33 protein-coding genes (1 of these 33 running past the window's edge) are annotated in these 57671 nt (G+C 35.0%); 5 read left to right on the plus strand and 28 right to left on the minus strand.

Translation table 11 applies throughout. The annotated features are described in order from the left end of the window. The 11 genes from EYY60_RS07825 to EYY60_RS07875 form a co-directional block, all read right to left on the minus strand. A partial coding sequence (locus tag EYY60_RS07825; protein WP_132988826.1) for a hypothetical protein occupies positions 1-1389 on the minus strand: 1389 nt, incomplete at its 3' end. A 448-nt stretch (positions 1390-1837) separates the two neighbouring features. After that, entirely contained in the window at positions 1838-3772 is a 1935-nt protein-coding gene (locus EYY60_RS07830; RefSeq protein ID WP_132988827.1) for a family 43 glycosylhydrolase, read from the minus strand. A 15-nt stretch (positions 3773-3787) separates the two neighbouring features. Continuing rightward, positions 3788-6340: an alpha-L-arabinofuranosidase C-terminal domain-containing protein gene (locus tag EYY60_RS07835; RefSeq protein WP_132988828.1), complete on the minus strand. Its 2553-nt coding sequence runs from the start codon at positions 6338-6340 to the stop codon at positions 3788-3790. Next, positions 6340-7710 (minus strand): glycoside hydrolase family 27 protein, encoded by a 1371-nt coding sequence (locus tag EYY60_RS07840; protein WP_132988829.1) that lies wholly within the window; start codon positions 7708-7710, stop codon positions 6340-6342. Before EYY60_RS07840 ends, EYY60_RS07835 begins: the two co-directional genes overlap by 1 nt. Positions 7711-8042: 332 nt before the next feature. Further along, the gene (locus EYY60_RS07845) at positions 8043-10463 is read right to left on the minus strand and encodes a sugar-binding domain-containing protein (protein ID WP_132988830.1); all 2421 of its coding nucleotides are present in this window, start codon (positions 10461-10463) and stop codon (positions 8043-8045) included. Between the two features lie 152 nt (positions 10464-10615). Beyond that, a complete protein-coding gene (locus EYY60_RS07850; protein WP_132988831.1) occupies positions 10616-12199 on the minus strand; it encodes a glycoside hydrolase in 1584 nt (527 codons plus the stop codon). Between the two features lie 120 nt (positions 12200-12319). Continuing rightward, positions 12320-13957: a glycoside hydrolase gene (locus EYY60_RS07855; RefSeq protein ID WP_132988832.1), complete on the minus strand. Its 1638-nt coding sequence runs from the start codon at positions 13955-13957 to the stop codon at positions 12320-12322. Position 13958: 1 nt separating this feature from the next. Then, on the minus strand, positions 13959-15560 hold the full coding sequence (locus EYY60_RS07860) for a RagB/SusD family nutrient uptake outer membrane protein (RefSeq protein WP_132988833.1): 1602 nt from the start codon (positions 15558-15560) through the stop codon (positions 13959-13961). Positions 15561-15571: 11 nt separating this feature from the next. After that, positions 15572-18583: a SusC/RagA family TonB-linked outer membrane protein gene (locus EYY60_RS07865; RefSeq protein ID WP_132988834.1), complete on the minus strand. Its 3012-nt coding sequence runs from the start codon at positions 18581-18583 to the stop codon at positions 15572-15574. 43 nt (positions 18584-18626) lie between these two features. Continuing rightward, entirely contained in the window at positions 18627-20024 is a 1398-nt protein-coding gene (locus EYY60_RS07870; RefSeq protein WP_132988835.1) for a hypothetical protein, read from the minus strand. Between the two features lie 831 nt (positions 20025-20855). Beyond that, positions 20856-24896: a hybrid sensor histidine kinase/response regulator transcription factor gene (locus tag EYY60_RS07875; protein WP_132988836.1), complete on the minus strand. Its 4041-nt coding sequence runs from the start codon at positions 24894-24896 to the stop codon at positions 20856-20858. Between the two features lie 375 nt (positions 24897-25271). Here EYY60_RS07875 and EYY60_RS07880 point away from each other — a divergent pair, with 375 nt between their 5' ends. Then, positions 25272-25691, plus strand: coding sequence for a hypothetical protein (locus EYY60_RS07880; protein WP_132988837.1), 420 nt, complete (start codon positions 25272-25274; stop codon positions 25689-25691). Positions 25692-25817: 126 nt separating this feature from the next. On the opposite strand, the gene EYY60_RS07885 is transcribed toward EYY60_RS07880, so the two are convergent. The 12 genes from EYY60_RS07885 to rhaT form a co-directional block, all read right to left on the minus strand. Beyond that, positions 25818-26492 carry a hypothetical protein gene (locus EYY60_RS07885; RefSeq protein ID WP_132988838.1) on the minus strand — a complete coding sequence of 225 codons (675 nt, stop codon included), beginning with the start codon at positions 26490-26492 and terminating at the stop codon, positions 25818-25820. Between the two features lie 106 nt (positions 26493-26598). After that, a complete protein-coding gene (locus tag EYY60_RS07890; RefSeq protein ID WP_132988839.1) occupies positions 26599-27333 on the minus strand; it encodes a hypothetical protein in 735 nt (244 codons plus the stop codon). Positions 27334-27617: 284 nt separating this feature from the next. Then, positions 27618-28094 carry a hypothetical protein gene (locus EYY60_RS07895; protein WP_132988840.1) on the minus strand — a complete coding sequence of 159 codons (477 nt, stop codon included), beginning with the start codon at positions 28092-28094 and terminating at the stop codon, positions 27618-27620. A 107-nt stretch (positions 28095-28201) separates the two neighbouring features. Then, on the minus strand, positions 28202-28465 hold the full coding sequence (locus EYY60_RS07900; protein ID WP_132988841.1) for a hypothetical protein: 264 nt from the start codon (positions 28463-28465) through the stop codon (positions 28202-28204). Between the two features lie 152 nt (positions 28466-28617). Further along, complete coding sequence (locus EYY60_RS07905) at positions 28618-29205, minus strand: LutC/YkgG family protein (RefSeq protein WP_132988842.1); 588 nt, start codon at positions 29203-29205, stop codon at positions 28618-28620. Then, positions 29195-30598 (minus strand): lactate utilization protein B, encoded by a 1404-nt coding sequence (locus tag EYY60_RS07910; protein WP_132988843.1) that lies wholly within the window; start codon positions 30596-30598, stop codon positions 29195-29197. The genes EYY60_RS07905 and EYY60_RS07910 overlap by 11 nt, the downstream gene beginning before the upstream one ends. A gap of 251 nt (positions 30599-30849) precedes the next feature. After that, entirely contained in the window at positions 30850-32217 is a 1368-nt protein-coding gene (locus EYY60_RS07915) for a glycoside hydrolase family 28 protein (protein WP_132988844.1), read from the minus strand. Positions 32218-32250: 33 nt separating this feature from the next. Next, positions 32251-32988, minus strand: coding sequence for a (Fe-S)-binding protein (locus tag EYY60_RS07920; RefSeq protein WP_132988845.1), 738 nt, complete (start codon positions 32986-32988; stop codon positions 32251-32253). A 189-nt stretch (positions 32989-33177) separates the two neighbouring features. Then, positions 33178-34536, minus strand: coding sequence for an FGGY-family carbohydrate kinase (locus EYY60_RS07925; protein WP_132988846.1), 1359 nt, complete (start codon positions 34534-34536; stop codon positions 33178-33180). Positions 34537-34615: 79 nt separating this feature from the next. Continuing rightward, a complete protein-coding gene (locus EYY60_RS07930; protein WP_132988847.1) occupies positions 34616-35890 on the minus strand; it encodes a TIM barrel protein in 1275 nt (424 codons plus the stop codon). Positions 35891-36233: 343 nt separating this feature from the next. Continuing rightward, positions 36234-38375, minus strand: coding sequence for a bifunctional aldolase/short-chain dehydrogenase (locus EYY60_RS07935; protein ID WP_132988848.1), 2142 nt, complete (start codon positions 38373-38375; stop codon positions 36234-36236). 26 nt (positions 38376-38401) lie between these two features. Then, positions 38402-39472 (minus strand): L-rhamnose/proton symporter RhaT, encoded by a 1071-nt coding sequence (rhaT, locus tag EYY60_RS07940; protein WP_132988849.1) that lies wholly within the window; start codon positions 39470-39472, stop codon positions 38402-38404. A gap of 386 nt (positions 39473-39858) precedes the next feature. Between rhaT and EYY60_RS07945 the strand changes: the two genes are divergently transcribed. Continuing rightward, positions 39859-40899: a GntR family transcriptional regulator gene (locus tag EYY60_RS07945; RefSeq protein WP_132988850.1), complete on the plus strand. Its 1041-nt coding sequence runs from the start codon at positions 39859-39861 to the stop codon at positions 40897-40899. 425 nt (positions 40900-41324) lie between these two features. On the opposite strand, the gene EYY60_RS07950 is transcribed toward EYY60_RS07945, so the two are convergent. The 3 genes from EYY60_RS07950 to EYY60_RS07960 form a co-directional block, all read right to left on the minus strand. After that, a complete protein-coding gene (locus EYY60_RS07950) occupies positions 41325-43178 on the minus strand; it encodes a rhamnogalacturonan lyase (protein WP_132988851.1) in 1854 nt (617 codons plus the stop codon). Positions 43179-43328: 150 nt separating this feature from the next. Further along, positions 43329-45452, minus strand: coding sequence for a hypothetical protein (locus EYY60_RS07955; protein WP_132988852.1), 2124 nt, complete (start codon positions 45450-45452; stop codon positions 43329-43331). 120 nt (positions 45453-45572) lie between these two features. Continuing rightward, positions 45573-48980, minus strand: coding sequence for a DUF4450 domain-containing protein (locus EYY60_RS07960; RefSeq protein WP_132988853.1), 3408 nt, complete (start codon positions 48978-48980; stop codon positions 45573-45575). Between the two features lie 253 nt (positions 48981-49233). Between EYY60_RS07960 and EYY60_RS07965 the strand changes: the two genes are divergently transcribed. The 3 genes from EYY60_RS07965 (at position 49234) to EYY60_RS07975 (ending at position 55166) form a co-directional block, all read left to right on the plus strand. Then, on the plus strand, positions 49234-50607 hold the full coding sequence (locus EYY60_RS07965) for a rhamnogalacturonan acetylesterase (protein ID WP_132988854.1): 1374 nt from the start codon (positions 49234-49236) through the stop codon (positions 50605-50607). A gap of 22 nt (positions 50608-50629) precedes the next feature. Continuing rightward, a complete protein-coding gene (locus EYY60_RS07970; RefSeq protein WP_132988855.1) occupies positions 50630-53497 on the plus strand; it encodes a glycoside hydrolase family 2 protein in 2868 nt (955 codons plus the stop codon). 157 nt (positions 53498-53654) lie between these two features. Then, positions 53655-55166 carry a rhamnogalacturonan acetylesterase gene (locus EYY60_RS07975; protein ID WP_132988856.1) on the plus strand — a complete coding sequence of 504 codons (1512 nt, stop codon included), beginning with the start codon at positions 53655-53657 and terminating at the stop codon, positions 55164-55166. A gap of 112 nt (positions 55167-55278) precedes the next feature. Here EYY60_RS07975 and EYY60_RS07980 read toward each other — a convergent pair whose 3' ends face one another. Both EYY60_RS07980 and EYY60_RS07985 read right to left on the minus strand, forming a co-directional pair. After that, the gene (locus EYY60_RS07980; RefSeq protein ID WP_026729959.1) at positions 55279-55455 is read right to left on the minus strand and encodes a histone H1; all 177 of its coding nucleotides are present in this window, start codon (positions 55453-55455) and stop codon (positions 55279-55281) included. 223 nt (positions 55456-55678) lie between these two features. Then, positions 55679-57671 carry the 3' portion of a glycosyl hydrolase 115 family protein gene (locus EYY60_RS07985; RefSeq protein WP_132988857.1) on the minus strand. 449 nt of this gene lie beyond the right edge of the window, so the window shows 1993 of its 2442 coding nt (coding positions 450-2442); its start codon lies beyond the right edge, outside the window — the gene reads right to left on this strand; the stop codon is at positions 55679-55681.

Genomic DNA, 57671 nt, shown 5'->3' on the forward strand with positions numbered 1-57671 from the left:
ATCGGTTGATGCATTCGAAACACCGCTAACAGCATCTGAAGTTGAGGAAACTCCATTTACATTTGAAGTTAAAGTATTTCCGGACAAGCTCAAAGCGTTTGTTGTTCCAGAAGCTAAAATCGGACTTAGATCCAAAGCCGTGCTTGAAACTCCGTTTACAGTTGTCGTCAAACTTGTCCCTGATAATGAAGTTTCATTTGTATTGACAATCGGCGCGCCTGTACTTGTGATTCCGTTTACTGTTATTGTTGATGTATTTGCAGTTGATGCATTCGAAACACCGCTAACAGCATCTGAAGTTGAGGAAACCCCATTTACATTCGACGTTAAAGTATTTCCGGACAAGCTCAAAGCATTTGTTGTTCCCGCAGAAATTGCAGGAGCCAAATCCAAAGATGTACTTGCAACGCCATTAACAGTTGTCGTCAAACTTGTTCCCGTTAATGAAGTTTCATTTGTATTGATTATGTTTACATCTCCTCCCGTTACTCCATTGACCGTGGTATTTAAACTGTTTACTGTTGATGTATTTGAAACTGATGTTACATTTTGAATTGAAGCTGGAATTAGCAAAGCTCCGCCATCAGTTCCAACGGTTATGATATTATTACTATCTCCACTTATTATTTTCGAAATGTTTGTTGCGCCTGTTTCATTAGTATATCTAATTTCCCCGGTTGTTAAATTTTGTGACAAGGTTGTAACTGTTTCATTTGCTTTTACAATTGAATTTATATTAACTACTTGTGTGTTTCCCGAAGCATCAACATACTTAAATTCATTTGTTGTAGAATCATACGTAACTATCCCTTTTGTTTTATCTACAATTTGCTGAAGAATATTTGTTACAGCAGGATTATTTACAATAGTAGCGAAATTTGTTGTCACATCTCCTATAACATCAATTTTCACAGCGATTCCAGATTCATTGGTATAAGTATAAGAACCATCTGAATTATTAACAACAGTAGTTAAAGTTTCATTAGCTTTGACTATGGAACTAAAATCAATTATTTGCGAATTTCCTGCATTATCAATATACGAAAAAGACTGTGTAACTGAATTATAAATAACAGTTCCAGGGCTAGCTACGGCTTCTCCTGATATACCAATTCTATTCCATTTATTATCAAACCAATAGTAATATCCGGGTTTTATATCAGAAACTGTCGCTGTATTAAATACCAATAAACTATTGACATTTCCGCTTACAATTGTCGATGTATCAGTTGAGCCAGTTAAATTTATTCTAGGAATTAATACGCCTCGATTTGTTGCAACAACTTCTAATTGCGAGGATAAATTAGGCATTGGTGTCCCAATTCCAACTTGAGAGTAAGCAACGTAACTCATTAATAATAAAAACATGGAAAGTAATTTATTCTTCATAAGATTGAATTATTAGGATTAATAATTTAAGTTATAACAGAAATAAAAGAGAAAACAAAACCGTCTTCACAGATTTTGTCGTTTAAAAGATCTGCAAAAATTCATTCATTATAATGTAGGTGAAACAGCATTTCAAAAAATGCATTATTACTTAAAAAATAAGTAAACTAAAAAGGAAAGTACTATGTAAGATTTGAGGATTATAAAACTTACTTTTTATAGCGATGTAAATTTAATAAATACGAAAAACACTGACAATCAAATACTTGTTTTTTTTCATCCTCCTTAATCAACATATAATAAAGTGCTAATAACTAAATTTAAAAACTTTCCGGATATAAAAAAGGCAGACTTTTACATCTGCCTTAAATATCAATAATTTAAATAAATTGCTTTTTGTTTCTTAAATCTGTCTTTATCTTTCTTATAAAAAAAAATCATCTAAAGTCTATTTCAAAGCAGAAATTCCTTCATGTGTCGGAACAACTTGCTTAATACTTCCATCAGCATTAAACTCTAATTTATCCATGCAAACTTCGCGGTGAAAACCTCCTGCATCACCCATTTTTATTCCGGTTGGATAAGAGAATCTGTGATACGTAATGTACCATTCGTCTTTATTTGGAATTTGCAAAACCGAATTATGTCCTGTTGCATAAATTCCTTGATCTGGAATTCCTTGAATTACGATATTGTTTTTTGGAATTTCAATTGGTCCAAGAGGCGATTTTGAAGTTCCGTATCTTACTTTATAATTCGGGCTTCTGGTATCGTCTTCACTCCATAAGAAATAATACGTTCCTTTTCTGTAAATAACATATGTTCCTTCGCGGAAAGTATTGTCTACTTTAATGACTTTTGTACTTCCTTCTTTAATCGAAATCATGTCGTCATTCAACTCGACTACAGCCATATATCCGTTGCCCCAGTACAAATAACTTTTTCCAGTTTTTGGATCTGTAAAAACATCTGGATCAATTTCTTGTCCGCCTTTTATGCCTTCAGGTCTTGTGCTTACCAAAGCTTTTCCGCTATCGGTAAATGGTCCTGTCGGATTATCTGATGACGCCACACCAATTTTTTGAGCTGCCGTGAAATAATAGAAATATTTGTATTTTCCTTTTATCTTTTTCTCCACAATACATGGCGCCCACGCATTTCTGTTTGCCCAAGTCACATCTTTTTTAAGGTCGATGATAATTCCTTCGTCTTTCCAATCGGTTAAATTATCAGATGAAAAAGTTTTGAAATAATATCCTGACCAACCGTCAAAACCGTCGCTTGTTGGGTAGATATAATATTTCTTGGTTTTGTTTGAATACAGAATTTCAGGATCGGCATAATAACCTTCTAAAACCGGATTGTTATTGATTTTTGGAAACTGTGCCGGCGTTCCCCATTTTGCTGTTAATCGTTTCAATTCAGAACGCGTAATAGGCAAAATAGTTCCGTGACGCGGATTGAAGTCCATTGAAATTTCATTATCAATCACACTGAAGTTTTCTAAATCTTTACTTCTCGTAAACTGATATTTTCCTTTCATATAAACGTCATACATCAAGATATAATCATCCGAATTGTTTAATTTGAAAACACTCGAACCTTCAACTCCGTCATTTGTTTGCTGCAGATAATTATCATTTTCTGTCCAATTTCCGGAAGTCAAATCGGTTGTTGTAGCAACTTTAATTCCCGCTTTTCCGCCTTCGGTTTTATAAAACAAATGATAAATACCATCTTTTTCGATAATATCGCCATCAATACAAGCTCGTTCCGACTTTGGAACAAATAATAATTTTGGAGCGCTTTCTAAAGCTGTAAAATCTTTATTGGCGTAAGCGTAATAAATTTTATCTGGTCCGCCTGCATATTGCAAACTAAAATAAATTAAATATTTCCTCGCTTTTGCATCATAAATTGTTTGCGGTGCCCAAACACGTTTTAAGTTTTCATTGCCAGGAAAAGTGGTCTGAATATTAACCACATTGCTTGTCCAATTTACCAAATCAGTACTTTTAAGCAAAACCATAGCGCGGTTGCTGTCCCATCCTTTTGATGACGTCATATCAGTCAAAACCATATAAAAAGTTTTGCCATCGTCGCCACGCAAAATATGTGGATCACGAACGCCTCCAGTAGAACTAATTACTTTGCTGTCTAAAACCGGTTTGTTGTCATTTAAGTGATAATAATGATAACCATCGGCACTTACAGCATAACGAACCGCTTCTTCTTCGACTTTATTTCCTGTGAAATAAACAAATAAATAGGCTGTTAAATCCTTTTCGGCAATAACAGGCGGTGTTCCTTTTTTATTATTCTGAGCTTGTACAACACTAAAAAATGATAGTAGCGCAACAAGCGTTAATTGTAATTTTTTCATTTCTTTTTTTTCGGTTTATTTTGTTTTGGCGCGTATTACAACAAATGAATATGGAGGTAATTCTTTTGAAAATGCTTCTTTAACTCCAATTTTCTGAGTAACTGGTCTTGCAGTTGTATTTTCTGGAGTACCTGATAATATAGTATAATCAACGTTTTCTGTTAGAGTTAAATTCGATAATTCAATCGACGGCGTAACTGCAACCGGAAGCACATTGACCAACTTTATAATCAAATCACCAGAAGCTTGATCTTTTACAACAGAAACTCCAATGCGCTTATTTACTTCATCATTTTCTGAAGTTTCGATACTTCTTTCAATATAAATATCACCCGGATTTTGACCGTACAATTTTTGCACAAAATAATTTACGGTAGGTTTTATTTCACTTCCTGTAAAATAAATCAAATCTGGATTCCATTGCGTGTGTTTTTCTCTGGCTAATAAAGGCGCATACGAAGCCATTGTTACAACATCGCCGTTGCGTTCCACTCCAGTTAAATACAAAGCTTCGGCCAACGCATTGTAAAATTTATTGCCTCGAGAAGCATATTCGCCCAAATATACTTTTGATTTTGAACGATCATAACTGTCATAAAAATCCTGATTATTAATAAACCAACCCGGCGTTTGATAATAATGTTCGTCAACGATTGGTAATTTCAAATCATTGGCAATTTTCCAGCCTTCATTATAATCTGTTCCTTCAAAAAAGGGCCCAACAGTTCCAATTACAATAATTTCAGGATATTTTTGTTGAACGGCTTTTACGATCATTCGGTAACGTTCTTCAAAAACATCGCTGATCAAGTCTTCATTTCCAATTCCGATATATTTTAAATTGAAAGGTTTTGGATGACCCGCTTCGGCACGCTTTTTACCCCAAACGGTATTCACGCTTCCATTGGCATATTCGATCAAATCCAAAACATCTTGAACATATTCGTCCATATCTTCCATCGGAATTCCGAATTGCTGTCCTGAACCGCCATCAGATGAATTTTGGCACGGAACTCCAGCTGCTAAAACCGGAACGGCTTCGGCACCTAAATCTTCGCAAAACTGAAAATATTCAAAATAGCCTAATCCCATTGATTGGTGATATCCCCAAATATTTCGCATCGGGATTCTGCTTTCAAGCGGACCAATTGTATTTTTCCACTTATAAATATTATGCAATCCGTCACCGTGTGCCACGCATCCACCAGGGAAACGAACAAATTTTGGATGCATGTCTGCAATTGCATCAGCAAGATCTAAACGAAGTCCGTTTCTGCGATTTTTGAATGTTTTTTGAGGGAAAAGCGAAACCATATCAACAGCAGTTTCGCCATTGGTACTAATTTCTAAATGCGCATCGTTTACTGTTTTTGACGATTTTAAAACTGCATTTAATTTTTTCCAAGAAGTTGATGGACTAAATACGGCTTCCGCCAAAGTTTCTCCACTTGCCGATTTCAAACGCACAACCGCTTTTGAACCTTTTGCAAAAACACTAAAATCGTATTTTTCATTGGCTTTCAAAGCGATTCCATCAAAACCAGAATTGCTGATAGTTCCTTTTGAAATTACGGCATAATTTGGATTGTTTGGATGAATTGGATTTTCTTTTGAAATTTTAAAATCACCGCTCCAAGCCATTGTTGCGTTCCATTTTTCATCTCTTTCTTTTTTATCATGAAGCGCATATTCAAAATCGCGATTTTGAATCAATTCGCCGTATAAACCACCGTCAGCAGCATAATTAATATCCTCAAAGAAAACACCCGTAAGCATGTTGCTTATTTTTTTTGACTGCTGGCCATCGATCTTAATTGTTGCCTTTACAGGTTTTAAACCAGCAAATAATAAACTGTCACTTTTTGGTGAAGTATTGTCTTTTTTATCTCTAAACTTAACCGATTCCATGTTTTTAATCATAGCATCGACCAAACTCCAATCTACCTGATGCAAAGTTCCTTGTAAAACAACACCTTGAATTGTAATTTCTTTTTTCAGTTTAAGAGAAGAAGCATCAGCGTCAATTACTGTTGTGCTGTAATTTTTAAAGTCTTTTGTTGCTGTCGAATAATTTTTTCCGCTTTCGCTGAAGTGTACTAAATACTGACCTTCTTTTTGACTTACCTGAACATTTTGAATCACCGATTTATCCTGATTTTTTCCAACAAAATTCTTCATTCCTTGAATGTAATTTTGTCTTCCCCAATTTACTAAATCCTTGCTTTCAGAATGTGCAAAAACATTGTCTTTTACACTCCAAAAACAATGAAAAATTCCCACATTATCGCGAACTACAAAAGGTTCTGACATGCTTTTTCCTGTTGGTCCCCAGCTTCCAAAATCTGATTTCAGAAAACTGAATTCCGGACCTATTGAAAACCAATTTTTCTGATCCGTGCTCCATGCAAAATGGAGTCCGTTTTTTCCATTATTTTTTAAAGTTGAATAAGCAAATAAATAGACTTTATCAGGCTTTTCCATTGGCTTCACAGCAAATCCAGACGTTATAAAAATAATCGTAAAAAGCAGAATCAGACTAAAAAGACAGCGCAGCAAAAATGTTCTCATTATTTTTTACCTTTTAATTGATACAAAACAGAAGCGTGTGCTTTTAAATCTGCCGAAATTTCTTTTGAAGACAATTTAGATTTTTCGCTTGTCCACATATTCAAAACTTCAACTGAACCAGAAAGCCCAAGATCAGAAAGATTTACTGAAACTTTCTCTGAACTTCTATCTGAAACATTAAATAAAGCCAGATAAACACTGCCGTCTTTTGCATTTTTTGAAGTCACAGCAATTTTTCCATCTTTTTGAAAAAGTTGTTTTACGGCTGTGCTTTCATTGTGCATTTTTACAACTTCTTTATTCGTCAATAATGATAAAGTGAATGCGTCATTGCTTGGCAAATCTCCCCCAAAAAACAAAGGCGATCTGAAAATATTAAAAAACGTAATTAAAGTATATTGTTCGTCTTTTGTCAAGCGTGTCATTCGGTCTTCACCACGTTCTCCGCGCACAGAAATACGTCCAAGCGGAATCATGTCGCAGTCTGGCCAAGTTCCCGGCGCAATGTACGGATACCATTTTTGAGCCACATCCATTAAATGTGTGATGTGTGGCCAAGTATCCCAAACGTCGTCAACCATTCTCCACATATTGGCATGTGTGCTTACGTGCGGTGCTGCCGAAATTGGCGTTTCACCCGGAGAGGTACTTAAAACAATTTTGCGTCCGCATTTGTCTATGGCATTTCTGATCAAGTTGATTTCTCCTTCGTGATAAGGTCTTGACAAATCATCAATTTTAATAAAATCTACGCCCCATTGTGCGTACAATTCGAAAATAGAATTATAATATTCTTGTGCTCCCGGTTTGTCTGCTACAACAGTATAATTATCTCTCAGCCATTCGCATTGTAATGCAGTTGAATAAATTTGGTCAGCCGTAATTCCGTTTGCGCCTTTAATTGGCAGTTTTTCTTCAACCGCTTTTTTAGGAACTCCGCGCATAATGTGAATCCCGAATTTCAATCCTTTTTTATGAATATAATCGGCTAAAGGCTTAAAACCTTGCCCGTCTTTTGCAGAAGGAAATCTGTTGACAGCTGGCAAATATCTTCCAAATTTATCCATCACATAACGTGGATCTGTCTGGTTGTAACCACCCGCTTTGTCATTTTCAACAAACCATCTGATATCCACAATTACATATTCCCAACCATATTTTTTTAGCTCTTTTGCCATATAATCGGCATTGGCTTTTACTTCGTGTTCTTCTACAGTTGGTCCGTAACAATCCCAACTGTTCCAACCCATTGGTGGTGTTTTCGCCCATTGCTTAAATTCTTCTTTTCCAAATGTTTTGTTTTGTGCATTAGAACAAATTGATACCAAAACAACTCCTAAAACAAGAGTAATTTTATTCTTAATTTTCATTATAATGTGGTTAGATGTTAATAAATGTAAAATTTACACTTCAAATATAATAAACTTTATTCGTAAAATGCAATTAACCTGCCTGTAAACCAAAAACACAGACAGGTTAATTGAAAAATAAAATAACTAACTAATAATTTTTGCGCTCAGTTAAAAGCTCCAGAGGAGCAAAATATTTATAGTAACAAATTAATTAGAGAAATTAAGCTCCAGCGAAGCGATATCTATAGCTCAGATCGTAAATTAAATTTCACCCCGATGGGGTTCTTGTGACTTAAAATTTGTTTATTTTCTATAAATAGGTCGCCCCTCTGGAGCTATTCTCAAAACTTTTATTTCACGTTAATCGTCACTTCTACAGGCTTTAACCATTGACTACTAAAAGTAACTTTAATAGGTTGTGCCTCCCCATTCGCCTGAATATAAGCAGCAATATGTCCGTGAAAAACTCTTTGGATATTATCTGTATAATCGGTCATGTCACTATTATTTCCCGCTTCAAGTCCTAATAAAGTTCCAGGTCCGCTGATTTTGCAAGTCACTTCATTGTCTGAAAGCATTACCGGAAGTCCGTTTTGATCTTTTACCTGAACCATGATTTTAGCAACACCTTTATCTTTGCTGATTGTAATATCTTTTTCAGCAATTGTCAATTCAGCAGGTTGTTGTGTTGAGTTGATTGCATAACGACTCACTTCTTTATCATTTGCATCCAAACCAATTGCTTCTAATTTTCCAGAAGCAAATGGAATATCCCAATAAATAATTCCGGTTTTTTCGTCGTATAATTTCGTTTCTCCAACCACTTTTCCGTTTAATTCCAAACGTGCTTTTGTCGCATTTGTATAACAAACCACACGAATTTTTTGTCCTGCTTCGTAGTTCCAGATTGCCCATGCATCTTTAGAAATATCTTTATCATTTGTCAACGAATAAGTTCCAACATATGCCATTGGTTTATCTGACCATAATGACTGACGGAAATACCCGCGAGGTTTGATAACACCTGCAAAATCAACTAAACCAGAGTAAAATCCGCGAGAAGGCCATCTTCCAGATTCTCCTAAATAATCAATTCCTGTCCATAAAAATTGGCCAAAAATGTGTTTGTTGTTTTTAACTGCTAACCAAGGATCCATGTCGTGAACATTCTCACTTCCGTAGATAACACGGTTTGGGTATTTTTTATGATCAGTCAGATATTTGCTTTCGGTATAATTGTAACCTGTAATATCTAAAGCTCCCGGATATTCTGTTTCGTTAGACATTGCCACACCCGCTAAACCTGCTGTTGTAGGACGCGATTTGTCGTATTTTTTAACTGCAGCGACCAAACGTTTTGCAATTACTCCAAGACGCATTGCATCTGGCGCATCTGGTTTATAACCGCCGTAAGCCGCTTGGCCGAAACCGTCTTTTCCTTTATCTAAAACTGGATGTGAATAAGGATCGTTTGGGTAATCAACTTCATTTCCTATACTCCATGCAAAAACTGAAAGGTGATTTCTGTCTCGACGTACAAAATCTTCTAAATCTTTTTCGGCATAATCAGCGAAAATATCAAATGAACCTTCAAAACCTGGAGTTCCGTAATTCCAGCCTTCTAACCATTTACGTTTTGGGAATTCCCATTCGTCATAGGCTTCGTTTAAAACCAATAAACCTAATTCGTCGCAAAGTTCATAGAAATCGGGAGCTTGCGGATTGTGGCTTGTACGAATAGCATTTACACCAATTTCTTTTAATGTTTTTAATCTCGTTTTCCAAACTTCTTTAGGAACCGCTGAACCTAAAACTCCAGCATCATGATGAAGACAAACTCCTTTCATTTTCATCCATTTTCCGTTAAGCGCAAAACCATTATTTGGATCAAAAGTAAAATCTCTAAAACCAGTTTTCGTTACTGTTTTATCAATTTCTTTTCCGTCTTTTAAAACGGTTGTTTTAAGTTCATATAAATTCGGATTTTCTAAATCCCATAATTGTGGATTTTTGACATTTATTTTAGCCGAAATCTTTCCACTTTGTTTTGCCGCAACATCAATTTTAGAAGATGCTTTTGCTACTGATTTTCCATCTTTTGAAAACAATTCATTTACAACTGTCAAAGATGATTTTGCAGCAGAACCATTTTCAACATCAACCTCAACATTCAAAGTTCCTGTCCCTTTTTTCACTTCTGGATACGCATAAACGCCCCATTGTGCAATATGTACCGGATTTGCATATACTACCCAAACGTTTCTGTAAATACCAGAACCTGTGTACCATCTTGAATCGGCACTTTGGCTGTGATCAACGCGAACAGAAATCGTATTTTCTCCACCAAAATTCACAAATTGTGTTGCATCATAAGCAAACGAAATATATCCGTTTGGGCGTTTTCCTAAAGAATGTCCGTTGATGAAAACTTCGCTTCTATTGTAAACTCCTTCAAAATACAAATACACTTTTTCACCCGATTTGCTCTGCGGAATATTGATTGATTTTCTGTACCAAGCAATGCCACCCGGCAAGTATCCTTGACAACTTGCCAATGTTGGACTCAATTGTCCTTTTACGCTCCAGTCGTGAGGCACATTTACATTTTGCCATTTGCTGTCGTCAAATGTTGTGTTTTTTGCATCTGGAGTTTCCTGAAGATTGAACTTCCAATTGTCATTTATTTTCTTTGAATCTCCAAACGATACTTGACTGCTCGCAGACAAACACGAAAAGAGTAAAACGGGTAGTAAGGTCTTTTTAGATAACACTATAGTTTTATTTTTAGTTAATTTTTTTGTTTCAAGTTCTTTTTTAGTTCTCAGTCGCAGTTTTCAGTCGCAGTTTTCAGTGTAGTAAACTGTACACTGTGACTGTGACTGTGACTGTGACTGTGACTGTGACTGTGACTGCGACTGAAAACTTACTCAAATTCTCCCACAAACGTCACTACTGATCTTGCGGGGATTTCTATATTATCGATTTTCTGAATATCGCTTCTTTTTAAATTTGAAGTTTCAGAAGTGATGTAAGGCGTAAGCTCGTTATTTTTTACAGTTCCTTTCGATAAATCAAACTTGTATTTTTGAGCCGATTTTCCGCAGTTTACAGCAACAACAATCAGTTTTTTGTTTTGAATATCTTTGTAAGCCGTCAACATTACATCATGCGCTGCGTCTAATTCGTTTTGATTTGGAACATCAACTCGTTGCATACCTGGGCGCACAAAAAGCGAATAATTCCCAAGAGCCCAAAGCAGTTTTGAATCGTGGAATTCTCCATCGTTTCTAACATAATTTGGTTCTGTTCCTCCGTTGCTTTTTCCGTCATCCAAATAAATCAAACCGTCTTTATAATCAACACGTGTAATCGATGTCCACCATTGCCATGAAGCTGCATTGGCAACAGCAATATCATTATGAATCAAACGTGCCACAAATAACGCAGTTTGCATTCCTAAATCTCTTCCGCCACCAGAACCACCCGGAATTTCATTTTCTCCCGGATTCTCTAGAATACAATATTCAGACTGCCAATATTTCAAACCTGGATTTCTTTTTATTTCTGCAGCAATTAGTTTTCTACTTAAAACTTGTCTTTCAACTGGCCAAGTGGTAAAATAACTGTGACCAAGAATCACATTTTTTACATTGGAGAATTTCGAAACATTCGTTTTTGTTTTTCCAAAGAAGAAATCAATCTGATTATCGCGATTTTCTTTATTTACATTTTCATACAAATAATCAATCTGCGCCGCTTCAGCAATAACAATTTCAGTTTTCATTTTGTTAGCTTTCAGTTTTTCTGAAAGTGATTTGGTCAAATCATAAATTTCCTGATTGGTTGCCGGAGTTCCTTCCTGACTGTTTGTATCGCCGTGTTTTGGCATCCATTCCCATTGTGGTTCGTTTATTGGACTAACATAATCGAATTTTATTCCTTCTTTTTTCTCTAATCCTTGAATACTTTGAACTAAGAAATCGGCAAATTTTGGAATTGCGCCATCTTTTAGATTCAGTTTATTCTTTTGAGAAGCAAACGAAAGTCCGTTGTTTGTCATGAAAACAGGCGGACTGTTTGTAAAAATCAGGAATTTTTCGACACCACGTTTTTTTGCTGCCTGTAGAAACCATCTTTGTCCTTCTTGTTTAGAGAAATCATAAGTTCCGTCAGGATTTAAAAAACATTCACTTCTTCTCCATTCGTCAGAAACTTTGCTGTTTTCGCCTTGCTCAGTACTTCCAGCGCCAAGATTGAATCTCCAAATCGAAAGTCCAATTCCTTTTGGATTTCCCTCCGCATCAATTTCTTGACTGAAAAGCAAATCGGCAATGGCATTCTTTTTTTGTTCTGGCCAATTTTTTCCCACAAACTGGGTTCGCCACGCATCAGAACCTCCAAAACCGTCCATCGTCTGAACGACTTTATCTGTACTGATAATGGCAGTTCGCTGTGCAAATGACAACGAACTCATTACCAGAAAAAGTGAGATATATACTTTTTTCATTTATTTTATTTTATTTAACCGCAAAGACGCTAAGTTTTGCGCAAGGTGCGCTAAGTTTTGCATAAGCTTTGCGAACTTTGCGTATTTTCTTTGCGATCCTTGCGGTTAATTTTTTTATTCCTACTTATAATTCCCAACGTACGTCACCACTGACCTTGCAGGAATTTCTAAACTCCCTGCATCAACAGCAGTTCCTTTCTTTAAACTTAAAGTTTCTGAAGTTGTATAAGGTGTTAATTTATTATCAGTTAAAGCTCCTCCTGCCAAATTCAATTTATAGGCTTTCGCCGATTTGCTGATGTTTACTGCAACAATTACCAGTTTTTTAGTCGCAGCATCTTTATAAGCCGTTACCATTACATCGTTTAAAGCAGTTGCATTATCCACACTTGGAATTTGAACTCTCACCATTCCCGGTTTTACGAAAAACGAAAAGTTCCCTAAAGCCCATAATGTTTTTGAATCTCTGATATAACCATCGTATTTGCAATAATCAGCATTTCCGGCTCCGTTGCTTGCATTGTCATCAACATGAATCAAACCGTCTTTGTAATCACCACGGCTAATTGCTGTCCACCATTGCCAAGAAGTTACACCTCCAAGCGCAATATCAGTGCTGATAATACGTGCAGTCCAAAGTGCAAGAGGCATTCCTAAATCTCTTCCTGCTCCTGCTCCACCTGGTAATTCAGCTGTTCCTGGACTTTCTAAAACACAATATTCAGAGGACCATAAACTTACTCCGCCAGTTGCCTGAATTCTTGAAGCAGCTTGTTGTCTTGACGAAACCATTTCACTCAAAGGCCAAGCTTGCCAGTAACTATGTCCAGAAATGGTTTTCTTAACATTGCTCAATCCAGAAATCTTTTTAGTTGAATTGGCTCCAAAGAAATAATCAATCTGATTTGATCTGCTTTCTTTTCCAGAAACTGTTTTGTAAAGCGATTCATAAGATCCCGCTTCTCCTACAACAATTTGAGCGCCAAGCCCTTTTGATTGTAATTTTGGAGACAAAACATTTACAAAACTGTAAATATTTGCATTTGTAGCGGGCGAACCTTCCTGTCCAGAACCGTCCCACTCGTATTGCGGTTCGTTAAACGGACTCACATAATCGATTGTTAAACCGTGTTCTGTTTTTAGTTTGTCTAAAGAATTCACCCAGAAATCAGCCAATTCTGGCATTTTTCCATCTTTTAAATTATAAAATTCTTTGATGCTTGCATGAGCTTTTCCGTTTTGCGTCAAGTAAACTGGTGCGCTATTGGCGAAAGCCAACAACTTTTCAACACCACGTTCTTTTGCTGCTTTCATAAACCAAACCTGACCAGCCTGTTTGTTCATATTATAGCTTACGCCGTCTGTTGTAAAACATTCTGTACGTCTCCATTCATCTGTAATATCACTTGCATCGCCTTGTTCTGTACTTCCAGCGCCAAGGTTAAAACGCCATAATGAAAGTCCGATTCCTTTTGGATTTCCGTCTGCATCAACTTCTTTGCTGAATAATAAATCGGCTATTTTATTTCTTTTGTCAGAAGGCCAATTTTTTCCAATAAAATTAGTTTGCCAAGCATCCGAAGCTCCAAAGCTTTCCATAGTCTGAAGATTCATATCCAGATTTACGTTCAACTCTGCAACTGAACTTTCTGAACCTGAATTCTCCGATTTTTCAGAGTCGCAGCTCACCAAAAGTGAACTAGCGAAAAGCAAGCCTGCACAAAGCAGACTTACTTTATTTTGATTATAAAACCTCATTTTAGTAACCAGGATTTTGAGTAATAACACCGCCACTCAAGTCAATTTCTAACTGCGGAATTGGCCATAACAAGTTTTTCGCAGGATTAAAATTGATTCCCTTATCCTGAGGTTCTCTCAAGTTTGTCGTTTCATAAGGATCTGTAGAACTCAAGTTGTATTTCACAAAAGTTCCATTTGGTCCCATTAACGATTCAATAACTGGTCTTCCTGTTGTTGGATCTTTTTCACGACGAATATCATATAAACGTAATCCTTCAAAAGCCAATTCTAAACGACGCTCTTTGTAGATTTGTCTTAATAAAGTAGGTCCAGAAAGTCCTGTTTTTGGATCTAATTTTACACGCGCTCTGATGATGTTGATATCTGCTAAAGCGTCTCCGCCAGTATGGTAACTTGCTTCCGCTCTTGTCAAATACATTTCTGCCAAACGAATCAACGGAATATTTAATGGCAAGTGACCATCTTTTTTATCTAATGAACGGCGCGTTGCAATTGGAATATAATATTTACGGCAAATACGTCCCGATTTATTGTCATTTAAACTGAATTTGTGTGTTGGGTTTAAAACCTCATCACCGTAAGCTGCTTCGCCCCATTTTGTAATTGTACTTCTACGACGGATGACATCATTTTCAGATAAATACGCATTTTCTAAATCACTTGTTGGCATACACCATCCCCAACCGTCAAGAACATCCGCAGCATCGTTGCTTGGGAAATTCTTTTTGTCTTCGCCTCGTGCTCCTGCTAAAGTAGGAAGCATAGAACCTAAACTTTTATCTTGAACTGATGAAGACTGTGCTTCCAAAATTGACTCCACTCCGTTATGGTTGTTTACATTCCAGATATTCAAGAAATCAGCTTCAAGTGCATAAGGACCTTCTGTGATAACTTTGTTTGAATATGTTTTAGCATCAGCCCATTTTTCTTGAAACAATGTTACACGAGCCAACAATGCATAAGCAGCCCATTTGTTGATTCTGCCTTCCCTGTTTACCGGAATCGTTTCTAGTTTTGCTGCTGAATCTTTTAAATCTTTTTCAATTTGAGCGTAAACATCCGCTTTTGGACTACGTTGTAATTTCAAATCGCCAGTTCCTAAAGAAGTTGTGTACAAAGGAACATCTCCAAAAAGATTCACCAATTCGTAATAACAATAGGCTCTCACGAAAAGAGATTCCCCCATATACTGATTTTTTTGAGCTTCAGTAAGTGGCGATAAAGCCATTTTCTCCAAACCAATATTTGCCGATTGAATCGTATAATAATGAGCTGTGTAAATACTATTCATGTCACCCATATTATCAGGCGTAATGATGTATTGCGAACATGGTCTGTGCGCACCGCTGTCCTGTCCTGTGTTACCCATCCAGGCATCATCAGTTGACATTTCGTTGGTAACTCTTGGCGCAATTAATGTCCACCAGTCATTCGGAATTAACAATCTGCGAGTTAATTCGTTGGTATAATTTTCGCATTCTTGTGCGGTTTGAAAGTAGTTTTCTAAAGTTTGTGTTCCTCTTTGCTCTTTTTCAATAAAATCGCTGCAAGAAACTGCCAATAGAGAAAAAGTGATTATTGATACTATTATTTTTTTCATGATCGTTTTTATTAAAATGCTACATTAAGTCCCATCAAGATTGTTGGTTGTACAGGGTAATTCCATCCTGCAAAACCAGATCCTAAAACATCTCCACCAACTTCAGGATCAACACCTGTAAACTTTGTCCATGTCCATAAATTTTGTCCAGATAATGAAATTCTTAATTTATCTAAACCAAATTTGTTATAGAATGAGAAACCAACTTGTAAGTTTTTCATACGTACATACGAAGCATCTTCAACATAAAGAGAAGAGAATTTCGTAAAGTTTTCATTGTTATCATCTTTAGCCAAACGAGGAATAGAGTTTGAAGTTCCTTCTCCGTGCCAAGCTATTTCTGATAAATTGCTTACTTTATTTGTCAAACTTGCACCGTTGTATAAATCTGAAATATTTTGGTTAACCAAATCATTTCCAATGCTCGAGTAGAAATTTGCTACCAAATCAAATTGTTTGTAAGCAAAAGTCAAGTTAAGACCCACATTATAATCAGCCCAAGGCGTACCAATTTTAGTTCTGTCTTTGTCGTCTATTTTTCCATCACCATTGATATCTTTAAAGCGAACATCTCCTACTTGTGCATAAGGCTGTAGTTTTGTTCCGTGTTCATCTGTATGAGAATTTAGTTCTGTTTGGTTTTGGAACAAGCCATCAGCAACATATCCATAAAAATAGCCTGGCTCATTGCCTTCAACAGTTAACGTTCTGTTGCTTGCGCCGTATAATTTTTCACCATCAGCAGATAAATTCACCATTTTTACATTTACAGTTGTAAAAGTCAAATCGGCACCGTATGAGAAATCTCCTTTTTTATCTTTAAATGAAACTAATAAATCAACCCCATTTGATTTCATAGAACCAACGTTTGTCCACATTGTAGAATATCCAGGGAAACCACTGTACGTTGGAAATTGTTTTAAGAAAAGCATATCGTTTGTTTTCTTTTGGTAATATTCCAAAGATCCAGAAAGCTTGTTTTTCCATAATCCGAAATCAAGTCCGAAAGAGATATCTTCAACCGTTTCCCATTTAATGTCTTTATTTGCCATTGTAGAAGGATAAGAAGTATCAGCAATATTATCTCCAATAGGATAAAAACCTGTTCCGATATTTGACTGATAAACAGCATCTTTCAAGTTTTGATTTCCAACTTTACCCCAACCTGCTCTGAATCTTAAATCACTCAAAACATCTTTTGTAGATTCCATAAAATCTTCGTTCAATATTCTCCAAGAAACCGATGCAGACGGGAAATTTGCCCATTTGTTGTTTTCCATAAATTTTGAAGAACCATCACGTCTGAAAGTACCTGTGAAATAATATTTTCCATCATAATTATACGAGAAACGAGAAATATAAGATATCAAAGAATTTGAAGTTCGAGTTCCACTGCTGTTACGGTTTTTAGTCGCTGCATCTAATTCTCTCATTGAGTCAGAGTTGTTCGGAATTCCTTCTCCATATCCCCAAAGTTTGCTTTGGTTATACTCTTCCATTGTATTACCAATCATCAAAGACGCATTGTGTTTTTCAGCAAATGTTCTATTATAAGTAATTGTGTTTTGCCAAGTCCAGTTCACATCCGTAGTGTTCCACTTTTCAACGCTGTTGATTTCTGCTTTTTCGTGTGCAGCATCGATTACGAAGTCTGGGCTGAATTTATTTCTTACGATATCACCCACTTCAATCGAAGCTTGTGAACGAATTACCAAACCTTTGATTGGTGTGTATTGCAAATAACCATTTGTATTTAAATTGTACTGATCTGTAAAATCATCATAACGTTTTACAGCCGCAACAGGATTCCAGATATACGAAGGAGAACGTGCATAAATACTGTATTCGTTTTCTGTACCGTTTAATTGATCTGCTGGTTTGTAAATTGGCGTAATTGGATCAATTTTATCAAAATCGGCCCAGTTTCCTAGTGAACCATAGGTTTCGTAACGAGGATTTAAAGTAATTCCGGCAGAAAATTTATCAGAGAATTTAAAATCATTTGCAATTCTCATTGTGATTCTTTCCCATCCACCAACTTCATACATTGATTCTGAGTTGTAATAGTTTAAGCTAACTGCGAAAGTATGTTTATCTGAACCTCCAGTTACTCCAAGCGAAGCATTTGTTACAGGAGAAGCCTTTCTGATTCCGGCATCCCACCAATCCGTTGTTTTTCCTCTATATTGAGAAGGATTTGGCAAATAATCCGCATAACCAGAATTGTTGTATGCCGTATTCATCATCGTTGCATAACCTTCGGCATCAGCCATATTGTATGGATTATTCATCATTTGCATACCAGAACTTAAGTCAAAATTGAATCTGGTTTTTCCTGCTTTTCCTTTTTTAGTCGTAATCAAGATAACCCCGTTTGACGCTCTAGAACCATAAATTGCACTCGCAGAAGCATCTTTTAAAACTTCCATCGATTCGATTTCGTTGTTGCTCAAAAAGTTGATGCTTGTTCCCATCGGAATTCCGTCAACCACATAAAGCGGATCTGTACTTAAGTTTACCGTAGAAATACCGCGAATCAAAACTCTAGGTTGTGCACCCGGCCCGCCAGCTCCAGTAACCTGAACTCCAGAAACTTTTCCTTGCAAAGATTCAGCTACGTTGCCAACTGTCATTGTTTGTAATTCTTTCCCTTTAACAGAAGAAATCGAACTCGTTACGTCGCTCTTTTTTACAGCAGCATAACCAACCACCACAATTTCATCTAAAGCCTGACTTGATTCTTCTAAAACAATATCAAAATTCGTTTTATCGCCAACTGGAACTATTTTATTAGCAAAACCAACAAAAGACAATTCGATTTGTGCATTTTTATTCGGAACCTCGATCACGAACTTTCCATCAAAATCTGTTGAAGTATTAGTTGAAGCTCCTTTTACAACAATATTAACTCCTGGAATTGGCACTGCGGCTTTATCCTTAACAGTACCTGTTATTTTTATTTGTCCAAATGATACCGCAGTACACATCAGGGCAATAAAAAATCCTATATATTTTAATTTCATATTAAGCTGTTTTATTAATTAAATGTTACAAACAAGGCTGCAACTATTTTTTAGTTATAAATACTCTTTCTAACTCGGTATCAAGAACTACTTTGTAAACTCCCGCGGCTGCTGGATATTTAGCATTTCCGTTCTCTCCTGGCGACATTGTACAAATTCCGTTTTTGATTAATCTCCAAGAAGGATCCCACCATTGGCCTGTAAAAGTGGCTTCCATAGTTCCCGTTAAAGTGTATTCACCAACTAATTGATAAGGATTTGCCGAATTATTGCTCAAGTGAAGTCCCGTCATAACCCATGCATTCCAAGTATCCCAGTTTGCATCTTTAATTCCTCCACCACAAACACTTACAAAAGGTTTTCTAAGAGCAGCATCGTCATGCCATAATCCGTTAGCGATATCAGCCCAAACTTTGCTTGTTGGCGTATATTTTTCAGCTGTATATTTTAAAGTATTCGGATTCACTTTAATTTTATAATATCCTTTTGTTGGCAAAATAATTGGTGTTGAAGCAACATCATCAACTAATTCTCCAGCAGTATTCAAACCAAAACAATGCGGTGCAAAATCTGATTCTTGACCTAAGAAATAAACTTCCTTATTGTCTTTGTCTGCATAGTATTTGAATTCGAAATCTTGTCCGTTTTTCTCGTGGAAATACATTGGAACCCCAACAGCATCAGTAGTCAAGTTTGTTCCTTTTGGCTGATCACATAAATAAATTGCAGGATATTCATTTGTAGCTACGATATTTACATTTAGAGATCCCGTATTTGGAATTGCAAATTTGTCTTTAGCCGTAATCGTTAAAACATAATCCGCTGCAGTTACAGGTAATGTATACGTTTTGTTGAAAGTATAAGATTGTGGCGATCCTGTCAACTGAATCATTTCGTTGATTCCTAATGCAGCGCACTGAACTTGTACATAATCAATACCTGAATCGTCATTTACTGTAAAGTTCAATGGCATTTGGTTGCTTGTTGACAACAAGATAACAGCACCTTCTTTTGGTGTAATCATATTGATTGACGGTGCAGCAAATTCTCCATCTAAACGCAAATTAATTTCTTCATTAACCGCATTTCCAGAAACGTCTGTAATGATCAATTTAATTTTGAAAGCTTCAGAAGTTCCTCTATTTGCTGGAACTTCAAAAAAGTAACTTAGATCGTATGATTTAAGCAAAGGATCTGTCGCGAATGTAATTACTTTATCAAGTGATAATTCTGGAATTTGAATTTCGACACTTTTTAATCCCAAATCATCAGCAAGAGCCGCTTTGATTTCGAATTTTCTGTTTGGCGCACCATAAATTTCCTTTGTAGCAACTACTACTGTAGGATCATCAGAGGGAGCAAAATCTGAATCATTGCTTTGACATCCTGCAAACAAGATGGCAAAAACGGCAAGAAAAAATAAAAATTTATTCTTTTTCATTTCTTTAATTTTAAGGTTAGGTTAGTTTGTTCTTTTAAGCGTAAAGTGATTGTTTAGGTAAATGAGTCAGACTCATTTTTGAAGATCCAGATTGTCCTTTTCTTTTTGGAGAAAGAAAATGACAATGAAAAATCGGTGGTTTGGTTTTTGTCATGTTAGTAAAGTTTGATTAATATTTCCTTTTTTTTCTTTTTCTAAACAGCTAAGTTTTTATTTTTTGGCCCGTGATTTTCGCCACGGGCCAGATAAGTAATACGTAAAACCAACTCTTACAATCGTATTTTAAAGAAGGCTCAATTCTTTAAACTGATTAAAAACTTATCAAAAAAATAACACTTATAATTTTACACAGTAATACAACTTAATCTATTACTATCGGTGCAAAGAAATATTTAAATCACACTTCTAAGGAGGGGTAAAATGGAAAAAAAAGGAGGTCAAAATTGTAATTAATTATTATTTCGCATTAAAATTTACAGAGTATTAAAAAATAACCGAATATTTTTACATAATCTGCAATCATTAAAATATTCTTTGTTTTAAGACTAAAACGTTTGAAATTTTTCAAAAAAACATACCCCCAGCCACAAAATGCAATTGAGTCTTTAAGAAAATGTAAAGTCTGAAAATGATTTTTAACTGAAATCGTTGAGCGTAATTAATTTTAACACATAGAAACATAGTTATAGTAACTTTATAAAAAAGGCGTTTCACTTATTTAAATGCATCCCGAGACTTCGGGACTATGTGTTAGAAACATCGTTTCTTTTTGCATTCTTTTTTATCCATATAAAATCTATGTTTCTATGTGTTTAAGATTACGCCAGTAGATTAACCGATAATATTCAAATCGGAGTTAAAAGAGCTCTTGTATTTTTTAATATACTCTGAAGGCGTCATTCCAAAAAGTTTCACAAACTGCTGTCTAAAATATTTAGGATCTTCAAAACCGACTTCGGCACTTGCCTGTGCAATATTCATGTCTTCAGTAAGCATCAACATCGCCGCTCTGCGAATCCGGAGAGACCGAATAAAAGCATTTAATGTTTGTCCCGAAATAATCTTGATTTTAGTATAAAGCGTCCTGTGGCTCATTCCCATTTCCTGAGCGAAGGTTTTAATCGTAAAGTCTTTTTTATGAATATTCGCTTCGACAATATCAATACACTTTTTCAAAATAAATTGATATTCAGCTGGAACTTTCTGGGTATTCTCTTTTAAAGTAATGCTGTCTAAGAAATACGTTCTAAGATTGCTTCTGTTTTTTAGTAAAGATTCTACGCGTGCAACCAGAATATCATCATCAAAAGGTTTCATGATATAATCATCGGCACCATCGTTGATTCCTTGCAAATGCGTTTCAGGATTTTTTGAAGCTGTCAATAAAATAACTGGAATGTGGGACAAATCATTGCTTTCCTTAATTTTTCGGCACAATTCCAAACCGTCCATCTGCTCCATTGCAATATCACTGATAACCAGATCTGGCATATGCTTTTTAGTCAGTTTCAAGCCTTCTTCGCCATTTTCAGCACTGTACACCATATAATTTTCAGAGAACATTTTAATCAGATAATTTCGGATATCATCATTATCATCAATAATTAAAACAGTTCTTTTTTCAGTCAGCATTACGGTTTGAAAATCAGTTTCTGAAACCTGATTTGTAGCCGAATTATTTTCTTCAATATCATCAATATTCAGTTCGTCAAAAAGCTGGCTTCTTTGCTGCACATCATTTGTAATAATCGCATTCTCAAAATGACTGCTTCCTTTTAAGAATGTCAGTTTAAAAATACTCCCTTTTCCAATTTCACTGCTGCAACTCACTTTTCCTTTGTGTTTGTCAACAAAATATTTCACAATAAAAAGTCCGATTCCAAAACCAGTACTTATAGAAACTTTAGAATTAATTTGTCTAAATTTCTCAAATATAATGTCAATATCCGCTTTATCGATTCCTTCTCCGCTATCTGAAATTTCCATTTCAACATCTGAAATTGTTTCGGTTAATTTCAAACTAATTTCACCACCAATTGGAGTATATTTAAAAGCATTCGACATTAAATTGAATAATGAAATTTCGATTTTTTCATAATCGCCAATAATCTCAATTTCATTGTCTGGAATATCAAAACTGTAATTGATGTTTTTATCTTTTGCTTGATTTACAAAACATTGATAGACTTCATTGCAAAGTTTATTTACATTTATAGGAGACAATCGTAATGAATCCGCATCATTTTCTGCTTTTCTAAAAAGCAAAAGCTGATCAACCAAACTCAATAAGCGTCTCGCATTACGATGTGCAATAGCCAAATCACTTCCTGAAGATCCATTTTCAACGCGTTCTTTTTGAACCGCTTTTTTCAGCGGATTTATAATCAGCGAAAGCGGTGTTCTAAATTCATGCGATATATACGTAAACATTGACGATTGTTTCTCGGCAATTTCCTTTTCTTTTTTGCTTTCTAATTCGGCGATTTTGACTTTGTATTTTAGTTTTTCCTTATTTTTATTGTATTCCAAATAAGCAAATAATAAGCCGGCAATTGCAAATAAATACAACGTATATGCCCACCAGCTTCTGTACCAAGGCGGTAAAACTTCTATAGAAATCAATGCAACTTCCTTATTCCAGCCTCCTTTAAAATTGGTTGTTTTTACTTTAAAAGTATACGTTCCCTCGGGCAATCTCGAATAATTTGCTTTTCGGGCTTGACCCACATAATTCCATTGTTCGTCCCAGCCTTCTAAAAAATAAGCGTAATTTATTTTGTCAGCATTGTTATAGTCAATTGCCACAAATTCTAACGATAAAGCCGTTTGATCATAATCAAGCGTGACTTTTTTTAGATTTGCAGAATCTGCTTCAGAAACCTCTGCTTTGCTTTCTTCAATACTTTGATTATTAACCGAAAAATCACTCAGCAATAAATTATTCTTCTGATTAAATCCTTTGATCGCTTCTGGAAAAAAGATATTGAAACCGTTGATTCCTCCAAAAAGAAACTCTCCATCAGACAATTCGATTCCGGCGTTAAAACTAAACTGATTGCTCTGTAAACCATCATTTACAGAAAAATTGCGGAAGGTTTGTCGCTTTTTGTCAAATCGGCAAACTCCGTTGTAGGTACTCATCCAAAGATTGCCTTCTTTGTCTTCAAGCAATCTCAAAATGGTATTTGATGGCAAACCATCATCTGTTGTAAGCCTTTTAAAAGTATTTGTTTTTCGGTCAAATAATAAAAGTCCGCCTTCCTGAGTTCCCAGCCAAAGATTTTTGTCTTTGTCTTCGTGAATACATCGAATTGTATTTCCGATGAAAAGCTTTCTTATTTTCTTTGATTTTTTTTCGATTGAAAACAAAGTCGTATAATTTCCACCCCAAAGTTTTCCGTCGCTAGTTTCCGTCAGACATTGCAAGTTTGTAACCGATTTGTCAAAAAGCACAAAACTGTTTTTTGCTCTGTCAAAAAAATACAACGCTCCTTCATTTGTAGCACTTGCCCAAATATTTGCTTTTGAATCTTTGTAAACAAACCAAATATTCTTTTCAACTTGCTTTGTAAATGGATTATAACACGAATATTGCGTAACCGAATTATTCTTCGGATTAATTTTATTGACGCCTCCAGCCCAAGTAGAAAGCCAGATTTCATTATTATTATCCCGAATAATTCCGGTAATAAATGGACTTGATAATTTATTTGCGTAATTGCTGTAGGTATTATTTTTTCGGTTCCAATATTTTAATCCGGCTCCGTCTGTTCCTATCCAAAGATTCTTTTTTTCATCTTCGCAGAAAGATAAAATAAAGTTTTCTGTCGGATTTTTCGAATTGTAACGAATGCTCTTAAAATATTTCGGCGTGTTGCTCAACATGCTGATGCCGCCACGCAATGAACCAAACCATTTATTGCCGTCTTTGTCTTCGTATAAACTCCAAACTGAGTTGCTTTTTGCCAACTGATTTTCATTGACCGTATTAAACGAAATGGTTTTTTTATTTGTTCCGATGACTTTGTAAATGCCACAACCATCAGTCGTGATCCAGAGTTCTTTTTTCTTGTCAACCAAAAGATCGGTGACGCTGCATTTATTTGAAAAATAATTGTCAGAGATGATTCCAGTTTTGGTATTGAACAGAAAAAGTCCTTCATCAGTTCCAAGCCAAAGATTTCCATCAGAAGCCAATTTCATTGCTTTTACTTCTTTTGAAAGTGAAAAAACTGCTTTTAAAATTTTAGCCGAATAACTATAACTACAAATTCCAACATTACGAACATAAACCCACGAATGATTATTCTTTTTGTCTTCTTGAATTGCAATCGCATCATAATTATTGATGCTGATTTTATTGCCTAAAACCGTAAGCGGAATTTGTTTTCCAACAAAGGAACCATTTTCAAAACTGATTAATCCTAAACTCTGCGAAGCTATCAAAAACAAATTGTCAGAAACCGAACGCATCTGATGAATAATATCGTTCAGGATTTTCTTTTTATTGGAAGAAAAATATTCTGCTGGAAGAAAAGCTGCAGTTGATTTGTTGTAAATGCTAATTCCGTTTGCGCCTCCTACCCAAATGTTTTTTCTGGAATCGCCTTCGATATTGTAAACGGTGTTAAAAGATAACGACTTTTTATCGTTGATTCGATTGCGGAAAACTTTGAAGTTGTAACCGTCATAACGGTTGAGTCCGTCGTAGGTTCCAAACCAAAGATAACCGTCATTATCCTGAAAAATAGTCGTCACCGAATTGTTCGACAAACCGTCAGAAATATCAAGAAATTTCACGGGATTATCCTGCGCAAAACTCAGCGAAGTGAAACCAAATAACAATATAAAATGCAGAACAAAATGCTTCAAAATAGTATGCTTTTTTTGGAATTTGTGTAGAAACCACAATTATAAGCCTATTTATGGCAATTTTGCAAAAATCAATTCATAAAATTTTGATTTTCGGGCTGATGTGTAAGGCTAAATCTTACGTTTTTGTTTTTAGTAAAGGTTTGCTTATAAATTGGTTTTTGATTTTTGAGACAATTACAATTTTTAAAAAAGAAAAACTTATGCAAAGTGAATCCCAAAATTCGTTCGGGATTACACAGCATCTCACGACTAATTTCCCGAACACAAAACAAACACAAAACACACGTTTACAAATATTTACAATAAAAATCCATTTATCAAATCAATATTTTTTTTACCTTTAATACATTCCAACAACTTAAAAATAATATTATGAAAAGAAGAGTATTACTTGTAATGGTTTTGTTTGGAACCATTACGCTTGCAAATGCGCAAAGTGTAGGAGATCTTACGAAAGCGGCAAGCAAAGCATCACAGACAGCAGTTCCTTCGTTTGATGTGGCTAGTATTTCTAATCAGGTTATGGGATTGTTGAATCCTAAATTGAAATTAACCGATGCTCAAAAACCTATTGTAAATTCATTGGTAAATGAAACGCTAAACAAAAAGAAAAATATTTTGCCAACAATGGCGACTGACAAAGCAGGTTACACCTCAAAAATGACAGCCAACAGAGAATCTTTTCTTACCAAAATGAAAAAGAACATAACTCCTGCACAATTTTCAACATTAACTTCTTTATTGCCCAAATCAGCTTCTTCGGCATCAGCATTGGCACAAATGCTTTATTAAAACATTGAAGTAAAAAAGCAAAATAGCTACGGTTCTATTTTGCTTTTTTACTTTATTCTTATGCTTTGCAAGGTTTTCATTTATGCGCACCTTTTTACGAGCTAGACGCTTCCGTTAATAAGGTTCCTATTTAATATTTATCTTTTCAAATTCAACAGCATCAATCAATTCAATATCTTTTTCATAAGGATTGACAGCGCCAAATCTCAACTTGCTATCAGTTAAAATTACAATTAAATGTTTTTCTTTAAATTTAGAATTAACTAATATCAAAGTATTTCCAGAAATTGCATAATTACTATAAATTATTTTTTTGCCATTTTCTATTCTAGTAACATTTTTTTTGTTGATTTCAAGAATAATAGTTGAATGTTTTTTATCTGCTATTTTCCAACTTCCAATCAATTTTTCTTTGGTAAAAGTTTCCTGTTGGGATAATGATAATATTGTATAAACTTGAAAAAGCCAAATTAGAAGATAAATAATATAATTTCTAAAGAAAAGAAAACCCTTTGCTAAGTAATTACCTTGAAAAGTCTCTCTTTTATTTAAAAACAAAATCAATAGAAAATTGATGCCGTAATAAAAGACAAAAACAACAAAACTGAATACTAATAAGATAAAGAATTTATTATTATCCATATAACCTAAATTATAGAATAAACTAATTTGTAATAAACAAAATGCAACTATTAAAATTGAAAATAAAATTTTCAATCTTAATTTTAAAATTGGTTTAGATAAAATATTAAAAAGAACCAAACCTAATACCGTAAAAAATGATATATATAATAATTTCATTTTAATTTATTGAATTAGTAACCCAATCACGCAGATTTTCTCTCCACAATCGTTAGCGTCTCAATTGTAAACCCGATTCGTTCAAAACAGCGAGACATTACCAATATTACATTTCATCGCCGTAAAATTTTTTGTATAAATTCCAATAATTGTTTAATTGTTTCTTAGGATAACCAGTATATTTTTCTTGATACTGTTCTTGGGTATTATTCTGAAAATTTTTAACATTATATTCTAATAACAGACCAAAATCATTTGGCTTTATTAGGGTTTTTGTATAACTATAAGGCTTTTCACTTTTAATTAATTTATCAAAACTAATTTCATTGAACACATTGAAACCATTATTATAAAACTTTAAAGTTTCAATTTCTTTCCTAACTAAGTCAATTTTTTCCACTTTAGATGACAATTTTTTTTTGGAATGAACATCAATTACGTTTTCAACTTTTAGTAACTTATTGTTAATAATAAAGATTTCTCTTTTCATTTTTTCTTCAGGATTATCTTCATCAATCCATTCTTTATGAAAATAATACCCTCCATTTTTTTTGATAAAAACTTCTTTACCTCTATAAACAGAATCATTAGAGTTTTTATTTAAACTTTGAGACTTGACATATGATATGATTTCAACATTATTCTCATTTTTATTAATTTCAAAATAGGCATCTACTTTAGATAAATCATTACCTAATAATTTTACTCCCTTCATATTGATAAAATCAATATCTCCATAGATTTTTTTTTCTGACAAATCAATCCTCTTTTTTTCATTATTTGTGTTACTATGACACGATAATATTGATATTAAAACTAAAATTGCAAAACTTGATTTCATAAATTTAAATTTAATTATGTGTATTATAAACGCCTGATGTACTTGATGTATGAGAAAGCACTTTCAAATTTCTAATAACAGATGACGCTTTTTGACCTGGAGTTGCTCATCGTTAGCACAGATTTGTAATCTGTGCCTAGAAAGATTGGAGATCTTATACAATATAGTACGAGCTTTACTGTACAGACACAGATCACAAATCTGCGCTAACGGGTCTATTTTGCTTTTTTACTTTATTCTTATGCTTTACAAAGTATTCGATCGCGCACGTCTACGCTCAATCGTTAGCGCAGATTTACAAAGGTTCCAATATCAATAGTAGAATTATCCTTTACTTTATGTAACAAAAAGTGAAGAGTGTCTATTCTAGTAGTTTTGGGGAATGTTACCATGAAAACCCCGTTGCCAGAACCTAAATTGCCAAAATGTTTTTCTACTATTTTCCATTCTAAAAGATATTCACTTTTCTTAAACTCCTTGCTTGCTTTTTTTAATTTCAAAACAATTTGATTATTTGGTGATAATGAAACTTTTCTTTTTTCTCCCTCTATAACTTTGTAATGCCAAACTTTTTCAATCCAAACAGAATCAATAATATCTAAATCTCCAGTTTGTAATTTATTTGCTGTAGAGAGATAAAATTCAGATTTTTTTGAATTTAAAATTGTTGAAGATGCTTGAGGCGTTGCTGTATTGAATTCATGACAGCAAACACACATTAATGATATAATGTATAAACTAACTAAAACTTTTTTTCTCATTTTCTTTTTTAATTGACCTCTCCTCCAATCGCGCACGTCTACCCTCAATCGTTAGCGCAGATTTGTAATCTGTGCCCACAAAGATTGGATAAATATTCTTTGCTTTATCAAGAATTCTTCCAGTGGATTGCTTCTATGTATTCTAAAATAGATTCATTACTATCATATATTAAAAACTCTAATTTGTCATTTAAAACAGACTGTTTTTGTATAAATTCTTTTGCTAAATCTATATTGTTGAACAACCAATATATTTCATCTTCAGTGTTATTTAGGTAGAGCTCTAGTTTAATATTCAATACATGACCTGTTGCTCCATCTGCAATAACTACTACAACCTGCTTTTCATTTAGAGTTGGGAATTTCTTCATATTTAATATTTTTTGTTTTATTAGAATTCCAATGGTGTCGTAAAATACCAAATATAATTTTAAATCCGAATTACATAACTTTATAAAAACAAAAAAACTGCATAAAAGTCAAAAAAGACCTTTACACAGTTTATATTATTAAAATCTAAATTTTACTCCATCAAAAAAACAACCAATCCCCTAGCGCCATGCGCACCCAAAACCAACGACTGCTCAATATCAGCCGTTTTTGAAGGTCCAGCGATAAAAGTTCCAAATCCGTACTCTTGATTTCCTATTTTATCATAGGCTTGATGCATTGTTGGATAAATGTTTTCCTTATTTACAATTATAGCCAAATATTGCGCGATAAAAGGCGAAACACGTTGTCCAAGAATAGCATCGGTTACCCAAAGTGCACTGTTTTCTGCAACGCCAAAATTTGCTTTTATAATATTCAATTCAACATTTTTTAATGAATGCGGATCATCATTTGTCCAATCTAAAGATGCTATTTCTGAAAGTTCTGGAAGCGTTGTAATAATACGCTTTTCAAGATTGTAATGCTTTTTGACATATGAAATCACCTCGTCATAATTGGAAACTTCAACGGGATTTCCTCCAATGTTTTTTAGGACTGTTTTGTACGTTTCTAAAACATTAAAGTTTTCAGAACCTAAAACTTTTAAGTCTGGCAAAGCAGTTACAAAATCAGGTTGATTTTGCTTGATTTTATTTAATATTTCGGCTTTACTGCTCATTGTTTTTCTCTTTTGCTTCTCTTGAATTTTTCTTGTACCATTCTCTGAATGATTCTTCTGGAACTGCAGGCATTTCGCGCTGATCGTACCATTTATTCATTTTGTTGTTCACTAAACCTGGAGCATTTTTCATTACAAATCGGCCTGATTTTCCTGCGATATTAAAAACCGTCGGATTTGCCAAAACTGCCGCCATTGTTTTCATTGCAATCGTTTTGGCCGTTGGTGTATGTCCTTCTTTCACCAAAACCTGACGCCATTTATATAACTGATCGTGTATGTCGATTTTTACCGGACAAACATTGGTACAAGAACCGCAAAGTGTACTTGCAAATGGCAAATCGGCATTTTTTTTCATGTCGAGATTTGGAGCCAAAATAGAACCAATTGGTCCCGCAACGGCATTATGATAACTATGTCCGCCACTTCTTCGGTAAACTGGGCACGTATTCATACACGCACCGCAACGAATACATTTTAGCGAATTTCTAAAATCTTCTCTTCCTAATTGTGTGCTGCGGCCGTTATCGACAATTACAATATGAATTTCTTTGCCGTCTCTTGGCTTTTTAAAATGGCTTGAAAAAGTCGTAATCGGCTGTCCTGTTGCGCTTCTCGCCAATAATCTCAAGAAAACGCCTAAATGCTCTCTGTTCGGAATCAATTTTTCAAAACCCATGCAGGCAATATGAACATCGGCTAAATGCGCGCCCATATCTGCATTTCCTTCATTGGTACAAACCACAAACTCACCCGTTTCTGCAATGGCAAAATTTACTCCGGTCAAAGCTGCTTTTCTAGTTAAAAAAGTATCGCGAAGCTGTTGTCGTGCCGATTCGGTTAAATATTGTGGATCAAAATTCCCTTTTTCTGTACCCAAATGTTCATGAAACGTTTCACTTACATCTTCTTTTTTTAGGTGAATTGCTGGCAAAACAATATGGCTTGGCGGTTCTTTACGAAGCTGTACAATATATTCTCCCAAATCCGAGTCAATAACTTCTACGCCATTTTCAGCTAAATATTCATTTAAATGGCATTCTTCGGTAAGCATGGATTTTGATTTCACCATTTGCTTCACGTCATGCTTTTTCAGAATAGAATGCACAATTTCATTGTGTTCTTTGGCATCGGCAGCCCAATGTACTTTTATTCCGTTTTTTTGAGCATTTGCCTCAAATTCAACTAAATAATCGTGAATATTAGAAAGCACATTATTCTTGATCTTAGAAGCTGTTTCACGCAATAATTCCCAATCCGAGATCTGATGTGCAGATTTATCGCGTTTTTCTCTAACGAACCAAAGCGTTTCATCATGCCAATTTACGCGCTCCACATCTTTGTTAAAACGTGCCGCTGCTTCGCTGTGTTCTATTGTTTTTTTTGAAGACATCTTTTAATCATTTAATATAAAACTGATTCGATTGCTTTTCATGAGCTCCATCGGAGCATAATATTTATAGCCTAATTTAGAGCTTATTTTTATAGCTCCATCGGAGCGACATTTCTATCTTTAGCAATATAAAAAATGTCACCCCTATGGGGTTTCTTATTGAAAACAAACTGAATATTCTATAAATATATCGCCCCTCTGGGACTTTTGCTACGAATAAAACTTAAGGTTTGAAAGAAATTTCGAAATCATTATTTACTGACAAAATTCACTACATTTTCATGAATTGCTTTTTCGCCTTGAACATTTGCAGCCGTTACATTAGTCAAGAAAATATTTTCAACCGGAAGTTCTTTTTGAGCTTGAATTCTTGAAACAAACTTCACATTGGTTGCTGTTATATTTTCCAGATATACATTTTTTATTGGCGTCAAACGACGTTGAATTGTCGGAACCAAATCACGCCATTGGTATAAAACATCAGTTTCGATTCCGAGAATTCCGGCATCAATTTTCCCCGATTTGATATTCGTCATGTGAATATTATTCACAAAACCGCCTCTTCTTTCATTAGTTTTAATGTATAGAAGATGATTTAGTTTTGCGCCATCGACCACTGTACAATTATCAATAAATACATTTTCTATTCCACCTGATAATTCACTTCCAATTGCGACTAATTGATGTCCGTTTTTTACAGTACAATTTCGCATAACAATATTTTTTGAAGGTGTGTTTAAGGTCCAAGCATCTATTCCACAGCCCGATTTAATTGCAATTGCATCGTCTCCTTGATCAAAAACACAATTTTCGATCAATACATTTTGCGACATTTCTGGATCAACACCGTCATTATTATGTCCGTGCGCATACACCTGAAGATTTCTGATCACGACATCTTTTGACAAAAACGGATGAATCATCCAAAACGGACTGTTGGTAATCTTAACGCCATCCATTAAAATATTCTGACAACGATTGAACTGAATAAAATGCGGACGCAAATTAGCAGTATCATTAACCATTTGTCTTTCTTCGACAGGTTTTTGGTAAGAAGCCAAATAATACAATCTTTTCAAGCTTTCCATATGCGCTTTTGGGCGTGCAAACCATTTTGTCCAAACGTCCATTTTTGCTTTCAATTCGCCTTCGCCTGTAATGGCAATATTTTTACATTGGTATGCGTAAACCAGTGGCGAATAATTGTAACATTCATAACCTTCCCAAGTAGAACGAACTGCTGGCAGATAATCTTTTGGATCTTCAGAAAAAAGCAAAACCGCTCCTTTTTCCAAATGTAGATTTACATTGCTTTTAAAATGAATTTTCTTTGTCAGCCACTCGCCTTCCGGAATTATCACAATTCCTCCACCCGCTTTATTGGCTTTTGAAATCGCTTTAGAAATTGCTTCAGAAGTTTTTTCTTTATCGCCTTTTACTGCTCCAAAATCAACAATCGAAAATTTTTTGCATTTGCTGAAATCAGGAATCTTGATGGTGGGCATTTCAAAAGGTGCTTTTACCACCACTTCTTTTTGTGTTACAGAAGTTGGATCTTTCTGAAACGATAAAAAAAGCAACGAAAGCAAAAGTGTAAAACAAAAAGTTATTTTTTTCATGATTAAATTTAAAAAAAATGGCTCACCTATTTTCTATACCATTGTATTTAATATTTCGGCAATGTGAATGGTTTTTACTCGACTGTTTTGTCTTCTTAAAATACCTTCCAAATGCATCAAACAAGACATGTCTCCACCAGTGATATAATCGACATTTTGATTTTCGTGATCTTTGATTCGGTCTTGTCCCATTTTTACAGAAACGGCTTCTTCGGTAACGCAGAAAGTTCCTCCAAAACCACAACATTCGTCTTTTCTGGATAAAGAAACTAAATCCAAACCTTTTATTTTATAAAGCAATTGCTGTGGTTTTGAGAAAAAATGTGCGTTTAGTTCCGACATCTGCGAAAGCTTTAAACCTCGCTGGCCATGACAGCTTTGATGCATCCCGACTCTGTATGGAAAACTTCCTTGTATGTGATCTACTTTTAAAATATCGGTAATAAACTCTGTTAATTCGAAAACTTTTTTACGCATTTCTGACGCGACAACTTCTAATTTGTCATCATGCAAGTGCTCTTTTACATGTAAAACACAGCTTCCTGACGGGCAAACGATATAATCAAATCCCGCAAAATTGGAGATAAAGTTAGCATTGCAGCCTTTTGTTAAGTGTTCGTAACCACTGTTTGCCATTGGCTGTCCGCAGCAAGTTTGTCCCATCGGAAAATGAACATCACAGCCTAATTTTTGTAAAAGTTCATAGGTTGCAATTCCAACTTTTGGAAAAAACTGATCGACATAACACGGTATAAAAAGTCCGATTTTCATTTTTTATTCTTTTATTTTTTGCCCGCAGATTTGGCAGATCAAGCGGATTTATTCTCATTTTTTTGTCATTTCGACCAAAAGGAGATTCGAGCGAGAGCGAACTGACAAGCTTGCGTTGCAAAATACAGTTTATTAATTTTTAATTAATAATTATCAATTGTCAATTATTAATTGTAAATTATCAATTACCTAATGTTTATAAAATTTCAAATCTATTAAATCATTTTGAATTGGCTTTGGATTCCAGTTTTCGTGAATGGCCAACGCCGCTCCCAATGCACTTGCCTGCGCCATTGAAGCAGCATAAACTTCTACATCAGGATAAGCTTCTGCCAGCAAATTCATAAAAATCGAATTTTTACTGAAACCTCCATCCACAAAAATTTTCTTAACAGGGCTATTGTGTATCACTAAGTTAGTCGAAAAAACCTGTTGTTCGACTAAATCCAACATCAATTGATGATAAGCGGTTTCGTAATTCTTGAAAGTCGAAAGGTCTCTTTTTTGAAACGGACATTCTTTCAAAATATCAAAATCGTATTTCTTTGGATAAAGAATCTGAAAATGAAGTGCTCTTAAGTTTGCTACAATATTTTTATCAAAATAAACATCTTTGAAAGTATCAAACGGAACATTAAAATGGGCCGCTAATCTTTTGGCTTGTACTTCATGCTCGTTGCCCGAAAACAATCTTGCCGCTTTTACAGGTTTTTCAGTGTACTGCATATAACACAGACAATCTTTTTGAAGTTCATCAAAAGTCAGAGGCTTATTATTGAACGGATTCAGCGAAATGCTCCAAGTTCCGGTCGACAATAAAACAAACGGTTCTGTAAAGTTGATTGTGTATGGAATAATTGCAGATGAACTGTCGTGAAGTCCAACTCCAACAGACAAATCACCTTTTTTCAAAACATCTTTTCCATAATGTAAAGGTGGAATTTTTTCTGAAATACCTTCGTTCTCAATCCATTTGTGGTATTTCATTTTTTTGAAATTCCACAAATTGGTATGACAGCCAACACTTGTAATATCGGCGAAAGCCTCATTTGTCAGCAGAAAACTTAAATATTGTGGCAAATGCAGACAATATTTTACTTTTTCAAACAGCTCCGGTTTTTCTTCCTTAAGTCGGTAAATCTGCATTCCAGAATTCAAGCTTCCTAAAACTGGAGAAGCCGTTTTGACTGCAAATTTCTCTTCGCCTTTATATTTGTTGTAAAACGCTGCTTTTAATTCCTCTGGATAATCTTTTAAGTAATTATACAGAGGAGTCAAAACTTTTCCGTTTTCATCAATGTACACAAAACTAGCGCCGTATGTACTAAAATTGATAGCTTTTAAAACATAGTTGGTCAGCTCTTTTATTTCTGATAATCGGTCGAGTATCCAGTTTTTCAGAACATCAATATCTTCACAAGGAAAACCATCTTCATCTGTGGTTTCATCAAGATTCACTGATTTTTCCCAAACAATCTTATAATTTTCGTCAAATAAAAAAACCTTTTTGTTTGTTTTACCAATATCAAAAATTGCAACTACATTCATTTTTTTTAATTGTAAATTGTTAATTATCAATTGTTAATTTTGGATTCATAATTTATAATTAACAATTAATAATTTATAATTATAACCCTGTTGCCATTGTTTTTAATCCTCTTTCGCCAATTAAATTGCTTCTAACAGCAAGAGAACGATATAACTCTACCGGATTTAAAGCTGCCCCAGAACGCAAACGAGCTTCTGCCACTAACGCACGAACATCTGTACGGAAAGCATTTTGAAGAATTTCCTGTGCTTTAACCACATCATTTTCTTCTTGAGCTTGCTCTAAAGCTTTTCTATCAACAGAAAGTGCTTGTGCATACGCAATCATAATCGCTTCAACAGATTGCAATAAATCTTCTAAAGGATCTTTAATATTGTGAGATGCATCAATCATCCAGCCTAAATCTTTGGCGTGATTCATTCCTCTTGCATCCATTCCTTCAACTAATTCATTGAAAATCAAGAATAATTGATACGGTTTTAAAGCTCCAGCAGTTAAATCGTCATCTCCATATTTTGAATCATTAAAGTGGAAACCTCCTAATTTATTATCCATCAATAAAATAGAAACAATTTGCTCGATGTTTGCATTTGGCAAATGATGACCTAAATCAACAAGCGTTTTTGCTTTGTCACCTAATTTTTGAACGTATGAATACGATTGTCCCCAATCTGCAACTGTTGTTGAGTAAAAGTTTGGTTCAGCACATTTGTATTCTAAGAATAATTTCCAGTTTGAAGGCAATGCATCGTAGATTTCTTCTAAACTTTCTAATGTATTTTGGTATGCTTTTCTGAAGTTTAATTGTCCCGGAAAGTTAGATCCGTCAGCTAACCAAACTGTTAATGAATCAGATCCTAATTCGATTCCGTGTTTAATAACTTCGATATTGTGAGCAATTGCTTGTTTGCGAACTGCTTTGTTTACATTTTGCAATGAACCATATCTATACGTATGCTCTGCGTTTGCCTGATCCTGAAACGTGTTCGAGTTCATGGCATCAAACTTTAATCCGTGCTGTGCTGCTAACGTTTTGATCGCCTTATAATCTGTTGGAATATCCCACGGAATATGAAGCGAAATCGCACCAGAAGCATTATTTAGTTTATGAAGCAAACCTACATCTTCAATTTTTTCTTCTAATGAACGAGGTTCTCCTCCACCTGCAAAACGTCCAAATCTAGTTCCTCCAGTTCCTAAAGCCCAAGATGGAATAGCGATTTGAAAATCAATTAATTTTTGAATAATCGATTCTGCATTTTCTATTTCTGATGCTGTAAAAGCAAATTTATTTTGATGTTTTTTCAGCAATCCCTCATTATGAGATGCAATATTGTTTGATTCAATTAACATAGCATTTTATTTTAATAGCGCACAATGTAACACATTATATCGATTGCGCTCTTGGTTATTATTTATTTCAAAACAAGTTTGCTTGTTTGTTTTACCATTAAGAAATTAAGTTCATAAAGATTGGCTTAAATTACTTAATATCTTAATGGTGAAAAGAAAATTAAGCTTAATTTAAAAAATCAATTACGCTAAACTAACTCTACTTTGGTATATTTTCTTAATCTTAATTATTTTATTGCGTTTTTTTAGCTCTTAAATTTTAAAAAAATCTAACGCTCGAAAATTTCCGAACGTTAGATTACAAAAAACCACCTTTGTTTTAAACTTAAAAAAACTAAACAATCTATCTGTAAAAGCCCATTCCGACACCGCCATCAACGTTTAGAGCGTTTCCTGTAGATTTATCTAATAAACCACCAACGAAAGCAAAACACGCATTTGCGATATCATCTGGCAATATAATTTCATTTAATAAGGTACGTTTTGCATAGTAAGCCGGTAATTCTTCAACCGTGATTCCGTATGCTTTTGCACGTCCTTCTGCCCATCCGCCAGACCAGATATTTGAATCTGAAATTACAGCATCTGGATTTACTGTGTTTACACGAATTTTATCAGCTCCAAGTTCTGCAGCCATTAAACGTGTTAAATGCGCTTGAGCTGCTTTTGCAGAACCGTATCCAGGATTATTTGGACCCGCAACTACTGCATTCTTAGAAACAATGTTTACGATATCACCTCCAAAACCTTGTTTGCGCATTACTTCGATTCCGGCTTTAGAAACTATAAATTGTCCTTTTACCAAAATATCATATAATCTGTCCCACTCTTCTAAAGTGTGCTCTGCAATAGATTTAGAAATACTGATTCCAGCATTATTTACCACAATATCAGCACCTCCAAAAGCTAGAGAAGCTTGATCGAATGCTTTTTCAGTAGAATCAGAATCAGTAACATTCAATAAAGTGCTTGAAACGGCATCTTTACCAAACAATTTCACAAACTCCGCTGTAGCCGACGCTAGACGCTCTTCGTTAATATCATTGATTACCACACAAGCACCTTCCTGAGCAAATTTCTTAGCGATAGCTTTTCCAATCCCTCCAGCAGAACCTGTAATAACAGCTACTCTTCCTGACAATGCTTTTGGTTTTGGCATACGCTGTAATTTAGCTTCTTCCAACAACCAATATTCAATATCAAATGCTTCTTGGTGCGGCAATGAAGTATATTCTGAAACTGCTTCAGCACCTTTCATTACGTTTACTGCATTGATATAATATTCAGACGCCAAACGCGCCATTGTTTTATCTTTTGCAAAAGTGAACATTCCTACTCCTGGATATAAAATCACAACCGGATTTGGGTCACGCATTGCAGGTGAATTTGATTTTTTGCATGCATTGTAATAATCTTTGTACATTGCACGGTACGCTTCAAATGCTGGTGTCAATTTTGCTTTAATGACCTCAACATCAGACAAATCTTCGTTTGGATCTAATTCTAAAACCAGCGGACTGATCTTAGTTCTTAAAAAGTGATCTGGACAAGAAGTTCCAAGCGGTGCTAATTTTGAAAGATCATTAGAATTAATGAATTCCAATACTCTTGCATCATCTGTATAATGTCCAATCATTTGACGCTCTGATGAACAGAAACCTCTTAAGATTGGCGCTACTTTTGCTGCTTTTAATTTACGATCTGCTTCAGGAAGACTGTCGATTTTTTTGCCTCCAAAAACAGGACGTTTTTTTCCATAGTTGCTTTCAAGATATTCAGCACATTTCTCGATTACTTCCAGCGTATTAATATAACTTTCGTATGCAGTGTCTCCCCAAGTGAATAAACCGTGAGAACCTAACATGATACCGCGAAGTTTTTTTCCTTTTTTCTCAGCTTCTTCCAAACAGCTTCTTAATTGAAGACCAAGGTCAAAACCAGGGCGTTGCCATCCAACCCATCCAATTTCGCCATCAAATAATTCTTCTGTGATTTGCTTTCCATCTTTAGCAGCCGCGATTGCAATTGCCGCATCTGGATGCAAGTGATCGATATGTTTGAAAGGCAAAAATCCGTGTAAGGGTGTATCGATTGAAGGTGCTTTTGAAGCCAAATCAAAAATACAGTGGTTGAATAATTCTACCATTTCATCTTCAAATTCAATTCCTCTGTACACATTTTCAAGATTGCGCAATCTGTCTAAATAAAGTGCTGCACAGCCTGATTTTGTCAATGTTCCAATATCTCCACCAGAACCTTTGATCCACATCACCTCAGAGCTTTCGCCTGTTAATGGATCTTTATCTGTTATTTTTACAGAAGTATTTCCTCCTCCGTAGTTTGTCAATCTTAAATCGGCTCCAAGTAAGTTAGAGCGATAAATAAAAAGCGCTACTTCATCCCCAGCTAATTCTTTTGCTTTAGCGTCATCCCAAAGATAGCTTACGTGCTTAAAATTCATATTAGTTGTATTTATATTCGACATTTGGTTGTTTGATTTTAGTTTATATTTTATAATGAATTACCGATTCCGACTACCACAATCGAAAGCATCATCAATGCAATTCCCCACGAAAAAGTTCGCATTGTTTTCTTAGAAACTCCTGTCCATTCTTTTAGATAGAATCCCCATAAATTAGCCGTTAAAATAATGGTTGCCATGTGCAGAATCCATGAACTTGCGCCATTGCCAAGTTTGCTTTCTCCCATACCATAAAAGAAAAACTGCAAAAACCACATTGTTCCAGCAATTGCAGAAAACAGAACGTTTTTAGCAATTGGAGTACTTGTATTTGTATAATCTGAAAAAGTTTTATTTCTGAAATTAAGATAGATACACCAAATAAAATTGGTCGTTAGTCCACCCCATAATATAATAATGTAACTTACATTGTTTTGGAACAAAAATTCGCCTTGATTTGGATTTGCCAATTTCCAAGCTTCATTTGCAACATCAGCCATTGGTTTTGCTGCTTCGATTCCGAAGTTAAAAAACGAACTCAAAATACCTGATACTATGGCAATAATCAACCCTTTTACCAGACTGAAATCTTTATCTTTGTCTTCGTGACCTGTTTCAAAATCTTTTTCTTTCAGTGTTCCTGCTTTTCCTAAAATAGCAATACCTATAATACATATTAATACTCCAGCCAAAACCATTTGTCCACCAGAATTCGAAAACATATCACTAATTGATTCTTTTCCTTCTACTGCATTAAAATGATAATAAATTGGCGGAATCAAAGCTCCAAAAGCAGAACAGAATCCTAATGTAATTGAATTTCCTAGTGACATTCCTAAATAGCGAACGCCAAGACCATAAGTAAGTCCACCTACTCCCCAAATCAATCCCATTGTAAATGCTAGTGCTTTAACTTGTGGTGCAGCCGTAGCGATAATTTCGGTAAAATTCGGAATCGTCAAATATGCTGCAATTGGCGGTACAATTAACCAAGAGAAAAAACCTCCTACAAGCCAATAGCTTTCCCAAGCCCAATTTTTTACTTTTTTGAATGGCATATAAAAACTGCCCGAAGAGAAACCTCCAATGGAGTGAAAAATAATACCTAGTAATGATTCCATTAATTAAATTTAGTTTGTGGTTATTGATAGTTAATCTGGTTTTGTAAAATAAGAGAATGTAAAAAAGAAAACTGTCCTGTACTATCCTTTATGATTTTAGGAAATATGTTAAAACCAAAGAATATTAAGAAGAAGAACACTTTTTAAGTAGAAAAATAAATTTAAAATTTCTATTTTAGCAATCGATTTCGTAATTATTGTATCCACAATCATCGATAAATAATGAAATCTCAAAAAAAATAAAACAAGCCTTATTTAATTTTGCTCTTTTGTGAGAAAAGTAACAATTAAGCCTATTTTTCAGCTTTAGTCCTAAAATTTTCTGCACAAATCACAATTCAAAATTATATTCTGTAAGTAATCGCCATAATCAACAAAGCCACAAAATGATTAAACTTATCAAAATAGACGAAGATTCTAGGGTTCCAAAATACAAGCAGATTGTAGATTCAATTTTGCAGAATATTGCTAACGGAAATCTAAAAATAAATCAAAAAATTCCTTCGATAAATAGCTTTAGCGAAGAGTTTTATATGTCTCGTGATACTGTCGAAAAGGCTTATAACATCTTAAAAGAGCGAAAAATCATTTCTTCTATACGAGGAAAAGGCTATTATATTACTCGAACAAAACTAGAATCTAAGGTAAATGTGCTTTTTTTATTCAATAAATTGAGTGCATACAAAATGAAAACCTACAGTTCTTTTATTAATACCGTTGGAGCAAATGCACATACTGATTTGCATATTTATCATTGTGATGAAACTTTATTTCTAAATCTTCTTGACAAATTTGAAGGTGCTTACGACTACTATGTAATCACGACGCACTTTAAAACGGATGAATTGAAACATTTAAGCTTTACTGATGATGTTGTAAAAGCCATAGAAAGAATTCCGAAGGAGAAATTGGTCATTATGGATAATATCAAACTCGGAATGGAAGGCGAAATCATCAAAATTTATCAGGATTTTGAGAATGACATTTATAATGCTTTAAAAGAAGGCCTTTCAAAAATCACCAAATACAAAAGACTAATTTTGGTTTATCCTGAAAAAGCAGTTTACCCTTATCCAAGAAGAATTTTGCACGGATTCAGAAAATTTTGTGTGGAGCACGAAATCAATTTTGAAATTCTGAGCGAGGTTTACGATGATATGATTCTGAAAAAAGGTGATTTATTCATCACAATCGAAGAATCGGATCTTGTTAATTTAATGAAACAAATTCGTGATGAGGAATTTATTTTAGGAGAAGAAATCGGCGTAATCTCTTATAATGATACACCTCTAAAAGAATTATTAGGGATCACCGTTATGTCAACCGACTTTAATGTGATGGGTGAAACCGCTGCAAGAATGATCTTAAATAAAGAAAAAGGAGAATATAAAGTACCTTTTAATTTTATTGATAGAAATTCGATCTAAGGGACTGAGGTTCTAAGATGCTAAGGCTATAAGTTTTTTTTCGCAAAACGTTTTATCGTAGAGGCGCACAGCAGTGCGTCTTTCGTATTTTATGCGTGTATCGTTTGTCATTTCTCGTTCCTCGAAATGACAAATGTTTCGTTTATAAAATGCTCTGACGGACTAAAGTCCGTCTCTACAAAATGGAACGTTCCTCCGGAACTTTTGTTAAAGAGCCGTAGGCTCGATTTATATTGTAGAGACGGACTTTAGTCCGTCAGAGAAAAACAATAAATCCACACATTGTTTGTCATTTCTATGAACAATAAATGATAAATCAAGCGTTCATAAAATGCGAAAGACGCACTGCTGTGCGCCTCTACGATAAAACCTCTTGTAAAAAAAACTTAGAACCTCAGTATCTTAGAATCTTAGCACCTTAAAAACTATTTTTTAACCACCAAAGAAATAGTCGGTTTAGGTGCTAGTTTCATGTCTTTTCCCATATAAAAACTAGTATGCGGAGGCTGGTTATAACCAACATTCTGCCATGCAATGCTTAAGCGATATTGTGGATCATGCATTAAAGTATATTGACGAACATTCGTTGGAATTGTTGTGGAATAAATTCTCAGTTCTTTATTGTCTTCAGATCTTAGAATTAATTCTTCTCTCCAATCCCCCAAAATATCAGCAGAAAGCGCCGGTGTCGATTTTGTACCGTTATTCGAAACTGCTCCAGTTGCAGTAAATAATCTTCCTTTATTATATTTGTCAATATGATTAGAATCTAATAATTCTCTTGAAGTATCACCATCCCAATAAATCAAAAAGTTAATCGAGTTTGGTGCTTTTCCGACCACTTTCCCTTTCATATCATATAAATCTGGAGAACCAGAATACCAAAATTGTGCTCCTTTCAGCTCCGGATCAATATTATCTGCAACGCCTCTTCCTACATCTTCATTCATGGAGCCTGTAAATAAAACTTTTCCATCTTTAGCTGCAAAAATAGTAGCACCAGGCCCCGTTGTGCCATTTTCGATTTCGTGAATTCCAAAGACTTCCAAACCTGGAAGATCAGGATCTAAATCGGAAACGTGAATCGCATCTCCATGTCTAAAACCTGTTGTATATAAACCTTGCCCGTTATCATCAACGCACATTGATCCGTAAATAATTTCATCTTTTCCATCGTTATCCACATCTGCAACGGTAAGATTATGATTTCCCATTCCAGAATATGGATTTTCAGAATCCTTGCTGTCAAAAACCCATCTTGAAGTTAGTTTTCCATTTTTAAAATCCCAAGCTGCTAAAACCGTTCTTCCGTAATAGCCTCGGCACATCACCACACTCGGATGAACGCCATCTAAATAGGCAACACAAGCTGTAAAACGATCAATTCTATTTCCTTTTGTATCATTTCCGCCGCTTCCACCATGTCCACCCCAGCCTGCTAAATCACCTCTTTCAGCAATATAATCAACTGTTGTAACAAGCTTTCCGGTTCTTCCATCAAAAACAGAAAGATATTCTGGACCTTTCAAAATCTTCCCATAAGTTCCCGAATTCGGATCGCGATCTACCCAGTCTTTTGAAGCGTCGCCCACAACATTATTCTGACTGTCTGTTGTTCCATCAGCCGTTTTGCAAACCAGTTCTGCAATTCCGTCGCCGTCAAGATCATACACCATAAACTGTGTATAATGTGCGCCTTCGCGAATGTTTTTCCCTAAATTGATTTGCCATAAAAATTTCCCTTCTAAAGTATAAGCTTGAAATATCGGCGGATCTGTAATTCCCGTATGCGAATTGTCATGCGCTTTTCCGGTCATATGCACAATTAAATCGTATTTTCCGTCGCCATCCAAATCACCAACTGAAAGATCATTTGCCGTATAACCTTCAATTTGTTTTAATTGAATCGCCAAATAATCTTTATCTGGACTTGAAGCTGGAATCGTAAAACTTCCTTTTGCGTCCGATTCTTTTCCTTTTAAAACTGTTTTTACAAACCAAGTATTTTCGTCTTGCGAATTTGCTTTTGTATCTATAAAATTTGTCGCTCCAGAAATTGGTTTCTCATTTAATTTAACTGCTTTTTTATTGCCACTTTTTCGGTATAAATTAAAAGCAAGATTATCAGAATCAGTGCCCAAAACACGCCATCCAATAAAAAACTGGCCGTTATTTTTTACGGCAATAACGCCTCGGTCGAGATTTTCCATTTGCCTTTGGCTGAATATATTTAGGCTTAAGAAAAGCAGTATTACTACAAAGTTTTTATTATTTTTCATATTGTATTTTAAAATGTGAGTTTGTTGTTTTTCAATCTCGCAAAGTCGCGAAGACGCAAAGAAAAATTAGAATGAAACTTTGCGACTCTGCGTTTTTGCGAGACTAAATAAATCCGCTTTATCTGTAAAATCTGCGAGAAACCAAAAAAATCAAAACATCTTTTGGAATCCTTCGCTTTGTACTTTCCAAGTTCCGTCTTTTGGAAAACCCGGATTTGGTTCAGTCGTTCCGTCCCAGCCGGCACACATCATGGCAACAGCAGTTAATAATCCGCCATTTCCTGGAAGGTATAATGTTAATCTTTCAGCTTGATAATTATGTCCGTTTTTTAAATACGTATTTGTCGTCACATTCATAAACAAGGCATCAATTGCTTTTTCTGGCATATTTAATCTTGCTGCAGACATCGCTGTCATAGGGAAATCCCAACCCCAAGTTTTGTCCCAAGACCACGTTTTCCATACCAAATCAAAAGTGTTTTTCATGATTTTTTTATCCAATAAAGAAGTTTCAGGAAGCATTCCGAAAGTTCCTAAAACCGATGGATGATCAGTTTTGAATTCTGGATTTGTATACGAATCTGTGGCGCTTTCTGTTGCTAGATATACATCTCCAGAAACAGGAAGTTTGGATAATTTAGCCAAAACTTTTTCCCATTTTTCAGGCACATCTTGGTTCAACCCATGTTTCCATGAAATTGCCGTTTTTAATGCCCAATTCCAATATGCTAACTCATATGTTGGATTAAAAGTTTCCATCGCCTTAAAGCGTTCTTGCGCCGGAATAACGCCCGGACCTAAAACATAACGATCGTTTTTAGCATCATAATTTGCAAACGAAGCAATAAAATCAGCGGTTGCAAAAACACGCTCGCTATATTTTTTCAGGACTACAGCTGTTGGTTTTGCGCGATAAATCAATTCAGCGTAGGTAATAAAATGCGGTTGTTGCCAAATCAAAAATGAACCTACAGAAGACGGACTTTCATTACCATCAGGATCGGTCATTTTTTGCCATCTTGCGCCTTCAAATCCTTGTCTTTTGGCAATATTTTTGGCTTTATCAAAAACTTTTTCGTACCACGGAAGGCTTTTTTCTAGTAATTCTGGTCTGTTCCAAAGTGCAAAATGAACACCATGCCACCAATGCATTTCTAAGTGCGGTTTTCCATACCAGCTGTTATAAGTCAAACCGGTTTCTTGAGGCGGTACTTTTCCTGTACACTGTACTTTTGTTAAATACTGCGAAAGAATCACGCGTCGTTCCAACTCCTTTGCACGTGGATCTGTACTTCCAGAAAAATCAACTGCAGCACCACTTTTCCAGAAATTTTCCCAGCCTTTTACACTGCTATTTTCTATTTCTGCGAAAGAAGAATTCGATGTTTTATTAGATGTCAAAGCAAATAAACAGCTCAATTCTAATGTATTTGTATTTGAAGCTTCAATCACAAAATAATGATCTGCCGATTTTTTAATCTGAGCATTTCCTTTCCACATCAAATCAACGTTGTATGAAATACTGTCCATTACATGTGTTACAACAGCTTCCGTTTTTGTTTTTTGTTTTAAGGTACTTGTGTAATTTTGCGTTCCTTCATATTTGGTTCCAAAATCGGCCCAATCTCCAGTTGGAAACGGAATTCTTAAACTGATTTTCAAGCGTTTTTGCTGTAATAAATCGGATTTTACTTTTACACCAATTGCATCTTTTTCTTGGTGAGAAGCTGTTAAAACGGTAACCGAAGTTCCTTCAACTTCAAAATAACTTTCGATTTCGCCTGTCCATAAATTCAGTTTTTGAGAAATCGATTTAATATCGGATGCTTTTGCCTGGCTTCCATCTTTCTTCAAAATTTCAAAACCTAAATTCCCCAATTGAACTAAATGCGGATTCTGTCTGAACCAATTTATCGCATCGACTTTCCTTTTAGGTTCTTTAATCTGAACGGTATACGAAATATTTCTTCCGTATTGCGGATACTCTTTTAAAGTCTCAGAAAACTTGAAATTCTCCGTATTTTTATAACTATCCCATCCCCACTCTGACTCAGTTCCTAATGGAATTCCATTTTGATAAGTTTTCGGAAAAGTCTGTAATCCTGTAGCGTCGACCGTAAAGGCAAAAGCTCCGTTTCCAACCGTCAAAGAAGCTAAAGTATCAATAGCTGAAATTTGAACATTATGGCGATTTACAAGTGTTTTTCGATCTATTTTTTGAGCAAAAATGGAAATGGAAAATAAGAATACTGTAATTAATTGATATTTTTTCATTTGGTTATTTTTTTGTTTCAGGTTTCAAGTTTCAGGTTCTCGAGAACTTTGTCAAAGTTTTGAACTTTGACAAAGTTTCATGTCCGAGAAATTATCAAATTGGCACATTTTCTAATTATCTCATTCTCTAATTAAAGTAACACTCATCAAACCAATCACCACATCATTAGCAATTGTTTTAAGTGTCATACTTTTTAATGTTTTATTTTTATCTAAAGGCAAATCCAAAATTGTTCCTGCACCGCCGTCAATTCCATAATTTGTAAATCCTTTTATGATGGTGAAATCTTTAAAATCTCTCGAAATTTCTCCGGTTTTTAAATACACTCTTGGCGGTTTTGGAGCGTCGGTTGTAAAAGCTAAGCCATCAATGAAATAATCCTGTTCAATTGGCCACCAATTTTCTGGATTTTTTAATGCTAAAATTTCTGAAGTTCCGTCAGTATAATTTACTGTAATTTCTCCGTTTGTGATTCGGCTTTGCATTGGGTTTGTTGTTCCGGCCAGCATAAAATAAGCATGCGAAGCTTTTCCGTCAAGCGGAATATCAATGCTTTTCGGATAATTATCCCACATCGAAGTAAAGATGATATTCTTCTGATTTTCATCTGAAGGTGTTTTAAACGGAATTCCGTTTGGTGTTTTAATTTCGCCAGTTTGTTTGGCTTTTTCGCGCAAACCTTTATCATCAATTTTTACCGAAATATTTGGATAACACCAATTTCCAATTCCTTGTTTTGGAAGCTGTAAAGTCACTGTTTTTGATCTTGGAGATAAATATTCGTTTGTAAAAATCTCTGTAACTTTTGCATTGAAATAAGACGAAAGCGAAATGGTTTCGGCTCGTTCCGATTTCTCTAAAGGAATATCCCAGTTTGTAATTTCCTTTGATTCTTTTTTTGCTTTTAAAGTAAATTCTATTGGTTGCCACCAAGAAAAATCGCCTTGTTTTAACTGAATAAAAAAGGTTTTATTCCCCTCGCCGTTTACTGTAGATTGAAAATCCTTTTCTGACTTTACAATTTTACCCAAAACCGCTTGCGGATCATAAACCGAAACAATTTCTCCTTTCCAAATCAACATATTTAAAGCATCACCAGAAAAGTATGACGGTTTATGAGACATAGTTGCAAAAGTAATTGCTTTCCAATTTATAACAATATCATAAACAGAATTATACGGTACTTCAATACTAATTTTTGGATTTCCAATACTTTCAGGTATTGGTTTCCATGATGCTTTTTTTCCGTTTATAGTAATATTTTCAATTCCTTCATAATAGGCATTCAGAATCAATTTCAAATTCATTTTTGAAGCAAAACGATTTTCAATATGATAACTATCTTTTCTATTATCTCTATTATAAGAAATCGAAACATCTGGAACTTCTAAAGATGCTTCTTCCCATTCTTTTGGAAAACCGGGCTGAATCGTCAAAACTTCAGAAACCGCATCAGGCTTAATCCCGAAAAGTCCTTCGACCAAAGTTCGAGATGCCATTCCGATTGGATCAGCAAAATCACGATACAATTCACCGCGCATTTTATCTTGATACAAAAGTTGTTCAAAACCACCCGGCGAAGCACCTAAATACATACTTTCGATCAAAACGCTTTCCCACATTTTAAATGCTTTTTCTGATTGTCCGCCTTGCCAAAAAGCCAGTGAAGTATGCAATTGTTCGGCCAAAGCCACATTATTTATGGACCATGTATAGGGTTGCCAATTTGTTGTACTGATTACATAAAGATCCTTTTTATCCAAACCTTCTGCCGAAATTGGAATATGCGGAATCTGATTGTTCACATAATTCAGCATTTGATAGCTCTCAAAAGGATTTGACAATTCTGAATCTATCGTGTGATAAATGCTCCAAACTGCCGGAGAATCATGCAACAATCGGTTTCCTAAAGCGTCTTTATATTCGGCAAAAATTCCTTTTTCAGAAAGCCAAAGTTGGTCATTTGAAGCTTTTAAAATTTTCTCGGCTTCCTTTTCGTAAGGCGTTGGGTCTTTTTGAATTTTTCTTGCTAATTCTGCAACCGTTTTATTCGCATAATAATTATATGCCGAAGAATGAATCACGGCGCCACCGCTATATTGTAAAGCGTCGCTCGCCCAAATTGTGGCATACGCATCATAAAGTCCGTCGTTATCTGGATCAAAATTTCTTTTTTCCCAATTCAAATGTCGTTCAATTGTCGGCCACATTTCTTTTAAAAAAGCAATATCGCCCGTCCATTTAAAATGACGCAACATTTGATCGATAAAAACCAAATTCATGTCATAATGATGTGCAACTGTATTCTTATTAGGGTTTCGAGAAATGTATCCGCTACTGAACATTGACGTTCCCATTTCTTCTTTTTGACGAGCCAAATTTCTTTCTTCATCAAAAACAATCGGACCGTTTTCTGGTGAAGTTACTTGCGAATTACTGTAACTTGTAAAATGTGTTTTCGCTCGGTCGTGCCATCCTAACGGATCTGCTGTATATGCGCCACGCCACGCATTCAGGTACATTCTCCATGCAATTGCGCCATGAAGATACGCTGGGTTTTCCCAAATTCCATCGGAAGCAATTGAAAGTGCGAAACCTAAATTATTGATATATGGATCGGGAGTTTTGACTTTAACTCTATTCGCTAAAGTCTTTGTTTCTTGAACTGATTTTTCATAAAGCTGTGCGATTTCTTTTTGTGAAACAGTCGTTTTTATTTCTTCTGTAGAAAAATACCAATATATAGCTTTTTCAGAAATACTGTTTGTTTTGCCTGAAATTACAGGAAGATTTTCTGCTTTTGAAGAAAACAATTCTAAAGGAGAATTTTGATTTTTTGCATTCGCTAAAAGCGCTTTCGATTCGGGAAAAAAGCCACTTAAACTTTTATTGTTTCCTGTTTTCTGCTTATTGCTTTCAGAACCATATTCGAGCAAAAAAGACTCGTTTTGCAAAGTATATTTATTACCAATACAATAATCAGGTTGCAAATAAAACACCGATTCAGGATCAGCGCCGATATCGCCGTCACGACTGAATTTCTTTCCGGTTGCACCGCCAAAAGCCCAGATAATATTACTTTTTTTTGAAACTGAATTTCCAGACACTTTTACAATAAATCCTTCTTTTTCTTTTAAAGCAACAACATCAACAAATAATTTTCCGCTTCCTAAAACAGCATCTTCAATTGTATAATGCATTGTGCCTAAGACATAACGCGTATCAATTTTAGAAGCTTCGGTAATCCATTTGCTTTCTTTTCCGTTTGTAATTCCGAGTTTGAAGTTTCCTCCCATTCCCGGCATATACATGGCAAATTCAGGCAAATCGCCCGTTTCTACTCTAAATCCTGTATTCGAACCATATAAAGCACGATTGAATTTTCGGGTTCCATTTTTTAAAACAAAACTGTTTTCATCTGGCGCATAATGCAATTTGCGAACTTCTTTATTTTGTCCAAGAATCAAGACAGGAAATAAAAAAAGCAAACTTAAAAACGTTGTAAAAGAATATTTTTTTGTTTTCATAAAGCAGTAAAAATGGCAAAATCTAAATAAGAATTAAATAAAATTAAAATCGCTTTTTTTTATCAATTCAATAATTATGATGCAATTTCTTTGTTTTTTTGTGGTATACTATCCTGTACCTTCCTGATTTACGAAATATAAAAAGTATATTAATTTTTGGCGTTTTTAAATTCTTTTTAACATCATAGTACAGGATACTATATCAAAAATGAACCATTAAGTTTGAAAATAAAAAAATTAAAATCTCAAAAAATTGGTAAAAATCAGTACTTTCTTATCGATGGTTATTTGTTTGGCAATGCCGAATCAGTTCTTTGCTATGCCTTCTAATCTGCTTGTCAAAAATGCTGCTTATTCTTCTTCAGAAAATAGAAATGACAGCGATAATAATACAGAATCACAGCTTTTTATTTTTGGAAATCAATCAAAAAACAAAAAAGCCATTACAGTAAACAACGCATTAATTTACACAGATGCAAAAGGTTATGGATTTGATTTTAATTCGGCTTCGAATGTAAAAATCAATGCCAATTCTTTTTCTATTACAAAACCAACTTACTTTTCGACAGCAGTTCCGGAGGGAAATTATCAAGTTGAAGTAACAATTGGAAGTGCTGAAAAAGATTCTAAAGTGACCATAAAAGCAGAATCTAGACGATTAATGCTAAATGAATTTGTTGTAAAAAAAGGACAAAAAGCAACGCAGACTTTTAATGTAAATGTCCGAAACATCAAAATTGACGATCAAACCAATATCAGTTTAAAAGACCGTGAAAAAGAAATTTTAAATTGGGATCATAAATTGACGCTTGAATTTTTAGGCGAAGCATCCATCCAAAGCATTAAAATAACACGAAAAGACAATTTGACTGTTGTTTATTTGGCTGGAGATTCAACTGTAACGGATCAAGATGTTGAACCTTGGGCATCTTGGGGACAATTCATCACCAATTATTTCGACAGCAATATTGTAGTTGCAAATTATGCCTATTCAGGTTCTTCGTTGAGTTCTTTTAAAGGTGCAAATCGCTTGAAAAAAATACTTTCGGAAATCAAAAAAGGAGATTATTTGTTCGTGGAATTTGGCCACAACGACGAAAAAATAAAAGGCGAAGGCAATGGCGCTTTTGGTTCTTATTCGACTTTATTGGCTGAGTTTGTAAATTCAGCTAAAGAAAAAGGTGCAATTCCGGTTTTGGTAACACCAACACAACGCCGTTTTTTTAATGAAAATGGAACGTTAAAAGAAACACACGGAGGTTTTCCTGCTGCAATGCGAGCGGTTGCACAAAAAAACAATATCGCTTTAATTGATGTTACAAAAATGACAACCGAATTGTATGAAACTTGGGGCGATGAACCTTCAAGAAAAGCTTTTGTGCAATATCCTGCCAATACTTTTCCGGGACAGGAAAAAGCACTAGATGACAACACTCATTTTAATGGATTTGGAGCCAACGAAATTGCGCTTTGCGTTTTAAGCGGCATTCGCGAATTGGATATTCCGTTAAAAAAACACATTAAAAAAGAAACACCAGATTACAATCCGAAGAAACCAAATTTCATTTCAAGCTGGACTCTTCCTATGAGCGCCCGATTTGAAATTGTTAAACCAGATGGTAATTAACCCATCAAAGAATCACTTTACTATGCTACTAAAAAACACTATCCAAAATCTCTCTATTCTTGCATTTTCGCTTTTTCTGACCCAAAACAGCCATGCACAACAAACTGATAAAGTCTATTTGTCTGGAAAAGATTTTGAACATCCTGTACAATGGGATTTTTATTGTACTGATGGAAACAACAGTAAAACCTGGTCGAAAATAAATGTTCCGTCGCAATGGGAATTGGAAGGTTTTGGCGAATATACATACGGGCGCTGGTACAAAGAATTGAACCAAAAAGAGCCAAGCAAAGAAGAAGGTTTATACAAATATGAATTTGAAGTTCCGGCAGATTATAAAGGCAAAGATGTTTTAATTGCTTTTGGCGGTGCGATGACGGATACTGAAGTAAAAGTAAACGGAAAACTGGCTGGAGCGATTCATCAAGGCGGTTTTTACGAGTTTAAATATGATATTTCGTCTTTACTGAAATATGGAGCAAAAAATACTTTAGAAGTTCACGTTTGGAAACAGTCGTCAAATAAATCGGTAAATGCGGCAGAAAGAAGAGCGGATTGGTGGTTATTTGGAGGTATTTATCGTCCGGTTTGGTTGGAAGTTTCTCCTAAAACGCATATTGAAAATATCGCTGTAAATCCGAAAATGGATGGCTCTATTACGGTTGATGTTAATCTGAAAAACGTTTCTAAAAATGCCACTTTAGAAGCTACTTTAAAAGGTTTAAACGGAGAAAATTTCCAGACTTTTACTTTTCCGCTTAAAGCGAAATCTACCAAAGAAACGATTGCTGCACAATGGAAAAACATTAAACCTTGGAATCCTGAAAATCCAAATTTATATGAGTTACAATTGGTTTTAAAACAAAACGGAACTGTAGTTCATCAATACGACAAACGAATTGGTTTCAGAACTTTAGAGTTCAAAAAACAAGACGGAATTTATCTTAATGGTACGAAAATTATCATGAAAGGAATTAACCGTCATTCGTTTTGGCCAGAAGGCGGAAGAAGTACGAGCAAACGCATCAGCGAGTTGGACGGAAAGCTAATTAAAGATATGAATATGAATGCCGTTCGTGGGCATTATCCGCCAGATACGCACTTTTTAGAAGTTTGTGATTCTCTTGGTCTTTTTGTTTTGAACGAATTGGCGGGCTGGCAAAATTCGTATGATACTGAAACTGGGAAAAAATTAGCGACTGAAATGATCACGCGCGATGTAAACCATGCCTCTGTAATTATTTGGGATAACGGAAATGAAGGCGGATGGAATTATGATACTGATAAAGTCTTTGCAGATCTTGATCCTCAAAAGAGAATTGTGATTCACCCTTGGGCCGATTTCAATGGCTGGGATACACACCACTACCCGACTTACTTAACTGGAATGCACCGTTTTAATGCCGGCGAAAATGTATTTTTCCCAACCGAATTTATGCACGGAACATATGATAACGGACACGGCGCAGCATTGGAAGATTTCTGGAATCGCTACAAAGAAAGTCCGCTTTTTGCAGGAGGATTTATGTGGGCGATGTTGGACGAAGCTGTTTTCCGTTCTGATTGGAAAGGTGATGCAAAATTTGACTCAAAAGGTTCTTTGGCAGCAGACGGAATTTTAGGTCCGCACCGCGAAAGAGAAGGAAGTTATTATACGGTAAAAGAAGTTTGGGCTCCAATTCAGTTCACGCCAAAACAAGTTACAGAAGGTTTTGACGGTTCGTTCTTGATCAAAAACGACTATCTTTTCAGTAATTTGAATACCTGCAAAATGGAATTCAAAGTATTGCAATCGGATAAAAATGTGCTTTATACAACAGGAACTGCCAAAGAAATAAACGGAGGAAAAATTGAAATTCCGAGTATTGATCCGGGCGAAACGCGTAAAATTCAGTTTGCTGTTCCGAGTAATTTTGTTGAAGGTGATGTTTTATCAATTTCAGCTTACGATCAGTTTGGAAAAGAAATTTATACTTGGACTTGGCCTATTCATAAAGCTGTATTTTATGCCAATAAGTTTTTAGCAGTTCAAAATACAAAAGGAAAAGCATCGGCTGTAAAAACAGGAACTGACGTTACTTTAAAAGGAGGCGATGTTACGGTTGTTTTGAGTTCGGCAAATGGAGAAATTACATCGGTTAAAAATGCAACTTCAACAATTCCATTAACAAATGGTCCGCGCCCAATTGGAATGAAAGCGAAACTGAAAGACATTCAGGTTTCTCAGGAAGGCGATAAAGCGGTTTGTAACGTGACTTACGTTGGTGGTATTTCTTCGATCAAATGGACTATGGAACCCGACGGAAGATTTAAAATGGAAATGATAGTTTTAAAAAATGAAAGAGCAAACGGTGCAGACGGATTCGACGGTGCTTTTTTCGAGGATAAAATCAATTCATTCGGAATCACTTTCAGTTTTCCTGAAAAAGAAGTTACTGGAATTAAATGGTTTGGAAGAGGACCTTATCATGTTTGGAAAAACAGAATTAAAGGAACAACATACGGAATTTGGGAGAAGGACTATAACAATACAATTACAGGAGAAAGCTTTGAAAATCTGATTTATCCAGAATTTAAAGGTTATCATGCCAATTTAATGGGAGCAAATTTAAAAGCAGGTGCTTCATCGTTTAAAGTTTTCAGCGAATCTGATAATTTATTCTTGAGATTATTCACGCCAGATTTACCTAAAAATGGTTTCGCAGGAAGTAATCCACAACCAGCGTTTCCAGAAGGCGATATTTCGTTTATGTATGAAATTCCGGCGATGAGAGATTTTAAACCTTTAGAACAACAAGGCCCACAAAGCCAGCCAACAAACATCAGAATCAAAAGCGGCGACGACGGAATCAAGATGAATTTGTGGTTTGATTTTAGAGATAAGATTTAGTTTCAGGTTTAATTACTTTATCATTTTAACCGCAAAGCACGCTAAGATTTTTATCCCTTCGCTGAGAAATCGCAAAGTTCGCAAAGCTTAGCGTGCCTTGCGTAAACCTTTGCGAACTTTGCGGTTAAATAAACACACACTATTCACAATTCAAAATATGAAAACATTTAAAATATTTTCTGCTCTAATTTTAGCAGCACTATTTTTCAATTTTACAACCACCAAAAACAATAAACCAACCGTTTACATGGTCGGTGATTCAACCGTAAAAAATGGTAAAGGTGACGGTGCAGGCGGACTTTGGGGCTGGGGAGATTATATTGGTCAGTTTTTAGATACTACAAAAGTCAATATCGAAAATCATGCTTTGGGCGGAACCAGCAGTCGTACTTTTCAGGATAAAGGTTTATGGATTGAAGTTTTGAACAAACTAAAAAAAGGCGATTATGTGTTGATTCAGTTTGGACACAATGACGACGGACCAATAAATGACACTATTCGTGCTCGCGGTACTTTTAAAGGAATTGGAAATGAATCACAGGAAATCGATAATTTGATTACCAAAAAGCATGAAACCGTTCACAGTTACGGCTGGTACATTCAGAAAGTAGTTCGCGAGGCTAAATCAAAAGGCGCGATTCCGATTATTTGTTCGCCAATTCCGAGAAACGACTGGAAAGAAGGAAAAGTGCCAAGAAACAACAAATCTTACGGATTATGGGCAAAACAAATTGCTGAAAAAGAAAAAGTCACTTTCATCAATTTGAATGAAAAAATGGCTGTAGAAATGGAGAAATTCGGAGAAGCAAAAGTAACTGGAACTTATTTCTACAAAAAAGATCATACACATACTTCTGCAAAAGGTGCAGTGCTTTCGGCTTCAGTGATTATCAATGAATTGAAAACAAGCAAAAATTCTTTAAAAAATTACATTTTGCCAAATCCAAAAATTGTGCTTCCGCCAAAGAAAAAATTGTTTTTAATAGGCGATTCGACAATGGCTAATAATAACAATAATCCTGACGCTGTTGGCTGGGGAGTTCCTTTTCCACAATATTGCGACACAACACGAATTGAAGTAATCAATAAAGCCAGAGGTGGCAGAAGCACCAGAACTTTTGTTTATGAAGGTCTTTGGGATGAAGTAAAAAACCAATTACAACCAGGAAATTTTGTGATTATTCAATTCGGACATAATGATGCGGGAGATATTGACAAAGAAAAATTCAGAGGTTCGTTAAAAGGAAATGGAGATGAAACGCAAGAAGTAACGCGTCCAGACGGCTCAAAAGAGATTGTACATACTTTTGGGTGGTATATGGTAAAATTCATCAAAGAAGCCAAAGAAAAAGGCGCTATTCCGATTGTAATTAGCTTGACGCCAAGAAACGAATGGCCAAATGACAAAGCAGAACGCAGAACGGATACGTACGTAGAATGGTCTAAAATCGCTGCTGCTCACGAAAAAATTCCATTTATAGATTTAAATGATATTGTAGCAACAAAATATGAAGCTTTAGGAAAAGAAAAAGTAAAAGCCTTTTTCCCAAAAGATCATACGCATACGGGAGCTGAAGGTGCAACTTTCAACGCGTTAACAGTCGCAGAAAGCCTAAAAAAATTAAAAGACTGCAATCTGAAAGATTATATTGAAATAACGAAGTTATAAGTTAAAAGTTAGAAGTTAAGTAAGTACGTTTAACTTCTAACTCTTAACTCTTAACCCCTAACATAAAAAAACCTCGTCGACTGACGAGGTTTTTGTTTTGAATACCTAAGTATTATTTTTTTGATTCTTCGATAGAAACTTTTCTGAATTCTTTCAAAAGTTTTTCAATTTCTAAAGTAGCTTTTCTAGCTCTTGGTCCAGCAGCTTTGATACCTTTTTCAGTTAAAGATTCAGCTTCTGCTTTGAATGTGTCAATTTCGGCGTTGATTTTTACTAATAGATCTTTCATGCTTATACTTGTTAAATTAAGGCGCAAAAATAGAAGTTTGCTGGAACTATAACGCACGTTTAGTGTTAAAATTATAACGGTTTAGGCTATTTCAGTTAATAATAATTTAACCTCATTTCTTTAATTCTCTATATCAATGGATTACAAAAATTTAAAGTTTTATTTTTTTTAAACTTTTTTTACTTTTTGAAGATCTTATTGCTTCATACTCATCAATTAATACTTATTTTAAAGGTATTTCGTAAGAACTTCCTTCGCTTGACGGATAAATTGCCAGCTGATCCAGTACAATGCCTGTCTGGTTCACCTCAACTTTTATTGTGTGTTTTCCCTTCTCCAAATTCAATGCAGAAAGTTTTACAATGGCGCTATTTCTAAGCACATTCTCTTTCCAGGTTTTATCTCGGTCTTTTGTGTTTGTTTTAAAATTTTGTAAGGCATTTTTATCCAATTGTACACCAATTTCGTGATCAAAATTATTCGCATGTGTTGGAAGCAAACGAACTTCTACTACATATTCGCCAGAAGTTTTAATTTCAAACTCATATGTTACAAAAGGCTTTTCTGTTTTGAAATAGTGCTGTTTCAATGGAAACAAGGTAATTGCATTATTGCTGTAACCCAAATCGTTGATTGTTTTCCATTGATAATTTTTAAAACCTTTTTGAGAGACAAATTCTTTCGCTTGGATTGCAATTCGGTTTTCGATGCTTTTTTGTTCCTTTTTAATGAATTCGGGCTTTTTAACCGAATCAAAAACAGGCAGATTTCTTGGATGCATTGACATCATTTTATTCCATTTTCCGTTGCTTAATTTGGTATTGTAAAAATCTGTAAGTGCTTCAATTTTATGGAAAGCTTCTGAAGCTAAAAGTTCGTATTTTACCTTTTCTTTTTCATCAGAAGTAATCGTTGCCAAATTCCAATATAAGAACTTATGATTCATATAAGCGGCTCCTTTTACTGGATAAACCGCCAATTGAAACCAAGCATCTTTTCGCTCTTGCGGAATAAATGCTGAAAGGCTGTCAATTTTTTCAATAAGTTTATCGTAAGCCTTTATTCTGTTCCAAATTTCCTTTTCTGAAAAATCGGAGAGTTTAACTGGAGTTGTCGGTTCAGTTTGGCTCCAGCCCATATATTCTGGTTTTCTCAGAAAAGCCAAACGATAATATTCTTCAAAAACAGTACTTACTTCGACACTTATTTTAGGCGAAAACTCTCTTGCTGACCAATCTTCCAAATATTGATTAAGTCCGTCAGATTTAATGCTATTGATATTCCAAGCCATGTCAAGAAACAACTCTGTATCATATTCAGCAGGTTTTATATCGCCAACATTTACAATCCACATTTTGTTGGCTCCGTTTTGGTACGCTTTGTTCATTTCGTACCAAATCAAACCTGGTTGCATCGTACTCAGCCAAAGATAATCGTGCGGTCTTCCCCAATAACTGATATGATAATAAACACCGCTTCCTCCTGCTCTTTTTTGCTCTTCTTCATTGCTCAAACGGCGAATATAACCGTAATTATCATCTGGCCAAACTAAAGTTATATCACTCGGAACTTTAAGTCCGTTATCGTATAATTCCAATACTTCTTTGTACGGAACAAAAGCTTGCGGAATGTCTTTTAAAGGCTTTTTGAAAGTGTTTGCAAGCATTTCTCGCTGGTTGACAATAATCTTTTCCACCATCGAAATCGATTCGTTTAAATCTTTTGCGCCTTCCATTTTACTGTCATGAACGCCACGCATTCCAAGTGTCATTATCGTTTCATTTTGCGCCGATTTTAATTCATCTAATCGATCCTGCCAATATTTATCAACTTGAGTTTTATTCGTGAAATAATTGTAGTCTCCGTAGATTTTTGGCTTCCATTCATCAACATTATTTCGAAGCATTGGTTCAGCATGCGAAGAACCAATTACGATATGATATTTTTGCGCCATTTCTTTATTTCCGGCAATCGTAAAAAATCCTTTAGTTGACGGATGCATCGCCGGCCAAATAGTATTGGCTTTTAAACGCAGTAATAACTGAAAGATTTTTTCATAAGTCTTTGGACCGATATCGCCCGTTTCTGGCTCAAATGTTTTGGCCGCCCAAGGTTGTAATGCCCAATCTTCATCATTCAAAAAAATGCCGCGATATTGAACCGAAGGCGAAGAAATAATTGCATTTTTTGAAAGCTGTAAAGAAAGTTTCTCTCGT

It is taken from the genome of Flavobacterium zhairuonense, from assembly GCF_004352915.1.
Taxonomy (GTDB): domain Bacteria; phylum Bacteroidota; class Bacteroidia; order Flavobacteriales; family Flavobacteriaceae; genus Flavobacterium; species Flavobacterium zhairuonense.

Excerpts from the sequence above, each read along its gene's own strand:
- EYY60_RS07830 (WP_132988827.1), bottom strand. The coding sequence starts at position 3,772 with ATGAAAAAATTACAATTAACGCTTGTTGCGCTACTATCATTTTTTAGT.
- EYY60_RS07835 (WP_132988828.1), bottom strand. The coding sequence starts at position 6,340 with ATGAGAACATTTTTGCTGCGCTGTCTTTTTAGTCTGATTCTGCTTTTT.
- EYY60_RS07840 (WP_132988829.1), bottom strand. The coding sequence starts at position 7,710 with ATGAAAATTAAGAATAAAATTACTCTTGTTTTAGGAGTTGTTTTGGTA.
- EYY60_RS07850 (WP_132988831.1), bottom strand. The coding sequence starts at position 12,199 with ATGAAAAAAGTATATATCTCACTTTTTCTGGTAATGAGTTCGTTGTCA.
- EYY60_RS07855 (WP_132988832.1), bottom strand. The coding sequence starts at position 13,957 with ATGAGGTTTTATAATCAAAATAAAGTAAGTCTGCTTTGTGCAGGCTTG.
- EYY60_RS07860 (WP_132988833.1), bottom strand. The coding sequence starts at position 15,560 with ATGAAAAAAATAATAGTATCAATAATCACTTTTTCTCTATTGGCAGTT.
- EYY60_RS07865 (WP_132988834.1), bottom strand. The coding sequence starts at position 18,583 with ATGAAATTAAAATATATAGGATTTTTTATTGCCCTGATGTGTACTGCG.
- EYY60_RS07870 (WP_132988835.1), bottom strand. The coding sequence starts at position 20,024 with ATGAAAAAGAATAAATTTTTATTTTTTCTTGCCGTTTTTGCCATCTTG.
- EYY60_RS07880 (WP_132988837.1), top strand. The coding sequence starts at position 25,272 with ATGAAAAGAAGAGTATTACTTGTAATGGTTTTGTTTGGAACCATTACG.
- EYY60_RS07885 (WP_132988838.1), bottom strand. The coding sequence starts at position 26,492 with ATGAAATTATTATATATATCATTTTTTACGGTATTAGGTTTGGTTCTT.
- EYY60_RS07890 (WP_132988839.1), bottom strand. The coding sequence starts at position 27,333 with ATGAAATCAAGTTTTGCAATTTTAGTTTTAATATCAATATTATCGTGT.
- EYY60_RS07895 (WP_132988840.1), bottom strand. The coding sequence starts at position 28,094 with ATGAGAAAAAAAGTTTTAGTTAGTTTATACATTATATCATTAATGTGT.
- EYY60_RS07900 (WP_132988841.1), bottom strand. The coding sequence starts at position 28,465 with ATGAAGAAATTCCCAACTCTAAATGAAAAGCAGGTTGTAGTAGTTATT.
- EYY60_RS07905 (WP_132988842.1), bottom strand. The coding sequence starts at position 29,205 with ATGAGCAGTAAAGCCGAAATATTAAATAAAATCAAGCAAAATCAACCT.
- EYY60_RS07910 (WP_132988843.1), bottom strand. The coding sequence starts at position 30,598 with ATGTCTTCAAAAAAAACAATAGAACACAGCGAAGCAGCGGCACGTTTT.
- EYY60_RS07915 (WP_132988844.1), bottom strand. The coding sequence starts at position 32,217 with ATGAAAAAAATAACTTTTTGTTTTACACTTTTGCTTTCGTTGCTTTTT.
- EYY60_RS07920 (WP_132988845.1), bottom strand. The coding sequence starts at position 32,988 with ATGAAAATCGGACTTTTTATACCGTGTTATGTCGATCAGTTTTTTCCA.
- EYY60_RS07925 (WP_132988846.1), bottom strand. The coding sequence starts at position 34,536 with ATGAATGTAGTTGCAATTTTTGATATTGGTAAAACAAACAAAAAGGTT.
- EYY60_RS07930 (WP_132988847.1), bottom strand. The coding sequence starts at position 35,890 with ATGTTAATTGAATCAAACAATATTGCATCTCATAATGAGGGATTGCTG.
- EYY60_RS07935 (WP_132988848.1), bottom strand. The coding sequence starts at position 38,375 with ATGTCGAATATAAATACAACTAATATGAATTTTAAGCACGTAAGCTAT.
- rhaT (WP_132988849.1), bottom strand. The coding sequence starts at position 39,472 with ATGGAATCATTACTAGGTATTATTTTTCACTCCATTGGAGGTTTCTCT.
- EYY60_RS07945 (WP_132988850.1), top strand. The coding sequence starts at position 39,859 with ATGATTAAACTTATCAAAATAGACGAAGATTCTAGGGTTCCAAAATAC.
- EYY60_RS07950 (WP_132988851.1), bottom strand. The coding sequence starts at position 43,178 with ATGAAAAATAATAAAAACTTTGTAGTAATACTGCTTTTCTTAAGCCTA.
- EYY60_RS07955 (WP_132988852.1), bottom strand. The coding sequence starts at position 45,452 with ATGAAAAAATATCAATTAATTACAGTATTCTTATTTTCCATTTCCATT.
- EYY60_RS07960 (WP_132988853.1), bottom strand. The coding sequence starts at position 48,980 with ATGAAAACAAAAAAATATTCTTTTACAACGTTTTTAAGTTTGCTTTTT.
- EYY60_RS07970 (WP_132988855.1), top strand. The coding sequence starts at position 50,630 with ATGCTACTAAAAAACACTATCCAAAATCTCTCTATTCTTGCATTTTCG.
- EYY60_RS07975 (WP_132988856.1), top strand. The coding sequence starts at position 53,655 with ATGAAAACATTTAAAATATTTTCTGCTCTAATTTTAGCAGCACTATTT.
- EYY60_RS07980 (WP_026729959.1), bottom strand. The coding sequence starts at position 55,455 with ATGAAAGATCTATTAGTAAAAATCAACGCCGAAATTGACACATTCAAA.